Here is a 57,671-nt window from a genome sequence, read left to right as displayed (position 1 = left end):
AAGGCGCGGACGGGAGCGTCGATCATCATCATCACGCACGATCTCGGCGTCGTCGCCGAACTGGCCGACCGCGTCGCGATCATGTACGCTGGCGTCAAAGTGGAGGAGGGGACCACAGCGGAGATTTTTTCGCGGCCCGCACATCCCTACACCGTCGGATTATTAGGGGCCATCCCGAGCCTGGACCGCAACAGGAGTGAAGGGCCGCTCACCGAAATTCCGGGTCAGGTGCCTTCAGCCAGTCAAACCAGGATAGGGTGTGCTTTCGCCGCCAGGTGCAGTCTTTCGTCATCGCTCTGCTTCGAGAGCGAACCGGCGCTGGAAGATGTCTCTCCCGGCCATGCCGCGGCGTGCCATCATAGGATCGGGACGCCGCTCGCATGAGCAAGGCTGCGCTTCTCGAAGTCGTCTCGCTCAAGAAGCACTTTCCGCGACCACGTGTCGGGTTTGGGCCTCGCGAGGTTGTGAGGGCTGTTGACGACGTCTCGTTCACAGTCGCGCGGGGCGAAACGCTTTCGATCGTGGGTGAGAGCGGTTGCGGCAAGTCCACATTAGGCAGAACAGTCCTCGGCCTGATCCCACCAAGCTCGGGAGCCGTGTGGTTCGATGGCTGGCGCGTTGATGGTCTGGCGAAACCGCGACTGCGCAAGATCAGGCGCCACTTTCAGGTGATATTCCAGGATCCGATGGCGAGCCTTAGTCCGCGGATGCGTGTCCGCGACATTCTCGCCGAGCCGCTCGTCAATTTCGGTCTTGTCAGGGGCCGCAAGGCCGTCGACGAACGGGTTGGCGAACTCCTCGACATGGTGGGCCTCCCGCGCGATGCTGCGGTCCGCTTTGCTCATGAGTTCTCCGGCGGCCAGCGTCAGCGAATCTGTATCGCGCGGGCGCTGGCGCCGGAGCCAAGCCTGATTGTGTGCGACGAGGCCGTGTCGGCGCTCGACGTGTCGGTGAAGGCGCAGATCGTCAATCTGCTGGTGAGCCTCCAGGACAGGCTCGGCCTATCATTGCTCTTCATCAGTCATGACCTGGCCATCGTCGGCCACCTCACGCACCGCATTGCGGTGATGTATCTGGGGGTGGTGGTCGAGATTGGTGACCGGGACCACATCCTTGATCGTCCACTCCACCCTTACACACGGGCGCTCATCTCAGCGGTGCCAAAGGTAAAGGGAGAAACATCCCGGCGCATCGTCCTTGCGGGAGACGTTCCCAGCCCGGTCAATCCGCCGTCAGGCTGCCGCTTTCATACCAGATGCCCGAAGGCCTTCGAGCGCTGCAAGATGGAGGAACCTAAATTGCGCTCGGTCGGTAGCCAGCGCCGGATGGTGGCCTGTCATCTGGACATTGCGGAGCAGGGCATGTCCTAGGACACCTGTCGCGAGGCTGGCACGCATCTTGCTGGATTAGTCTCAAGTTCCGGTGAGAGCTCCTGTATGCCTGTTGCAGAACTTCGCGACCGCGCCTCCGGCATCAATTTAAGCCAGATCGAGACCTTCCTGGCCTTGGTGGAAGAGGGAAGCGTTGCGCCGGCGTTGAAGCGCCTCGGTTTAGGGCGCTCTTCGCTCAGTGCGCATGTGAAGTCGCTCAGCGATGAGCTTGCTCAGCGCCTGGTGACGCGCCTCCAGGGGGGCTTGGCCGTTACCCCGGCCGGACGTGAGGCCTACAGACTGCTCCGCCCGTTCATGGAACACGCGGCACATTGTCTCGCTTTTTTTCACAGCGGTCAGGAAACCGCTCCCGCGCGCATCGAGGTTGTTCTGCCGCAAGGCTATGCGGGAGCGATGTTTGATCAAGCGCTTGTTCAGGTCGCAAGATCGGCGATGACGCGCGTGAGTTCGCACTGGATATCGCCCGCATACGGTAGACCCGAGCCGGCCGAGAATGGCCTGGTTGTCAATTTTGGGGACAAGCGGGCCGGCTCGGGGGGAGGGGCTGACGTTCACGTGATCGCGGATCGGTGGGTACTTGTTCGCTCGGGGCCAAACAAGGGTTGGTTACCTGAAGACGTGCCGCTGTCCGAATTGGTAAACAACACTTTCGCGGTGCCTGAGCTACCCGAAAGCCAGCTCGCGCTGCTGCTTGCCGTAGCGGACAAGACCCAGGCACGCATCAACTGTCTTAGCCAGGATTCGCAGAAGATTCTGGCCGATGGCAGTACGAGTAGAAATTTTAACTTCCTAATTCCGGCTGCTCAACTGAATCCGAGCCTGGTAGCTGAGCATTTTGAATGCGCGCTGCTCGAAAAAAGCGACTTCGATCCGACGATCGCGATCTCCGGCAAACACAGCTCGACATTCGGCCGGGAGATATGCGAGCAATACAACCGGTCGCTCACTGCCGCGATCGCGTCCGAGCCGACGACCTCGTGCAGCGATACCGAGCCGGAGCGAATCTCCTTGAAGCTGTGCCGTTCGTTCCTGGCGCTGTACGAAGAACGCAATATGCGGCGCGCCTCGCAACGTCTGTGCATCGTGCAACCGGCACTCACGGTCCAGCTGCACGGCCTTGAGGAGCTGCTGGATGCGCAGCTCTTCGAGCGCTCCCATCGTGGTCTTGAACCAACTTCTCGCGCCGATTTTCTGTACGGCCTGCTTGCGCCGCTTATGGCAGAATTCGAGGAAGCAGTTCGGACGCTCCGTGCGGGTGCAATCGGTGGGAGCTTGCGGCGCCTCCGTCTCGGTCTCATTCCCGCTCTCGATGCCGAGAGCGAGACAGCGGAATACTTTGCGAACGCGCTCAATCGCTGGTCGGTGCGCTATCCGGAAACGATCGTCCAGGTCCTGGAGGCCTACTCAGCCAAGCTGCTCCAATGGCTTTCGTCCGGACGGATCGATTTCGCCCTGACCGATCGCGTGGTCGAAACCCCGGATATGTCATTCGATCTGATTGCAGAGGACGAAATGGCAGTGGTCGTCGAAAGGTCCACGCAACTCTTGCCACCGGGACCTGTCACGCTGGAGACCGCTTCCAAACTACCGCTGGTGCTTCCGTCCAGCCGACATGGTCTGCGTTCAATCATCGCACAGCCGCTACAAAAGGCAGGACTCAGCCTCAATCCAAGGATCGAGGTCGATTCCATGGCGGCGGCGATCAGTCTGGTGAAGATCGGACGATACGCGACGATCCTGCCGACCGGAGCGATCCACAAGAGCACCGATCGCCGACGTCTCTCGATTCATACGATCCGCGCGCCACGCATTCTGCGCAGCATTTGCCTGGTCAGGATGCGAAGCGAGATCCCGGATCCGGCTGCCCAGGAGTTCATTGAAGAGTTGCGGAGCGCGTTTTCCTCGGCGGGAGAGCGTATCTCCGCCGAAGATGAGGACGTGACTGCCGCGCCAAAACTCATTGCATGACGGTTGCCAAGGCTGCGCCTGAAACGCAACGTCGAGTGGATCGATTGTTCGGCGACGGCACATTTGCGTGTTCTCCCAAGCGACCGAAATCGCTACGGCAATTGTTATCGGCGGTTTCGGAAGATTGAATTATCGTCGCTTCGACGGTCGTGGTTCCTTGCTTCGGAGGAATTATTCCGCAGGAAACGGAACTCAGGAGTCGTCATGAGCATGTTTCATCTGGGCTGGTTTTTGGGCCCCGGTATCACGGTCCAGGGCTGGAATACGCCAAACTATGCTCCAAGCTACGAGTGGACGCAGCCGGACATCTACCAGGATGCGGCAAAAGCACTAGAGCGAGCCTGCTTCGATTTTTTGATCCTGGAAGACACGAGTGCGGTCCCTTATGCCTACAAGGGGTCAATGGATTTTTATCTGAAGAACGCAACGATGACGCCGAAGTTGGATCCGGCGGTCTTGACCCCCTACATCCTCGCCGCGACCAAGCGCCTCGGCGTGGCGTTGACCTTGACTACGACATTCTATCCGCCGTGGATCCTCGCGCGGCAGATGGCGACGCTCGATCACTACTCGAAAGGACGCATTGGCTGGAACATCGTGACGGCCACGAGCGATGCGGCTGCGCAGAACTTCGGCTACGACAAGCAGTTCGAACACGATCAGCGCTACGACATGGCCGACGAATATATCGACCTCGCCGCGCAGCTCTGGGAGGCCTGGGAACCCGATGCGGTGCGCATGGACCTGGAGAGTCAGACCTTCGTTGATCCTGCGAAGGTGAAGGCGATCAACTTCCAGGGGAAATACTACAAGTCGCGAGGGCCGTTGAACGTGCCGCGTTCTCCGCAGACGAAGCCTCTCTACGTCGCTCCTGGCGGCTCGCCGCGCGGACGGAAATTCAGCGGTCGCAATGCCGAGGTCGTGCTCGCCGGCGGCGATTCGATCGCTGAGATGAAAGAATATCGCGCGGATGTCCGCGAACACGCGAAGGCTTATGGTCGCGACCCCGACAAGATTAAGACGATGTTCATCGCCGGTGTCTTCGTCGCGCGCGACAAGAGGGGCGTCGAGGAGATCAAGGAGAACCTGCCCAAGATGAGGCAACGCCGGTTTGAAGCACATCTGGCCTCACTGTCCTTCCTGTCCGGCATCGATTTCTCAAAGTTCGAGCTCGATACCCCGCTTCCGGAGATCAAGACCAACGGCATGCAGACCATGCTGCGGATGTTCAAGGATGCCGGGCCCAAGGCGACGCTGCGTGATATCGGAATGCGTCCGCCGGGCTGGGAGCTGATCGGGACGCCGGACGAGATCGCCTCGATGATGAAGGAGGCGATGCAGGAAATCGGAGGAGATGGCTTCCTGGTCACCGGTCCGGTCACGCCGCGATACATCAATAGCGTGACCGACGAGCTCGTTCCAGTCCTGCAAAAGCGTGGCCTGACGCGGACGGAGTACAGCCACGAGCATTTGAGGGACAATGTGATGGCATTCTAGGCCCAGCCAATTCGGTCTGGAGGCATCCCGTGACAAAGCCACTTATCTTCCAGCGCAACGTACTCGCATTGACCAGTGCGCAAGCTTTCGGAGCCGCTGGGCTTCCCTGGGCGGCCTGGTCGGCCAGATGCTTGCACCATACAAGGTATTCACGACGCTCCCGGTCAGCCTCTACTCCGTTGGTCTCGCGCTCGCCACGATCCCGGCATCTCGCGGAATTGGGTTGTTCGGGCGCAGATCCGTCTATCTTGCGGCAGCGGTCCTGGCGATCTTCGACGCGATCGAGCGCCCGCGCGTTCAGGGACTCAATGACTTTCACGTCTTCGGCGCCACTGCGTCTGGATCGCTCTTGGCAGGTGGTCTCATGAGAACGGAATTGGGTTGGACGGCCGTTGCCTGGACTGCGGTCGTTCTCGCTTTGGCCATAGGCCCCCTTCTATCGCTTGCAATCTATCGCGGTAGCGCTGCCGCACCGGCAGCAGCATGACGTCGCTACGCTCGATGAGGAGTGACACGTGAACGGATACGAGAACCTTGCCCTCATGAATGGTGAATTCTTCAAGGCATTGATGCGCAACATTGCCTCGAGCGTGGCGGTTATTTCGACAAGCAACGAGGGGCGACTTCATGGGATGACTGCCACAGCAGTCTGCAGCGTCAGCGCAGACCCGGCGACGATCCTTATCGTCGTCAACCGATCGACCCGCAGCCACCCGATCATATCCTCGACCAAGCAGTTTACGGTCAACATCTTGGCTGAGGATCAGCACGAAATCAGCGGGCTTTTTGCCTCGAAACAGGACAACCCGTTCTCGGCCGTAGAATATCGGATAGGACTGAACGGAAATCCCATCATTGTGGGCGCTGCCGCGCATCTCGAATGTTCGACGTACTACGAACTCGATGTTGGGACGCATACGATCTTCGTCGGGCACGTCACGAGCGGGGACGTCTCGACGATCCCGCCGCTCGTTTATCACGAAGGACAATACAAGTCGCTCTCGCCTCGCAAGCCCGAGCGCGAAGTGGCGCCGATGTTCATCGATCGCTGGTCCCCCAGGGCGTTCTCGCCGAGCGAAATCGACGACGAAACGCTGTTGTCGCTGTTTGAGGCGGCGAGGTGGGCGCCATCGTCCATGAATGCACAGCCATGGCGCTTCGTCTATGTCCGGCGTGGGCAAGAAAAATGGCAGGCGTTCTTGGACACGCTTTCGAACACCAACCGGTCCTGGTCGGTTCATGCGGCTGCGCTCATCGCGTTCGTGTCGAAGAAGACCCTGCAATTCGACGGGAAGGAATTCCCGTCGCCCACACACAGCTTCGACACCGGCGCGGCCTGGATGAGCTTCGCGCTCCAGGCAAGTCTGTCGGACTGGTACACGCACGGAATGGCGGGGTTCAACGCCGAGAAGCTCGCTCACGAGTTGGAAGTACCCGAGGATTTCGCCATCAACGCGGTCGCGGCGATCGGACGGCTGGGCGATAGCTCGTCGTTGCCGGATCATCTCAGAGCGCGAGAGACGCCGAGCGAGCGAAAGGCCCTGTCGGAGCTTGTCTTCAACGGAACATTCGGTGCGGCATGAGCGGTGGGGTGGCGACCAGTCAGTTCGGCCGCAGCGACACGCTGCCGCCGGTCGGGCTCGGCACGAGACTGTTGCTCGGGGACAGATGTGCCGACGTCGTCATCAAAGCCATCGAGACGGGCTACCGTTATGTGGATACCTCGCCGAGCTACGGCAATGAGGACGCCGCCGGTCGGGGCATAAGGCTGTCCGGGATCGACCGTCGAGAGATGTTCGTTGCCACGAAGGTGGAGCGCGAAGATCTTCGTCCGGAGCGCTTGCTGAAATCGACGAAGCGAAGTCTTGATGTGCTTGGCATTGATTGGATCGATCTTCTGCTGATTCACTGGCCGAACGCCGACGTCCCGATTTCGGAAACATTCTCGGCGATGCGCGAACTTCAATCGTCGGGCGCGATTTCACGGCTAGGGGTCGCAAACTTTCCCGTTGCGATGCTCGATGAGGCCATCGCGGCCGCCGCGCGAGCCGGAACCAAGCTGTTTGCCAACCAGATCGAAGCTCATCCGTCGCTCCCGCAACGGCGGCTTGTCGCTGCCTGCGCCGCGCGCGACGTTCGTCCCATCGCTTATTCGCCCATGGGACGCGACGATCTCAACCATCCCTCGGTCGTGGGTATCGCCGGACGCATGGGACGGACGCCGGCTCAAATCGTGCTGCGCTGGCATATCCAGAGCGGCGTCTTTCCTGTGCCGATCCCAGACACGGGCGAGCCGGCGCAGATCGTCGCCCAATTCGAGCTTTTCGACTTCGAGCTTTCTCGAGACGATATGGCGGTGCTCGGCGGCGTCGGCCCGGAAAGGCGTTACTTCTCGCCTGCTTGGGCTCCAGTCTGGGATCCGCAGGATTAGACCAACCGATTGAAGGCGACTAGAGAGGGCGAAAAATGCGTAGACGAGAGTTCCTGAAGGGCGTGGCCGCAAGCGCTCTACCTTTGCCCGCCTTCGCGCAAGGCAAGACCACGACGTTGAAGATCATCAAGGGCCAAAATCTCGGTAGTGTCGATCCGATCTGGACGACCGCGGCCGCGACGCAGGACTTCGGCTTCATGGTGTTTGACACGATCGTCGGCGCGGATGCTGATTTTGTGCCGAAGCCGCAAATGGCCGAGGGATGGACGATCGAGGACAACGAGAAGACCTACACGTTCAAGCTTCGCGAAGGTCTCAAATTCCACGACGGCGAGCCGGTCAGATCCGTCGATTGTATCGCGTCGATGAAGCGCTGGTGGGCGCGCGACGTCGCCGGCCAGATGGTCGCAGGCGTGACGGATTCCGTCGATGTCATCGACGATCGCACTTTCAGAATGCGTCTGAAATCACCATTTCCGCTGCTGCTCGACGCCCTGGGCAAACTCAGTCCCGCAAGCTGCATCATCATGCCCGAGCGGATCGCCAAGACAGATCCGTTCAAGCAGATACCCGAGGCCATCGGCAGCGGTCCGTTCAGGTTCCTCACGAGCGAATGGGTACCCGGGCAAAAAGCGTCGTTCGCGAAGTTTGTCGATTACATTCCCCGATCCGAGCCCTTCAGCGGTCTCGCGGGAAATCACGCCGCCATGGTCGACCGGGCCGAATGGTCGTTCATCAGCGATGCGGCCACGGCGGCGGCAGCCATGCAAGCGGGGGAGCATGATTATTGGGACGGTCTACCAGTCGATCTCGTGCCGCTCCTGAAGGAGAACAAGAACCTTGTCGTGGGACCTAGGAGTCTGAGCGCCACGAACTACACGTTCGTCATGAATCATCTCCAACCGCCGTTCAACAATCCGGCGATCCGGCAGGCCGTTGCCATGGCGATCGATCAGAAAGACTATCTGCTGGCCGCGACCGCCGGTCTTCCCGAGAATGGCGGGGCTTGTCCGAGTTTCTATACGTGCAACTCGCCCTACGCCGGCGAAGCTGGCGCCGCTGTCTTGAAAGAAAAGAACATCGAGAAAGCGAAAGCGGCTTTGAAGGCAGCTGGCTATGCCGGCGAGAGGGTCGTGTTTATCGGCGCGAGCGAGCCACCTGCGCTGGCCGCGATTGCCCAAGTTTCGGACGATCTTCTCAGGCGCATCGGTTTCAATGTTGAGTTCGTGACGACCGACTTCGCTGGAATGATCCAGCGCCGCGTCAGCAAAGGACCGGTCGACAAGGGTGGATGGAGCGCTTTCAACAGTACCTATGGTGCAGTCGACCTTCGTAATCCGTCGGTCAACTCGCTGCTGCGCGGCGCAGGAGAGCAATCCTGGTTCGGCTGGCCGACCAATCCGCGGCTTGAAGAGCTTCGCAACCAATGGTTCCTCCTGACCAATGCAGACGAGAGGGTCAAGGTTGCTCACGAGATCCAGGTCGAGGCGTTCAAGACGCTTCCGTACATTCCGATCTGCTACTCGTACCCACCGATCGCCTACAGCAAGAAGCTGACCGGCGTCACTCGTCAGCCGATCAATTCGTTCTGGGGAATCGGCAAGCAGTCCTGAAGCGCGCGTCCATCGCGCGGCCAAACCGAAACAAGAAAAGGTGTGTTCATGAGCGATTTCGATCTCGTTCTTACCGGGCAGGTGGTGCGAACCGACCGGGTAATAGAAAATGGCTATGTGGCGATCCGGGGAGAGACCGTCGAATTGGTGGGAAGCGGCGAGCCTCCGGCCGCTCGCGAGCGGCAGGACTTCGGCGAGGCTTACGTGCTTCCGGGCGCGATCGACGCCCAGGTGCATTCGAAGTCACAGCTCGGCCAGGAGGATTTCATCTGGTCGACGCGCGCGGCGGCGGCAGGCGGCGTCACGACTGTCGTCGATATGCCTTACGACGCGGGTTTTCTGGTTTGTACGGGCGACCGGGTTCGTCAGAAGATCAAGGAAGCAGGCGAGCAGGCGCGCGTGGACTACGCGCTCTACGGTACGATCGATCCCGGTGACGGGCCGAAGCACATTGCGGGAATGGTCGAGGCCGGCGTTTCCGCTTTCAAATTCTCGACGTTCAACACCGATTCGAAGCGCTTTCCCCGTATACCGCCCCAGGATCTTTACGCCTGCTTCACCGAGATCGGTCGGTTCGGCCTGGCCGCCGGCGTACACAACGAGAATGATGAGATGGTGCGCGCCGCGATGGCAAGTGTCGAGGCCAGCGGCATTACCGATTATCGTGCCCACGCGCTGTCTCGACCGCCGGTCACGGAAACCCTCGCCATGGCCGAAGTCTATGAACTTGGTGCGCAGTCGGGGTGTTCGACGCATGTCGTCCATTGTTCGGTCGGGCGGGGATACGACCTGTGTGAGGCGTACCGTCGTCAGGGCTTCGATACGACCGTCGAAGCGTGCATCCATTACCTGACTCTGGACGAAGAGAATGACGTCGCACGCCTTGGCGGAAAGGCCAAGATTAACCCGCCCGTCAGGCCGCGCGCCGAGGTCGAGGCGCTGTGGCAGCACCTCGCGGCCGGTCATGTCACGGTCGTGTCTACCGATCACGTCAGTTGGTCGGAGAGCCGCAAAGCAGATCCGGTCATGCTGAAGAATTCCTCCGGCGTGCCTGGATTGGAGGTTCTCTATCCGCTGCTTGTTAAAGGGCTGATTGAGCGTCGTCTTGATATTACCCTTGCCGCAAGGCTCCTTGCTGCCAATCCTGCCCGCCTGTTCAGGTTCGGGCACCGAAAGGGAGCGTTGGAACGGGGCCGCGACGCCGACGTCGTGGTGATGGCCCATGCGCCCCATCGCTACAACCCGGAGGAATCGGGCCATAACTTCGTGACCTGGAGTCCGTATGCGGGGATTGAGTTGCCCTATCGTCCAGTGGCGACATATCTGCGCGGCAAACTGGTGTTCGATGGCAAGAACGTGTTGGCAGAACCCGGTACGGGTGGCTTCGTCCGGCCCGCGGCGCTGCGGCCTTCGTTCGCCAAAAATGAATCGGTGGCCGCCTGAGGCGGTCACCTGCGAGGCCTCGCCCCGTACGTCACATCGTACGGGGTTGGTCAGTAAAGCTCGAGTTCCGCGGCAATGCGGGCCATAACGTTCTTGGGCGCGCTGACGAATTCTGACCGACTCAGTGGCTCGCCGTCGCCCGGGCGTGTCGTGGCAATCATCGCGATCTTGGTTACGGTCAGATCCTCGTGGATGGGATCGCAGCGGTCGGCCTTGACGCCTTCGACAACCATCAGGTCCTCGTGGCCGCGAAAGCGGGCAGCCAGGGCCCACTCCACCTCGCGCGGATTTTCAATGTCGATATCGTCGTCGACGACGGAGATGAGCTTCAACAGGTTGACCTGCCCCATCGCGAGCATGGCTGCCCGTTTGCCTTCGCCCAGCCGCGGCTTGTGCATGGAAATGATCGCGTGCAGGCGACCCATGCCCCCCTCGGTGATGAGGACGCGCCGCACGGCCGGGATCATGCGCTGCAAGGCCTGGCGCAGCGTGGCACCGATCGCGATGCCACCGAGCAGGCAATGTTCGCTGGCATATCCAGGCAAGATCGCCTGATAGATGGCGTCCTTGCGCCGTGTCATGCACGTTATTCGGCCACCCATTCCGGCGCCGTAGCTGACGTAAAAACCGTGGAATTCGGATACGGGGCCTTCCTCGATCAGCTCCTCCGGGTGGAGTTCGCCCTCCAGAACGATTTCCGCCTCTGCCGGTACCTCCAGATCGACGGTCTTGCATTTCACCAGTTTGAGCGGCTGGCCAAGCATACCGCCGATGTTGTCGAATTCGTCATCGCCAAGACCAAGATAAAGCTGTGAACCCAGCAGTACGGCTGGATGATTTCCGATGGCGACGGCGATGGGGAGGCGCTGCCCGAGCGCCTTGGCCTTCTCCGCCAGCAGATTGAGATGATGGTTTTTCGCAATACCGGCCATGACTCTGCCGCCGCCCTCGAGCCGAAGCCGCGCAATGGATACGTTGCGGCGCCCGGTCTCGGGATCTTTTGCGATGATTACGCCGGCGGTGATGTAAGGGGCTGTCTCGCGTTCGAACCAGGTTGGAACGGGTAGTGCGGCCCCAAGATCAATGTCGCCGGATTGCACGACCTCTTGCACGGGCCCTGGCTCCACCATCACGGGCTTGATGGGATAGGAGAGGGCATGCATGCAGAGATCGTCGAGCTTCTCGGGTTCGACGTTCAGCCCAATTGCGAACCGCTCTCGCGAGACCAGAAGGTTTCCAACGACCGGCAAGGAACCGGTTTGCTCGAAGAGGATCGCGGGCCCCCGATCCCTCAGCGCGAGCACGGCACCGATTTCAAACTTCGGATCAATTTGCCGAGTCACGCGATGAAGCGCCCCAGACGAGTCGAGCTTCGACAGGAATCCACGTAGGCTTTGATCAGTCATAGGCTTACGCTCTCATCGTCGTTTAGTTGGCGCCGTCTGCATTATCCAGCGATCGCACGGCATCATAGAGCGTGGCGGTGCCCATCGCCAGGGCGTGCGGGTCGGACCATTCGTCGGGACTGTGGCTCTTGCCTTCCAGGCAGGGGATAAACAGCATGGCCGAACGACCAATCCGGGCAACGAAAGCAGCGTCGTGGCCGGCCCCTGACGCAAGTTCGGTCGTGCTGTAGCCGAACTTCGACGCGCTGTGAGCTAGGATTTCACGAAGGTAGGGATCGCACCTGGTCGGTTCGGTCTTCGAGATGATTGCGAAGCGCTCGCGCTCAACGCCGAACTCCTGGGCCGCCTCCAAACTCTGTCGATCGAGCAACCTGATGAATCCGTCGATCTCCTCGGCGTCCTCAGCACGTATGTCCAGAACCAACCGGGCCCGTCCCGGAATGACGTTTGCGGCATTCGGCGCGATTTCGATAATTCCCGTGGTCGCGACGAAGTGGCCGCGACTGCGCCCTGCCGTGAGCGCGCCTTGTTTGGCGGTCCATGAGACGACTTCCGCGGCTGCTACTCCTGCGTCACGTCGCAACCTCATCGGCGTGCCGCCGGCGTGGTCGGCAGATCCCAGAAAGATCAACTCGATTCGCGCAATTCCGACGATGCCGCTGACGATCCCGAGTTCGATGCGGCTGCTCTCGAGTACACGCCCCTGTTCGATATGGAGCTCGAGATAGGCTGTTATCGGCGGCGGCGTGGTCCACTCCAGAGCGGAGGGGCTACCGCCGACCCTGGCCAAAGCTTCCGACAAACGTTCGCCTGCGGCATTGGTCCGAGACAGCATATCGGGGCTTAGAGCACCAACCATCGCCCGACTACCAATGCAGGAGATGCCGTACTCACTCGGCTCCTCCGCCAGGAAATCTACGATCTCGAGCGGGTGATCAAGGCCGTGGCCGGATCTGACGACGGCTCGCGCAACCTCGACAGCCGCGAGGAGGCCGGCTGCCCCGTCAAATCTGCCTCCGGATGGAACCGTGTCCGAATGCGATCCGAGTACGATGGGAGGGAGCGGGCGACGCCCTTCCAGCCGGCCGATCAGGTTGCCGCCAGTATCCGTCCTGACGGCCAGGCCCGATTGAGTGAAGAGATTGCTGAGCCAGATCCGTCCCTCGGCAAAGCGAGATGTAAACGAACGTCGGGTCCAAGGGCGATCCGGCTCCGTAATCTCGGCGAGCGCCATGAGGTCGGCCCACAGGCGGTCGGCGTCGATGCTTGACGCGCTTGGTTCGAACGGCATTCCCTACGTGAATAGGTTGCCAAGGCATTGCGCCAATAATCGTTTCCGGAAACAGGTATCAGAAAGGTCGTCTCGGCTCATATTACCCGCCGAAGCCGTTGACAGGGTATCGCAGGCAGAGCATCTGCAGAAGTGAAGGAGTTTTCATGTCTGGCCAAGCGCGATTGATCGTTGGAATAACTGGGGCATCAGGCATTGCATACGGTGTTCGCCTCCTGAAGCTGCTGCGGCAGACCCCGGTTGAAACTCACCTCGTGGTGTCGCGCGCGGCAGAGATCGCCATGGCGCATGAGGGGCCCATCAAGGTCTCGGACGTACGAGGCTTGGCTGACCGCTGGTACAAGTTCGACGACGTGGCGGCGCCCATCTCGTCCGGATCGTTTCGGACGCAAGGCATGATCATTGCACCATGTTCGGTCAGAACAATGTCCGAAATTGCAACCGGGGTAACATCGTCGCTTCTTTCACGCGCGGCAGACGTCGTGCTCAAGGAGCGCCGTCGACTGACGTTGCTGGTTCGCGAAGCACCACTTCACACGGGGCATCTCAGGACCATGACGACGCTCTCTGAATTGGGCGCAATCATCTACCCGCCTGTACCTGCACTCTATGCGAAGCCGGCAGATATCGACGACATGATCGACCAGACGGTCGGGCGCGTACTTGATCTCTATGATATCGACCTTGGCCTGGTATCCCGATGGAAGGATTCGTAGCATCGACAGGAGGTGGCACGATTGCGGTTGTTCGTAACCAGGAGGGAGACTGATGCAGCGCTTCGATCTCGGCGCTTACACGCGACGGATTTCAACCATTTCGGCCGAAGCGCAGGGCTGGTTCAATGCAGGCTTCAATTGGTGTTACGCCTTCAACAAAGCCGAAGGGCTCAACTGCTTCAGGAAGGCGCTCGAGCACGATCCTGAATGCGTCATGGCCCATTGGGGCATGGCATACGGAAGTGGTCCCTTCTACAACCTGACATGGCGTGATCATGGCGAGCACGAGGCGAATGCTGCTACTGCCACGGCCTTCAAGCATATCGCGCTGGCCAAAGCTTTGGCGCACAAGGCAACCGACGTCGAGAACCGGTTGATTGACGCTCAGGCGTGTCGTGTCCAGAAACCGCATGCTGTCGCTCCCGAGGATTTCGATCGTTGGGACAACGACTACGCAGCTGAAATGCGCAGGGTTCATCGCGAATATCCTGACGACGCCGATGTGACGGCACTCTTCGTCGAAGCCCTTATAACCAGGACACCGCGGCGATTGTGGGATGTCAGGACAGGCCGCCCTGCGAGGGGCTCCGACGTGCTTGAGGCGCTTTCGGTTTGCGAGCGTGGCATCGACGTCGTGCGGTCGACCGGTGCCCAGCCGAATCCGGCGCTACTGCATCTGCATATCCATATCCTCGAGATGTCGAACGAACCCGAGAGAGCATTGGTATCAGCGGAAGCACTGGCGCCTCTATGCCCAGACGGCGGACATCTGAATCATATGCCGGCACATGTCCACATGCTCGTCGGGGACTATCAGAGCGCCAAGCAGGCCAGCGAATTGGCGATTGCAGCCAACGATAGATATCTTGCTTACGCGGGTACATTGTCGCCTTACACGACTGCATGTGCTCACGATCTCCTTTTGATGATGCATGCTTGCATGTTCATGGGAGCATACGGCGACGCGATTGCAGCGGCCGACAAGCTCAGCGGCATGGTGACCGAAGAGCTTCTTTCTGTCCGGGATCGCCCTAAATTCGTGACGAGCCTCGAGGGCTATAATTCCATGCGCATCCACGTGTTGGTGCGCTTCGGAAAGTGGAAGAAAATAATCGACGAGCCTATGCCTGCGGCGCCAGGGGCGTATCCAGTCACGACAGCGATGCTTCACTACGCCAAGGGCATAGCTCATGCCACTCTTCGAGACTTCACCGCGGCAGAGCGGGAGCGCGGTCTGTTTCTGGAGTGTGTGTCGCGCATTCCCGGAGATCGGAAGGTGTTCAACAACACCGCGAAGAGTATTCTTTCGGTCGCGGAGAGTATGTTGGAAGGAGAACTGGCCTATCATAAAGGACAGTATGATAGTGCATTCGCGCATTTACGGGAGGCAGTCTCGAGAGATGACGGCCTGGAGTATGTTGAACCATGGGCTTGGATGCATCCTCCCCGGCATGCGCTCGGAGCTTTGCTTGCCGAGCAAGGTCACTATTCCGAGGCGGAAAGCTGCTACCGTGAGGATCTCGGACTGAATCCCGGCATCCAGAGATGCGCGCAGCACCCCAACAATATTTGGGCACTTCAAGGGCTTGCAGAATGCCTGCGGGTTCGCGGTATCGTGCATGAATTGAAAGATGTCGAAATCAGATTGTCCGCGGCAAAGGCGTTGTCGGACACAGCCATCGACGCTGCTTGCATGTGTCGAACTGGTCGTGTCTCAAGGACAGGTCCAATGTGCTGCGATTGAGCCCCTGGACCCGCTGGCTGATCTGGACAAGAAGCGCGCGCGGAATGCGCGTTCCTTGATTGTTAGCAAGTCAGAATTGGGTGGCCGATGCTCCCGCCTGTTTGGCGGAAGCTTTTGGAAGCTGCAGCGAAGAGGCAGGTTTGAACTCTTAATCAGCGGGTCCCAGGTTCGAGCCCTGGTGCGCCCACCAAATCGGTGATTTGAGCGGAAAACGGTTTGAACATCTGATTTTTCAAACGGTCTCTTATTTGGTGCAGCAACGGCCAGCGCGTGGCGGCTGCCGTACGCCCGGCGCAACCCCGGTTCAATCGAACGCGGAAGTCACGCCGTCGATGAGATTGCACGCCAGCAAATGATCGCTTGTGGGCGTGGCGGTGCGCTGGATCTCGATCAAGGATGCGTCGATGCGCCTGATCTGTTCGCGCGCCTCTCGTGCGAGCTTCACAGCGACGTCGTCCTCGATCGCTTCAAAACGCACGCGTTCTCCGGGGCGGAGCTGAGCGAGCCGCGGCAGGTCCGCCGAGATCACGGTGGCGATCTTTGGATATCCGCCGGTGGTCTGGCGATCGGCGAGCAGGATGATTGGCTGGCCGTTGCCGGGGATCTGGATGCTGCCGAACACCGTGCCGTCGGAGACGATGCCCACCGCGCCCGCGTGCTGAACGCGCGGCCCTTCGAGCCGGCATCCCATGCGATCGGATAGCGGCGTGACGGCGTAGTCGGAGCCGAGGAAGGTTGCGATGCCCTCGGCGCTGAAGGCATCGTCCTGCGGGCCGAGGAGAACGCGAACGACTCCTTGCGCGCGGCGGCGATGCGCCGGGGATACCATCAGATGTGGCCGCGCCGGCAGTCCGGGAGCTGCCAGCGCCAATCGATCGCCCGCACGCAGCGGACCACCGTCGAGCCCGCCGAGCTGGCTGCGCGAATGCGTCGAGACGCTGCCGAGCATAGGCGTCACCTGAAAACCGCCGGAGACCGCGAGGACGGCGCGGGCGCCGTCCCGCGCCGTGCCGATCGCGAGGCGCTGGCCTGCCTTCAGATCGTGCGTTTCATGAGACGAAACCGGCCGTCCGTCGATGGTGATGGCGAAGTCCGCGCCCGCCAGCGCGAAGCGGATATCGGCACCGGCGCAACTGAGCGTCGGCCCAGCGAGGGTGATCTCGAGCGCAGCCGTTTCGGCCTTGTTGCCGACCAGCGCATTGGCGGTTGCGAGCGCAATCGGATCCATCGCGCCCGAGGCCGAGATGCCGTAGCGCTGAAAGCCGCGTCGGCCGAGATCCTGAAGGGTCGTGGCAAGACCAGGCTCGACGATTTCGAGATCAACAGACATTGCGCCACTCAGACCTTCAACTCTTCGCACTCGGCGATGATCGCGCCTGCGTCCGCCGCGCGCGCGAGCGCGGAAAATTCGGCGACACCGATGGGATGGAAGCGCAGGAGATCGCCGGCGCGGAACAGGAAAGGTTCGTGCGTGCGAGCCGGGTCGTAGGAGCGCACCGGCGTGCGCCCGAGCATGTGCCAGCCGCTCGGCGCGGCGAGCGGCGGCGCGACCGCAGCCTGCTGGCCTCCGACCGAGACGCTGCATGGCGGCGTGACGAGCCTCGGCTCCGGGCGCCGTTCGACATGAAGTGCGCGATCGAGCCCGCCGAGATAGGCAAATCCGGGCATGAAGCCGATCATGTAGACACGGTATTCGGCTGCGCTGTGCCGCGCCACGATCTCGTCCGTCGTGGTATCGAGCCGTTGCGCCAGCCAGTCGAGATCCATGCCATTGTCGCCGCCATAGGCGACCGGAACGGTCCAGCGGCGACGGACCTGTCCTTCCGGAGCCACCGGCGGCCACAGCGCCATGATCTCGGCTTCGACGTCGCGCCGTGACAGCATGGTCGGATCGAAACAGACCAGCAGCGTGCGGTAGGTCGGTACGATCTCCACGATGCCGGGCACCGCGCGCTCGGACAGTGCGCGGTCGAGATCGACGACGCGCGCATTGACATCGGCGTCGATGCCATCTCCGACCTCGACGGTCAGCGCCGCGTCGCCGGATCGGCGGAAGCGCGGCATCGCGTAGAGTGCATTATTGGCCCTGCTCATGGATGCCCTGGTGAAATCGTCGGACGTATGCATGCTCCTCGAAAAGCGACAACGCTCATGCAGGCAATGCGCCGAATTTTCCGTGACGCGCACCGCGTATCATGGATATATCGAACCTGCACGGCAAAAGAGGACGACGATGACTCTGATCGATATGAACTGCGACATGGGCGAAGGTTTTGGCGTCTATACGCTCGGCGACGACGCCGAGATGCTGCGCACCGTCACCTCGGCCAACATCGCCTGTGGCTTTCATGCCGGCGACCCGCTCGTGATGCATCGGACCTTGACCGAGGCGAAGGCCAATGGCGTGCAGGCCGGTGCACATCCAGGCTTCCTCGATCTCTGGGGTTTTGGCCGCAGGCCTATCCAGGGCGAGCGCCCCGCCGACATCGAGAAGATCGTGCTCTATCAGGTCGGCGCGCTGATGGCGCTGGCATCCGACGCCGGCCATATTGTCCGCCACGTCAAGACCCACGGCGCGCTCGGCAACATCGCCGCGGAGGATCGCGATCTCGCCGAAGCTGTGGCGCGCGCGATCCGCACCATCGATCGCAATCTGATCTTCGTGGTGATGCCCGGTCAGGAGACAGAGCGGGCCGGCGAGAAATTCGGTCTGCCTTTGGTGCGCGAGATCTACGCCGATCGCGCCTATGCCGACAACGGCAATCTGGTCTCGCGCCGCCTCGCCGGATCCGTCATTCATGATGCGGAGGTCGCGTCGGAGCGGGTCATTCGCATGATCGAGGACCGCGCGATCACCTGCCTGTCGGGAACGCGGCTGCCGACCCGAATCGACAGCGTTTGCGTCCACGGCGATACGCCGGGTGCGGTTGCGATGGCGCAGAGCCTGAGGACGCGGCTTATCGCGGCCGGCGTCACGCTGGCACCGATGGCTGAGGTCATCGGTGCCTGATCGCTGATCGGAGCGTTCAGAGACGTCGGGTGGTCGTGATTCCGGCGATAGGTCTAGACGTGGATCGCGTGGCCGAGTGCCTTGAATGCGGCTTCCTGGATGGCCTCGCCCAGCGTGGGATGCGCGTGGATCGTGCCGGCGATGTCCTGCAGGACCGCGCCCATCTCGATCGCGAGGCCGAACGCGGCGGACAGCTCAGAGACTCCCTGTCCAACCGCGTGGATGCCGATCACCTGCTGATTGTCGGCCCTGGCGACGATGCGCACAAAACCGGGCTCGCCATGGCGCGTCATTGCGCGGCCATTGGCTGCAAAGGGAAATTGTCCAACCTTGGTGTTGATGCCGGCCTGACGAGCCTCCTCCGGTGACAAGCCCACGGAGACGATCTCGGGATCGGTGAAGCAGATGGCCGGGATGCCGCGCTTGTCCCATGCACGCGGCATGCCGGCTGCGATCTCTGCCACCATCTCGCCCTGCGCCATGGCACGGTGGGCCAGCATCGGCTCGCCCGTGACGTCGCCGATCGCATAGATGCCGCGCATCGAGGTCTCGCAATGCTGGCCGATACGGATGAAGCGACCGTCCATGTCGAGGACGAGTTGCTCCAGTCCCAATGCGGCGGTGACCGGCGTGCGTCCGACTGTGACAAGAATCCTGTCCGCCGTCAGGCTGCGCTCCTGGCCATCGGCGGTCTCGACGCGCAATCCGTCTCCTTGTGCAGTCAGGCCGAGCGCCCGGGCGCCGGTCAGCACCTCGACGCCGAGTGTGCTCAAGCGTTTCGTGATCGGAGCCGTCAATTCGGCATCGTAGAGCGGCAGGATGTTGTCCTGGGCCTCGACCACGGACACCTTGCTGCCCAGCTTGGCGAAAGCTGTTCCAAGCTCGAGCCCGATATAGCCGCCGCCGACGACAACGAGGGATTTCGGCACCTCTGCCAGCGACAGCGCATCGGTCGAGGAGATGACCCTGCCGCCGAATGGCAGGGAGGGCAACTCGATGGGCGCCGAGCCGGTCGCGATCACGACGGTCTCGGCCTTGATCGTCTTCGGGCCCGTTTCGGTCTCGACAATGATCGTCTTGCCGTCGCGGAAGCGTCCATGGCCCTGAACGATCTTGACTTTCGCCTTGCGCAGCAGCGCGGCGACGCCGTTGTTCAGCCGATGGACGATCCCGTCCTTCCAGGCGATCGCCTGCTTGAAGTCCAGCGCGGGCGCTGCCGCCGTCAGGCCGAACGGCGTCTTGCCGTGTGCCGCCTCGGTCAGCTTCTCGAATTCCTCGGCGACATGAATCATCGCCTTCGAGGGAATGCAGCCGACGTTGAGGCAGCTTCCGCCCAGTCTACCGCGTTCGACCAGAACGGTATCGAGGCCGAGCTGGCCGGCGCGGATCGCGCACACATAGCCGCCGGGGCCGCCACCGATAACGACGAGCTGACAGGTGATTTCGGTCATTGTTTCTTCCGCCTCAGGGGTCGACGAAGATCGTCGCCGGGTTCTCCAGCAGCTCCTTGAGCCTCTGCACGAAGACGGCGGCGTCCCATCCGTCGATGACGCGGTGATCGAAGCTGGAGGAGAGATTCATCATCTTGCATGGTACGAACTGCGCGCCGTCCCAGAGCGGACGCACCGCGATCTTGTTGACGCCGACGATGGCGACCTCGGGATGGTTGATCACCGGGGTGGTCGCGAGGCCGCCGAGCGCACCGAGCGAGGTGACGGTGATCGTCGATCCGGTCAATTCCTCGCGTGTCGCGGTGCCCTCGCGGGCGCGCTGGGCGAGACGGTTCAGCTCCATGCTGCAATCCCGCAGGTCACGCGCCTCCGCATGCTTCACCACGGGCACGACGAGGCCCGACGGGGTCTGCGTCGCAATGCCGATATGGATGCCGGCATGTTGATGGACGATGCCGGCCTCGTCGTCATAGAGCGCGTTGAGCGCAGGCTGCTCGGCAAGCGCCTTGACCATGGCGCGCATCAGGAAAGGCAGCAGCGTCAGCTTGGGATGTTCCGGTGCCGGCTTCTTGTTGAGTGTCGCGCGCAGATCCTCCAGCGGAGAGACGTTGACTTCCTCGATGATGGTGATGTGCGGAATGCGGGACTTCGACAGCGCCATCTTCTCGGCAATGCGGCGACGCAAGCCAACGACCTTCACGTCGGTCACGGCGGTCTTCGGGTTCATGCCGGGGCCATGGACCGCTGCCGGCCCGCGCGACAGGAAGGCGTCGATGTCCTCGTGGGTGATGCGTCCGGCGGGACCGGTGCCGTGGACCTGGCGCAGGTCGATGCCGGCTTCTTGCGCCTTGAGGCGTATCGCGGGCGAGGCCGTCGGCTTCTCGCCGGGTGCGCGCCGGGCCGCAGACGTCGTCGCCGGCTTGGTTTCGATGGCCGCGGGGCGGACGCGGGCAGGAGGCGTTGGCGCAACGCCCGCAGTTTCGGCTTTCGTCACAGCCGATGGCGCGGCGACGTTGTCCGTCGGCGCCTTGTCTTCGGTCTCCGCGTCGTCGCCGCCGTCGACCTTGAGCTTCACGAGTGTCGAGCCGATCGCGACCGCTTCGCCAATCTGGGCACCGATCCAGCTGACCTCGCCCGCGAGCGGCGAGGGAATCTCGACCGAGGCCTTGTCGGTCATCACGGTGGCAAGCAGATCGTCCTCGCGAACGAGATCGCCTTCCTTGACGTGCCATTCGACCAGCTCGGCTTCGGCAATGCCTTCCCCGATGTCCGGAAGCTTGACGCTGCGCTCGCCCATCAGCGTGTCTCCACGATGTCGCGCAGCGCTTGCCCGAGTCTCGCGGGGCCGGGGAAATAGTCCCATTCCTGCGCGTGCGGGTAGGGCGTGTCCCAGCCGGTGACGCGCATCACCGGCGCTTCGAGATGATAGAAGCAGTGCTCCTGCACCAGCGCGGTGAGCTCCGCGCCGAAGCCGGAGGTCAGCGTTGCCTCATGCACCACGATGCAGCGGCCGGTCTTCGCGACGGAAGCGGCGATCGTCTCGAGATCGAGCGGAAGCAGGGTGCGCAGGTCGATCACCTCGGCGTCGATACCGGTCTCCTCGACGGCGGCGAGGGCAACGTGAACCATGGTGCCGTACGTGAGGACAGTGACGGCTTCGCCGGCGCGCCGCGTCACCGCCTTGCCGAGCGGTGTGGTGTAGTGTCCCTCCGGCACTTCGGAGAGCTCATGTCGGGCCCAGGGGGTGACCGGGCGATCGTGGTGACCGTCGAAAGGGCCATTGTAGAGCCGCTTCGGCTCCAGAAAGATGACGGGGTCCGGATCCTCGATGGCCGCGATCAGGAGGCCCTTCGCATCATGGGGATTGGATGGCACCACGGTCTTCAATCCCGCGACATGCGTGAACAGTGCCTCGGGGCTCTGGCTGTGCGTCTGCCCGCCGAAGATGCCCCCGCCCGTCGGCATGCGGATGACCAGGGGGCAGGTGAAGTCGCCGGCCGAGCGATAACGCAGCCGAGCTGCCTCCGAGACGATCTGGTCGTAAGCCGGATACATGTAATCGGCGAATTGCAGCTCGACGCAGGGGCGCAGGCCATAAGCGGCCATGCCGACCGCGGTGCCGACGATGCCGCACTCGCTGATCGGCGCATCGAAACAGCGCGAGACGCCATATTTCTGCTGCAGGCCCTGCGTGCAGCGGAACACACCGCCGAAGAAGCCGACATCCTCGCCATAGACCACGACGTCGTCGTTGCGTTGCATCGAAACGTCGAGCGCCGAGCGGATCGCCTCGATCATCGTCATGCGCGGCACGGCTCAAACTCCGATCTGCTGGCGCTGGCGCCGCAGATGCGGCGGCAGCTCGGCATAGACGTCCTCGAAGATGTCGCGGGCCGACGGCTTGCTGCCGGAGTGCAGCGTGCCAAAACTCTCGGCCTCCTTCTGCGCCGCGATGACGTCGGCGAGAATCTCGGCCTCGGCCTGCTTGTGGCGTTCTTCCGACCAGGCTCCGGCTGCGATAAGATGCTGCTTGAGCCGGATCACGGGATCGCCCAGCGGCCACTCCTCGGATTCGTGCTTCGGCCGGTAGGCGGACGGATCATCCGAGGTCGAATGCGCGCCGGCGCGGTAGGTGACATATTCGATCAGCGTCGGCCCGAGGTTGAGCCGGGCCCGCTCGATGGCCCATTTCGCGACCGCATAGGTCGCAAGATAGTCGTTGCCGTCGACCCTCAGCGCAGGAATTCCGAAGCCGAGGCCGCGCGCCGCGAAGGTGCCGGAGCCGCCGCGCGCGATGCCCTGGAAGGTCGAGATCGCCCATTGATTGTTGACGACATTGAGGACGACGGGCGCCTTGTAGGTCGAGGCGAACACGAGCGCGGCATGGAAATCGGACTCCGCCGTCGAGCCGTCCCCGATCCAGGCCGCCGCGATGCGGCTGTCGCCCTTGATGGCCGAGGCCATCGCCCAGCCGACGGCCTGAACGAACTGTGTGGCAAGATTGCCTGAGATCGAGAAGAAGCCGTGCTTCCTCGACGAGTAGAACACCGGAAGCTGGCGTCCCTTCATCGGATCGTTCGCATTGGAATAGATCTGGCACATCATGTCGACGAGCGGATAGTCATGCGCGATCAGCAGGCCGGCCTGGCGGTAGGTCGGGAAGTTCATGTCGTCGGGGCCGAGCGCGATGCGGAACGCGCAGCTCACGGCTTCTTCGCCGGTGTGCTGCATGTAGAAGGACGTCTTGCCCTGGCGTTGCGCCATCTGCATGCGTGCGTCGAAAATGCGCAGGGTCATCATGTGGCGCAGGCCGGCGACCAGCTCGTCCAGGGAAAGGTCCGGCGCCCATGGCCCGATTGCCTGCCCCTCGTGGTCGAGCACGCGGATGATCGAATAGGCGAGATCGCGAATCTCCTCGGGCGCCACATCGACCGGCGGGCGCCGGACCGAGCCTGCCTTTGGAATCGAGACGCCGGAGAAATCCGGCTTGCCCCCCGGCCGGCTCGCAGGCTCCGGAACGTGGAAGTGAAGGGGCGTGGGGCTGGTCATGGAAGCATCCGCTCGTTTGCAGGTCCTGGAGAGACAATGCCTGGCCGATCGGCGTCCTCGCAGGCGAGCTCCGCGACGGAAAGGTCCGTGATCGCCGGATGGCGTGACAACCGTTCCGTGAGGTCTGCGCAATCAGCCGACGGCGTCACTTCAAGAACCATCCGTATCGTTCGGTTCCCATCGGAGTGCGTTGTCATCGCGACCTGGTCGAGGCCGAAGCCGAAGCGCGCCGCGTCGAGGACGAGGCGGACGATCCCGTCAAAGGGGTCGGGCGTGGTGGCCATCACGCTGACGCGCCGGGGCTGTCGAGGTTGCATGTCAGTTTCTCTCGCGGTACATGATAATCTTCTGTTTCGAGAAAATTTCCCAAAATTCCGACAGGTTTGGCAAAATCGCGGAAGGTTTTCCCGCAAAACTGCAAAATGACAGAAAGATCGACTGATGCCCTCCAAGCGAAGCCCCGTCGAGGAACTCGATCAACTGGATCGCCGGATTCTCTCGGCGCTCAGCGAGGACGGCCGGTTGACGACGAGCGCGCTGGCGGAGCAGGTCGGGCTGTCGAGCTCGCCGTGCTGGACCAGGGTGAAGCGCCTGGAGGAAAATGGCGCGATCGAGAAATATGTCGCGGTGCTCAATCACGCCCATCTCGGCTACAACAACATCGCCTTCGTCGAGATCACGCTGGACAAGCATGACGACAAGGTGCTCGAGCGCTTCGGCGCCGCCCTGTCGCGAATTCCGGAGGTGACGGAAGCCTATCTGGTGACCGGCGATTACGACTATCTCATCAAGGTCGTCGTGCGCGACACCGATCACTACGAGCGCTTCCTGCGGCAGGCGTTGTACAGGATCCCGGGCATCCGGCAGTCGCGAACGACATTCGGCCTGCGCACGCTGAAGCGCCAGATCTCGATCGATCCCTCCAAGGCCGGTCCGCCCTGATATTCGGTTTGACGCCTGCTCGCGGCTGCCTGCAAGACCTGCCCGAGGCGAGGAATCACCGCTATGAAAGCGCGAAATCAAACAACGGCGGGGCATCCGGTCATGGCCTCCGTCGAGACAGGAGTACTCCGATGACGAATGCCGAGATCCGATTTCCGGTCGACGGCCGAACCCGAAAGATGTTTGTCGATGGCGCGTGGGTGGAAGCCCGCTCGGGGAAAGTCTTCGAGACGCGCAACCCCGCGACCGGCGAAGTGATCGCGCGCGTCCCGCGCGGCGAGACCGCCGACATCAACGTTGCGGTCGCTGCGGCCCGTCGCGCCTTTGTGGGGCCGTGGAGCCGTTTCAAGCCGTTCGAGCGGCAGGCGCTGCTCCTGCGTATCGCCGACCTGTTCGAGAAGCACTGGGAGGAGATCAGCCAATCCGATACGGCGGATATGGGAATGCCGATCGCCCGGACACGGGCGAACAAGCTTCGCGTGATCGGCATGTTGCGATACTACGCCGGCATGGCGACCTCGCTCCACGGGCAGACGGTCGATAATTCGCTTCCGGGGGACATCGTCTCGTTCACGCGGAAGGAGCCCGTCGGCGTGGTTGGCGCCATCATCCCGTGGAACGCGCCGACGGCTGCATCGGTTTGGAAGATCGGGCCCGCGCTCGCGACTGGTTGCACGATCGTGCTCAAGCCGTCGGAAGAGGCGCCGCTGACGCCGCTGCTGATCGCGGATCTCATGAACGAGGCCGGTGTGCCTCCCGGCGTCGTGAACGTGGTGACCGGAACCGGGGCGGAGGCCGGCGCGCCTCTGGCCGAACATCCCGATGTCGACAAGATCGTCTTCACCGGGTCCACCACGACTGGCCAGGCGATCCTTCGCGCTTCAGCCGGCAATCTCAAGCGGGTCTCTCTCGAGCTCGGCGGCAAGTCGCCAGTCATCGTCTGCGCCGATGCCGACCTCGACAAGGCTGTGCCGATCGCCGCGATGGCCGCATTCGCCAATTCGGGCCAGATTTGTATCGCCGGCTCGCGCCTGTTCGTGGAGCGGACAATCCATGATGAATTGGTCGAGCGGCTTGGCAAGTTCGCCTCCGCGCTGAAGATCGGTGATGGCGCCGATCCGTCGACCGAGATCGGGCCTCTCGTGTCCCAGCGGCAGCTCGACAAGGTCGAGGGCTTTCTGCAAAGCGGGCGCGACGAGGGCGCAACCGTGGTGGCCGGCGGCCGGCGCGCGAAGGAGGGCAGTCTCGCGAAGGGCAATTTCGTCGAGCCGACCGTGTTCGCCGGCGTCTCCGACGACATGCAGATCGCCCGTGACGAAATCTTCGGCCCGGTGATTTCGGCACTGCCGTTCGACACCCTCGACGAGGCCGTGGAGAGAGCCAACGCAACGCCGTACGGGCTCGCGGCAGGTGTCTTCACGCGCGACGTGAGCAAGGCCCACGTCATCTCGCGCAGCCTCCGCGCAGGATCGGTGTGGGTGAACACCTATCACGCGCTGGATCCCGCAATGCCGTTCGGCGGCTACAAGATGAGCGGATATGGCCGCGAGGGCGGCACCGAGCATCTCGACGAATATCTGCACACGAAGGGTGTCTGGATCAAGCTGGATTGACCTTGGCAACCAGCTTTGGGCCCGCCGCTATTGCCGGGCAGCGATGGCAGTCATCTCGAGTTTGACGCCCGGACCGAGATCGGCCACGCCGATTGCAGCGCGTGCCGGCAGGTGAGCTTCTGCAAAGTGCGCCTTCCAGGCCGCATTGAACTCCGCCTTCTCCTTCAGGTTGGTCATGTAGATGGTCACCTGAAGAACTTTGGCCAAGTCGGATCCGAGGGTCTTCAGCAGGCGCGCCAGTTGGCCGAGGACGTCGTTTGCCTGGCCCGACATGTCGAGGCTCGTATCCTCGGGGACGATCCCGCCGATGTAGAGCACACCATCGTGCTCAACCACTTCGTGGAGGAGTCCTTCGTAGGGCAAGACGCGCTGGATCATGACGTGACCGATGTTGCTGTGGAGATGGGACGCATATCGCACATTTTAGCCACCAGGGCGAGGTCCTGCAGGTCGCTTCTTCACCGCTCGACTCCTTCTCCGCGACACCTCGACAATCGTCGCGCGTCCCGGGCCGGCATCGCGGTCAAGACGAGGAGCGGGGGACACAGCAGCGTTCGTTCTCGCCTCGAGTCCGGCGCTGCCGTGCGGGGCTGTCGCCGCCGATCGCGAAGCTCGCCAGTGCCAGAAGCCAGACGGAAATCCCGCCATAGAGCATCACCAGCTTGAAACCATGGATCAATGCATCGTGCAGGGCGGTGTCCGCCGCCGGCAGCAGGCTCAACTCGGGACTATCGGTCACGCGGGCGGCGCCGCCAGCGATGCGCTCCGCGAGATCTTGCAGGCGGCCGGCATCGAGCGCGCCGGGAAGCGCGCTGTGCAGCCAGGCTGAAATGCCGGCGATCAGGATAAAACCCATCAGGGCAATGTTGATTGCGAGCGAAATCATGCGGGCGCTCATGTCGATTCCCGAGGCCATACCGGCGCGCGTGCTCGACACCGATGCGGTGGTGACGTTGGTCACCGGCGTGTTGGTAAGGCCGAGACCGATGCCTGCGAGCAGGCATCCCGGCGCCAGCGTCAGCCAGGTGACGTGCTCCGCGCCGCTGCCGGCCCACATCAGCATGAAGCCAAGGCCGATCACGAACAGGCCGACCGGGATGGCGATGCCACCGCCGAATCTCAGCAGCAGCCGTTCGCCGAACGGCGGTACGACGAGCGTCGGAAGCGTGTAGGCGAGCAGCGCCAGGCCCGCGGCGACATTGTCGTAGCCAAGCGCGCTGCGGAAGAGGATCGGCAGGTAGATCATGAAGGGCCAGAAGCTGAAATTCATGCCGGCAGATCCCAGCAGCGCGCCTGAAAAGGCGCGGATCCGAAGGACGGAGAAGTCGAACATCGGACGGGCGCTGCGCATTTCCGCGACCACGAAGGCGACGAAGCTCAAAACGGCCGTCGCGACGATCGCAAGGCCGGTCAGGCTGGCGAAGCCGAAATCGGAGCCCTGCGTGATATAGAAGGCGACGCAAAACACCGACGTCGAGAGCGTGGCGATGCCAGCGACGTCGAGATGGCTGGCCTCGGGATCGCGAGATTCCCGCACGCCGGTCACCGCGAGCGCGATCGTGACGATCGCGATCAATGCGTGGATCAGGAATACCCATTGCCAGCCGGAAACCGCGACGATCGCAGCGCCGACGATCGGACCGAAGCCAAGACCAATTCCGGAGATGATCCCCCAGGCGGCGAAGGCGCGCGCACGCTCCGGGCCAGCCTGGAATTGATGGGAGAGAACCGCGACCTGACAGATCAGCATTGCGCCGCCGCTCATGCCCTGAAGGAAACGGCTCACGATCAGGACGAGGGCGTCCTGCGCGAGGCCGCAGACCAGGGAGGCAAGACCGAACACGGCAATGCTGGCGACGAATACACGCTTTCTGCCGTAGCGATCCGCCAGCGTCGCCGTCGCCATCAGCACCGTCGTGACCGCAATGGTGTAGGCGTTCATGATCCATTGGAGCTGCTGGAAGTTTGCGTGCAGCACCGTCTCCAGTGTCGGCAGGATCGTCGGCACGCTGGAGATCTCGAGGCCGAACATGAGAGATGCGAGGCACGCAGCAGCCAGGGCGATCGTATTTCGTCGTGATGTTGAGACCGTCACAGCTGTGACCTCCAGGTTCGGTGCCGATTGCCGACACGCAAGGCAGGACGTCGTTCGATGGAGAAACGTCGGTTTCCGGTATGCTTGCGTCGCGCCGCGCGAACATAGGGAGCCCTTGACCACAACAAAATCGGATCAATATAGATTTCAGAGACAACAAAGGCGGATGATGGAATGATCTCGCTCGATGTCGATGCCGTCAGGGCGTTTGTGATGGTGGCGGATCTCCACAGCTTCACGCGCGCCGCCGAGGCCCTGGGGACCACGCAAGGTGCGATCAGCGTCAAGCTGAAGCGGCTCGAGGATCGGGTCGGTCATCGGTTGCTCGAACGCACGCCGCGATCGGTGCGGCTGTCGGCGCAGGGGACGGCCTTCCTGCAAGGCGCGCGGGACTTCATTGCGGCTCACGAACGCGCGATCGCCGGACTCAATGCGCCTCCGCGTCACTTCAGCCTGGGCATCGCCGCGCATGTCGCGGGCCCAGAGGTCCCGGCCTTGCTGTCACGGCTTCATGCGCACGATCCGAACTTGACCATCGAGGTCCGGCTCGACAGCTCGCGCAACCTCCTCGATCTGTTCGAGCAAGGGCGGCTGGACGCGGCCATCGTCCAGCGCGAGGACGATCGTCGCGATGGTGAGACGCTGGCGCATGAACGCTTCGGCTGGTTCGCGGCGCAGGGGTTCGAGCACAGGACCGGAGAGCCCTTGCGCCTTGCCGCGCTGACGCCGACCTGTGGAGTCCGCAACATCGCCACGCAGGCGCTGGATGCGGCCGGCCTGAAATGGACCGAGGTGTTTTTGGGAGGTGGCTCCTCGGCGGTCCATGCCGCGGTCGTGGCGGGGCTCGCCATCGCGCCGTTGTCGTATCGCATAGCGCCGGCCGGCACCATCGACATCGGCGAGAAGCTCGGACTTCCCAAGCTGCCGTCGTCCGAGGTCGTGCTTCATTCGTCCTTGACGGACCAGCGCTCGCGCGCGGCCCTGGCTGCATTGGCGGCGGCGTTCCGCGAGCATCGTACGCAGGCGTGACGCCGCGCGATTGCAGCTCCGGCACCGCGAGATCGACGAGGACGTTCAGCGATTCCGGGCGCGGCTCAATCTGGCGAGGTCGCCGACATGGACCGGGCCGTTCGCTTCGCGGACTCGGGGACCGTCAGTCCAACGAAACGTTCACCAGACCGCACAGTGCACGGGAGCCCAGCGTCTGCGTCAGCCCTGATCTCGATGACATCGGGACGTGGATCGGTATACTGCCACCACGTACCGGAACAAGGATCAGACGATGGACGATACGATTGGTTTCCCCGACCCCGGCCTCGACCTGTCGGACGGCTTCAAGCCGCACACCTCGCATTGGGGCGTGTTCTCGGCGCGCCAGGGCGCGGCCGGGCTGGAGGTCAGGGCCTATGCGGGCGATCCCGATCCGAACGGCATCATCGACAATTTCCCCGGTGCGCTCCGCCACCAGGCGCGCATCGCGCAGCCGGCGATCCGCCGCGGCTGGCTCGAACGCGGACCCGGCCCGGACGATCGCCGTGGCCGCGACGAATTCGTCTCCGTCAGCTGGGAGAAGGCGCTCGATCTGCTCGGCGACGAGCTCGGCCGCATCCGCGACACGCGCGGCCCCGGCGCGGTGTTCGGCGGCTCCTATGGCTGGTCGAGCGCGGGCCGCTTCCATCACGCGCAGAGCCAGGTGCATCGCTTCCTCAACATCGCGATGGGCGGCTATGTCCGTTCTGTGAACTCTTACTCCTCGGGCGCGTCCTCGGTGCTGCTGCCGCAGATCCTGGCGGGCTACGAGGACATCACCAAGCGCAACGTCACCTGGGAGCAGATTGCTGCCGACACGGAGATCGTGCTGGCGTTCGGCGGCATGGCGCTGAAGAACTCGATGGTGGCCGGCGGCTCGATCAGCAAGCATGTCGAACGCGATGCCATGGCAGCGGCGCGCCGGCGCGGCTGCGAGTTCATTCTCGTCAGCCCGCTCCGCGAAGACCTGCCTGTCGAGGCCGGTGCGGAGTGGATGATGTGCGTGCCGAGCACCGACACCGCGCTGATGCTCGGCATCGTCCACACGCTGGTCGCGGAAAACCTGCACGATCAGGCCTTCCTCGATCGCTACACCGAGGGCTGGCCGGTCTTCCTGCGCTATCTCACCGGCGAGAGTGATGGACAGCCCAAGCATGCCGAATGGGCCGCCGCGATCTCCGGCGTCGACGCGGACACGATCCGCACGCTCGCGCGCCGCCTTGCCGGAAAGCGCGCGCTGATCACTGTCTCGCATTCACTGCAGCGCGCCGAGCATGGCGAGCAGCCGGTGTGGATGGGCATGGTGCTGGCGGCAGCGCTCGGCCAGATCGGGCTTCCCGGCGGCGGCTACGGCTATTCGCTCGGTGCGATTGGCTATTACGGCCGCCGCGTCAACGACGTGCCCGGGCCGACGCTGGGGCAGGGCCGCAACGGCGTCCGTGATTTCATTCCGGTCGCGCGCATCGCCGATATGCTGCTCAATCCCGGCTCCACCTATCGCTATAATGGCGAGACGCGCACCTATCCGGACATCCGCCTCGTCTACTGGGCCGGCGGCAATCCGTTCCATCACCACCAGGACATCAACCGCCTGCGCAAGGCTGTTGCGCAGCTCGATACGTTCGTCGTGCACGAGCTCGCCTGGACCGCGACGGCGCGCCACGCCGACATCGTGCTGCCCTCGACGATGACGCTCGAGCGTGAGGACATCGGCTACTCCAGCAACGATCCGCTGATGGTCGCGATGCACCAGATCGCCGAGCCGTTTGGCCTCGCGCGCGACGACTACGATATTTTTGCCGATCTCGCCGAGCGTCTCGGCGCGCGCGAGCCCTTCACCGAGGGGCGCACGTCGCGGGAGTGGCTGGAGTATCTCTATAAACCGACCCGCGCCTCGCTCGAAGCGCGCGGCCTCGAGGCCCCGAGCTTTGATGAATTCTGGCAACGCGGCAGCCTGGTCGTGCCGCAACAGCCCGATGACGGCGGCCGGCTGCGCAGCTTTCGCGAGGATCCGGTCAATCATCCGCTGCCGACGCCGAGCGGCCGCATCGAGATCTTTTCGCAGAAGATCGCCGGCCATGGCGATGCGGATTGCCCCGGCCATCCGGTCTGGCTTGAGAAGACCGACATGCCGAAGCCGGGTGCGCCGTGCTTCCTCGTCGCCAACCAGCCGGTGACACGCCTGCACAGCCAGCTCGATTTCGGCGGACATTCGCTGGGCGCAAAGCATCGCGGCCGCGAGGTCGCGCGCATGAACCCGGTTGATGCCGACGCGCGCGGTATCAAGGACGGCGACATCATCCGCCTCTTCAACGAGCGCGGCGCGTGCCTTGCCGCCGTCCACGTCACCGACGGCATCGCGGCCGGCGTCGTGCAGCTTCCGACCGGAGCCTGGTACGATCCGATGGACCCCGAGGACGAAGCCCCGCTCTGCGTTCACGGCAATCCCAACGTGCTCACCCGGGATATCGGCACTTCGTCCTTCGCGCAGGGCTGCACGGGGCAGCTGACGACGGTGGAAGTGGAGAAGTTCACCGGCAATCTGCCGCCGATCCGGGCGTTCGATCCGGTGTAGGGGGACAGCAACGGCGTAGCCCGGATTGCGCGAGGCGTAATCCGGGGCCGGTGTCGGCGATGCGGGAGGGGTGTACCCCACCCGTGCGAATTCGAAATCGCCCCGTGCATGACGAAAGAACCACCCGCGTGGCGCTGCTAAGGGTTCGTCTCCTCACCGAAGGATCAACGAACATGACCAAGGCAGATCTCCAAAGCCCGACCGATCTCGGCGCCAATGCGAACCGGGACATTCCCGCCGCACTGCGCGCTCTGCTCGCCGACGTCTTCGCGCTTTATCTGAAGACCAAGAATTTCCACTGGCACATGTCGGGCAGCCATTTTCGCGATTATCACCTGCTGCTGGACGAGCAGGCCGACCAGATATTCGCCATGACCGACGACATTGCCGAACGCGCGCGCAAGATCGGCGGCACGGCGCTGCGCTCGATCGGCCAAATCGCACGCGAGCAGCGCATCCTCGACAACGACGCCGATTATGTCGATCCCCTCGACATGCTGGCGGAATTGCGCAGCGACAACCAGCAGCTGACGCGGGAGATGCGGCGCGTGCACGAGCTTTGCGACGAATATCGCGATGTCGCGACCGCCAGCTTGATCGAGAACTGGATCGACGAGGCCGAGCGCCGGATCTGGTTCCTCTACGAATCCGGCCGCACCGGCCCACAAGCGTAACGTCTCGAACCATCGCGACGACAGACAAGAAAAAGGAGCCGCCCTGTATGGGAGCAGGGCGGCCCCAAGAGGCTCGTAGACCCGGGAGGAGGAGGGCTCGAGCCGGCGCAAGCGAGGGGACTTGCGCCTAAAGAATCGCCATACAAACTACGCGGCAGCGCTGGTGATCCAGTCCCTGTCCGGAACCGGCCGACGCCGCGGCAGTGCTTCGAGCTCATGGCGCTCGCCCTTGCTGGCGAGGCGCCAGCGCGCAGGCGACTGGCCGCTGATGCGCTTGAAGACGGTCGAGAAATGCGCCTGCGTGCTGAAGCCGACGGCCAAGGCGATCTCGGCCAGCGGCCGCCCGGTCGTTGCGAGCAGTGTCTTCGCATGCTCGATCCGGTGATTGAGCAGGTATTCGCGCGGCCGGTAGCCGGTCGCGGTGCGGAACTGTGCCGCAAAGTGCATCCTTGACAGGCCGGCGACATTGGCGAGCTCGGACAGGCTGATGCAACGCTCGAAATGATCGGCGATGTATTGCTCGACACGCCGCAACCGCCATTTCGGCAACGCATTGACCCGCGCGCGCGGTGGCTCCAGCCGCGCAAGGTGCATCGCAAGGGTCTGGCCGATGCAGCGCGCGAATTGATGGTCGGCGGCATCGCCGCGCTCCGTCAGCGCTCTGGCGAGCTCGGCGGCGAGCGGGTCGCGCAGCAGGACGAGGTCGTCGAGTCCGTCGCCCGCAGGTGATTGCGCCGGGAAATGGTCAACGGAGATGTGGAAGTGCAGGAACGCGCAAGGCGTCTGGAATTGTGCGCCGAGGGGCTTCGACGGCGCGCTGACATAGAGTGTCCCTGCGGGCATGGCGCCGTCGAAAATGATCTGGCGATCACGGGTCAGTCGCGCGCGCGTGGTCTTCAAGGCGATGCCGACGAAATAGCGATCCTCCGGCGTCGTCGCGTCGTGCGATGAGGTCTCTCTGAAATCCTCCCATCGCGAAATCGTGATGTCCCCGATCCCAGCCTCCGCGCCGTGGTCGATGCGACGCCATTCGCGTTCTTTGGGGATCGCCTGTACTGCCTGGATCTGATGATCCCGTGGGCCGGCCTGAAGATCGATCCAGGCGTGCGCCGCCTGCAAGTCAGTAAACATCGCTCGTCCTCTCTTGGCATCGCGGCCGCTGGCGGCGACCGGCAAACTCTCAAGCCCAAAGCGTCCAACAAGGCTTTGAAGGATGCTTGTCATGTTCAGAGGATAGGCGTGAGCCGGACAAGAAGCCCGTTAGTGGTGATTAGGATGTGTTAGATTTTGTGCGCGCTCACAGGGTGTGGCAGCCCGTCGCAGTGCGTTTGATTTTGTCCAGTTTTTCAATGATTTGCGCAGGCCGGTGTGATGTGAGAACACTGCTGGATATCACGTGGCGATCGATGTGCCGTTGTGAGGCCGGAGCATGCCCTCGCTGGACCGCGCATTGATGGCGGGTATAGTCGCCGCGCATTTGAATGAAGTGGTCGTCAAGATGAGTCAGAAGTGACCGAGCTTCCGGCAGGACACAGGTCCCATGGCAATGGCGCCGGAGCGAGCCTCGATCTCGAGGCCGTGTCGTTCGGCCCCTTTTCGCTGAGATCGCGGCTGCTCGAGAAGGATGGAGCTCCGGTCAAGCTCGGCAGCCGTGCGATGGATATTTTGCGCCTGCTCGTCAGCCGTGCCGGCGAAGTGGTGCCGAAGAACGAGATCCTCAGCTATGCATGGTCCGGTCTCGCGGTCGAGGAGATCAGCCTGCGCGTCCATGTCGCCGAGCTGCGCAAGGTGCTCGGTGACGGCAGGGAAGGCGCTCGCTACATCACCAACGTTCCCAGCCGCGGCTATTGTTTCGTCGCGCCCGTGCAACGTGGCGAGCACAACGCTGCTCCGGCACCCGCGCCGCGTGCCCCCGAAACAACGACACCGCCTGCAGCTTTGCCGCACCGGCTGGACCGGATGATCGGCCGGGACGATGTTCTGGCGGAACTGTCGGCCCGTCTGCTCAGCGACCGCTTCGTCACGTTGCGCGGGCCGGGTGGCATCGGCAAGACCACCGTTGCGACCGCGCTTGCGCACGAGATGTGGCAGACCTTCGAGGGAAACATCCATTTCCTCGAATTCGGTCCGCTGAAGGATGCCGCGCTGGTCGCGAGCACCGTTGCTGCTGCCCTCGGCCTGGTGGTGCATCACGACGACCCCTCGGGCAGCATCGTCAATTTCCTCCGCGGGCGGCGGCTGCTTCTCATCCTCGACAGCTGCGAGCACGTCATCGACGAGGTCGCGCGCCTCGCCGAGAACATCTACCGCGAGGCGCCCGGGATCGCGATCCTCGCCACCAGCCGCGAGTCGCTGCTGGTCGAAGGCGAGCAGATATTCGAGCTCGTCCCGCTGCCGGGCCCGCCGCAAGGCGCCCGCCTCAGCGCCGGCGAAGTGCTGGATTATCCCGCCGCGCAGCTGTTCGTGGATCGCGCCGCCGCCGCGGGTCATCGCGGCGATATCACGGACGATGATGCCGAGGTTCTCGCCGAGATCTGCGGCAAGCTCGACGGCATTGCACTGGCGATCGAGCTCGCCGCCGTGCGCGTCGGCGTCTACGGCTTGCGGGAGATGGCCGCGCTGCTCGACTCCAGGCTCAAGCTCGAATGGCGCGGGCGACGGACGGCGCCGCCGCGGCAGCAGACGTTGGGGGCTACGCTCGACTGGAGCTTTGGCCTGATCGGCGAAAGCGAACGGATGGTGTTTCAGCGGCTCGCCATTTTCGCAGGTCCCTTCACGCTCAAGGGCGCGATCGCGGTCGCGGCCGACGATGGTGCACCGGCCGATCGTGTCGTAGATGCGCTGGAGCAGCTGGTCGCAAAATCGCTGGTGTCGGCGCAGCCGGACGGCGCCTCGCGGCGTTATCGCCTGCTGGATGCCACGCGCGCCTATGCCATGCAGAAGCTCGCCGACGGCGGCGAGGCGGCCGCGATCGCGCGCCGTCATGTCTCTTATGTTCAGCGCACGCTCGAATCCGGCATGGCGGAGCAGGGCGGCGATCAGGCCGCCCGCCTGCAGGAGCGTGCAAGCCTGCTCGCCGATGCCCGCGCCGCGCTGGAATGGAGCTACGCCAGCGACGATGGCTTGGCCTTGTGCGTGCCGCTCGCCGGCAGCACCGCAAGGCTGTTCGTCGAGCTCAACCTGCTGAACGAGGCGCGGATCTGGTCCGGCCGCGCGCTCGCGACGCTCGATGACGTCAACCGGGGCGGCCGATGGGAGCTCGAACTTCGGTCGACGCTCGGTCACGCCTTCATGTTTACCGAGCGCAACAGCGAGCAGGCTGAGACGGCACTGCGGCGCGGGCTGGAAATCGCGGAAGCGCTTTCCGATCACGCCAATGCGTTCAGATTGCTGTCGCGGCTGAACATGTTTTATCGTCGCACCGGAGATTACCGGCATCTGGTGCCGACCGCGCGCCAGGCCGAGCGCATTGCGCGGCAGATCGGCGATACCGCGGGGATCGCGGGCAGCAAGGCGCTCCTTGGCGTGTCGTATCATCTCGTCGGCGACCAGGCCGAGGCGCAGGCCCATCTCGACGAGGGCGTGCGTGACGACGCTGCGCTGCGCGGAACGCAGCCGGGTCATTTCGCCTATTCGCGTACGCCGCAGATTCCGCTCGCGCGGGTGTTGTGGCTGCGCGGCTTTCCCGATCGTGCGCTCGACTGCGTCCGCCCGCTGGTCGGTGCCGCGGCGCCGCGCGACGTGGTGATGCATTGCATCGCGCTGTGCTGGTCATCGTCGGTATTCGGCTGGGTCGGCGACTGGGCAGCCGTCGAGACGATGACGGACCGCCTCGCGACGCATGCGAACGTGCATGGGCTCGCTCCTTACGAAGCCGTCGCCACCGGCTTTCGCGCGCAGACCATGATCGCCCGCGGCGAGGTGGCCGGCGGCATCGACCGGCTGCGGACTGCGCTTCCCCGCCTGCATGCGGACCGCTACGAGCTCTACGCCTCGGCGTTCGCAGCCGACCTGTCGCGCGGACTTGCGGCGTTGGGACGATTGACGGAAGGATTGCAGGTCCTGCAAGAGACCATCGCCCGCGTCGAGCAGGGCGGCGGCGGCTTTGACATGCCGGAGCTGCTCCGCCGCCGTGGCGACCTCGAAGCGCGCAGCGGCGATCTCGATGCCGCCGAAGCGAGCCTTGCCGCGTCTCTCGCGCTGGCCGAGCAGCAGGGAGCCTTGTCCTGGCAGCTGCGGACCGAGATGTCGCTTGCAGCGCTGCGGCGTCAGCAGGGCGCGAAAAATCGGCTCGACGATCTCGCCGTGACCTATGCGCGCTTCACAGAAGGATTCGAGACGGTCGATCTGAAAGCGGCGCGGCTGATGCTGGAAGCGCCATTTGCCTGAGAAGGGTCAGTCAAACCGAAAATCGGCGAGATCGATCGACACCATCAGCTCGTCGCGCAGCGGCATCAGATCGTCGCCGCGCAGATAGATGCGCCGGCGCGTCGGGAGCTTGAAGCCGTCAACACTGACGGGATCCGACACATAGTGAGCCGCCGGAAAATTGCCGGCGATCTCGATCCGATAGTCATGGCGGCGGATGAGCATATCAGGGCCGAAATAGAAATCCTGCTCGGCGCTGTGGCTCGCGATCATGGCCGGGAATGTCGCCCGTAATCCGGGCCATGTCTCGGTGCCCTCGTGCCACGGCTCGATCTCCCGGATATCGAATCCCTCCATGGCAAGCAGGAAGGGCGTGGTCATGTACGTCCACAGCGCATAGCCGTTGAAATAGGCGCGATGCAGCGGGTCCCAATGCGTCCGCATGTCGTGTCGCGCGAATGAGGCGCGTGGATCGTTGCGCATCGCGACGATGCGTCCGTCGGCGGCGACGATCGCGATCCGCTCGGGACTGAACGCGGTGCGCTGGCCGGGCTTGCCGAACGGCTCGACCGAGCCCCGCTCACGATGCAGCTCGATCCGCATCGTGCGCGGCGCCTGATCCTGGTCGACGCCCTTCAACGTCCAGAGATCGCCTCCCGTCACGATCGTCGCGGTGAGAAGTCTGTGGGCCTTCCATCGATCGAGCCCGCCATGGGCCTCGATCGCATTCGCCAGCAGCGGAATCATCCGGCGGTTCCTTCTCGCATCGGAGGTGTCTCCCCAATGGAGATACCCCCGGGCGCAGACGATCGCCCGTTAAGTGTTGTTAAAGGCCGTTGGCAGGCCCCCAGCGCCTAGGCTTCTGCCATGACGTCCAACACCGCGTCCGCAAAAGCCTTTGGCGCCTCCTGCGGCAGATTGTGGCCGATGCCGCCCTTGATGGTTCGATGCGAATAGCGCCCGGAGAATTTCTTGGCATAGGCGGACGGTTCCGGATGCGGCGCTCCGTTGGCGTCGCCCTCCATCGTGATGGTGGGTACGGTGATGACGGGTGCCTGCGCCAGCCGCGCCTCGTCGTCGGCATATTTCGCTTCGCCATCGGCGAGGCCGAGCCGCCAGCGATAATTGTGGATCACGATCGCGACATGGTCCGGATTGTCGAACGCCTTGGCGCTGCGGTCGAAAGTGGCGTCGTCGAAGTGCCATTGCGGGGAGGCCAGCTGCCAGATCAGCCTGGAGAAGTCGTGGCGGTACTTGTCGTAGCCTTCACGGCCGCGCTCGGTCGCGAAGTAGAACTGGTACCACCATTGCAGCTCGGCCTTGGGCGGCAGCGGCATCTTGCCGGCCTGCTGGCTGCCGATCAGATAGCCGCTCACCGACACCATCGCCTTGACCCGCTCCGGCCACAGCGCGGCGACGATGTTGGCGGTCCGTGCGCCCCAGTCGAATCCGGCGATCGTGGCCTTGTCGATCTTGAGTGCGTCCATCAGCGCGATGATGTCGGCCGCGATCGCGGCCGGCTGTCCGTTCCGCATCGTCGCATCCGACAGGAAGCGCGTGCTGCCGTAGCCGCGCAGATAGGGCACGATCACGCGGCGACCGGCCGCGGCGAGTTGCGGCGCGACATCGACGAAAGCGTAGATGTCGTAGGGCCAGCCGTGCAGCAGGATCACGGGCGGACCGTCGGCGGGCCCGGCTTCGGCATAGCCGACATTGAGGAGGCCGGCGTTGACCTGCTTCAGCGATGCGAACGCGGTGTTGGCGCCCGGCCTGCTGACTGCGGCGAATTTGGCCGGCTTCGCCTCGGCCGTCATGCCCAGCGAAAGCTGCGCCGCTGCAAGCGTCATGGCGGCGCTCCCGAAGAAGCGGCGACGTTCATGGTTGATGCTGTCGGACATGCGTGTCTCCTGTGGTCGTTGCTTGGTCCGCAGCGTGGCGAGACGCCACGCCGTCGTTGTTCAATCCTTGTGTCCATCCAGCCGTGCAAGGAAGTCGCGGACGAGCGAAGCGATCTCGTCAGTGGCTTCATCCAGCGCGAAGTGGCCGGCGTCCAGGATGTGGACTTCAGCCTCAGGCACATCGTCGCGATAGGCCGCAGCGCCGGCGACCGCGAAGGACGGATCGTACTTGCCCCAGACCACCAGCGTCGGCGGCCGCGTCTTGCGCAACCAATCCTGCCACTTTGGATAGGAGGCAACGTTGGTCCTGTAATCCAGGAACAGCGTGGTCTGGATCTCGGCCTGCCCAGGACGCGTCAGGAAGGCGTATTCATCGGTCCAGGTGTCGGGGTCGTAGCGCTCGGGATGCGGGCTGGAGCCGAGATGCCGCTGACGCGTCGCCTCCAAGGAGGTGAAGTTGGTCTTCAGCGCCTCGATCTCGTGTACCGGGTCGGCCCAGTATTTGCGACGCGCGTCCCAGAGCGGACTTAGCCCCTGCTCGTGCGACACGGCGTTCTGGATCATGATGGCGCGGACGCGTTCCGGCTGCGCCAGCGCCATGCGGAAGCCGACCGGGCCGCCATAGTCCTGCATGAACAGGACGTAGTTGGTGAGGCCGAGCTTGTTGGTCAGCTCACTCATCACGCCGGCGATGTTGTCGAAGGTGTAGGTGAAATCGGACGGCGGCGGCGCGCTGCTATTGCCGAAGCCGGGATAATCAGGCGCGATCAGGTGATATTTGTCTGCGAGCAGCGGTAGCAGGGGCTCCCACATCCGCGACGAGGAGGGAAAGCCGTGCAGCAGCAGCACGGTCGGGGCGTCGGCCGGCCCGGCCTCGCGGTAGAAGATCTTGAGGCCCCGGACATCGACGGAATGATAGCTGATCGAGCGCCGGCTCGATCGCAGATACTGCGCCGAAGCCTGCACGGATTCGCACGCAAGCGCGGCCGAGAGGGCGAGGGTGGCTGGAATGTTCATGTCGTCGCTCCGATGTCAGGCCGCTGCGCGGTCGTCCGATCCGGCACCAGCGCGGGCCGCAGCTTCAGCGCGCCGGACGACGTCCGTGAGCTCGGGCGTAAAGCTTTCGTCGCCGTCCTCGATGTGCCCGGTCAGCCGCGCGGTGACTTCCTGGAACACCCAGCCATTGCCGTCGGGGTCGTTGAACGAGGCGTAGGAAGCGTAGCTTTTGCGCTGCGGATTCGGACCCGCGGCAAGATCGCTCGCGCTGGCGTGATGGAATATGCCGCCGGGATCGTGGAACGGCTCGCTGACAGTGATGCCGCGCCGGCGAAGATCATCACACGCGGCCTGGATGTCGGATACGATGAAATGAAGGCCCTTCACGGAGCCGGGAGCAGCCGTGGTGAGGTTGCTGCCGAAAATGACGGAGCAGCCCGAGCCGGGAGGCGTGAACTGGATCACGCGATAGCTGTCCTTGCCCTGATAGTCGATGTCGAGCCGCCAGCCGAGGTCGGCATAGAAGCGCTTGGCGCGCGCGACGTCCGAGACCGGCAGGACGACGACCTCGATCTTCATGTCGACCCTATCGGTGGTTGCGGGTTCGCGAAGCCCGGCCTCGAGGATGTCGACGTCCTGCTCGACGGTACCGCCACTGATGCCGACGCCGGCGACGAGCTGTCCGCCGATGGTCAGCGGCGCGCCGCCGCCCATCGAGCAGAAGCGTCCGCCCGCGACGCCCATCAGCGGAAAGAGAGCCTGTCCAGGCTGCACCATCGGAGACAGGTCGGAGGTTCGAAGCCCGACCAGGGCGGACGTGTACGCCTTCCGCTCCGACAGTTCGAGCGAAAATGTCGGCGCGCCACTCATACGGTGCTTGAGGATGACATTGCCGTGGATGTCGATGACGCAAACGGCGACGGGAACCCTGGCGCGTGCAGCCTCTGCTTCAATGCGCTCTGCGATTGTCTTCGTGTAGGCAAGCAAGTCCATGATCGTGTCCTCTCCGAGGAATATCGCGGCGGAGTCGAGAGGCGCCGTCGCAGGCGCCTCCCGAGATGCGACCGCATCCGGAATCTACGACGCCTTCGCCATCGGCTTGCGCTTGAGGGCGGCGAGCAGCGTCTGCGCCGCCGGGCCCGACGAATGCGGGTTCTGCCCCGTGATCAGCTGGCCGGCGCTGACGACGTGCACGCCCCAGTTTGCCGTCTTCGAGAACACCGCGCCGAGCTTCAGCATCTCGTCCTCGACAAGGAAGGGCACGACCTTGGTCAGGCCCACGTCCTCTTCCTCGCCGTTGGTGAAGCCGGTGACTTCCTTGCCTTGCACGAGCGGCTTGCCGTCGGGTGTCTTGACGTGGCGCAGCGCGCCGGTCGAGTGACACACCACCGCGATGGTCTTGCCGGCGGCGAGGAAGGATTCGATCAGCTTGACCGAGTCCTTGTCTTCGGCGAGGTCCCACATCGGGCCGTGACCGCCGGGGTAGAAGACGGTGTCGAAATCTTCCTGCCTGACGCTGTCGAGGCGCACGGTCTTGTCGAGCTGGGCTTCAGCGGCCGCATCTTCCTCGAAGCGCAGCGTGAGGTCGGTGCGGAACTCGGGCTCGTTGCTCTTGGGATCGAGCGGCGGGCGGCCGCCCTTGGGCGAGGCGAGGGTGATTTCGGCGCCGGAATCCTTGAACACGAAATAGGGCGCCGCGAGCTCTTCGAGCCAGAAGCCGGTCTTGCGTCCGGTGTTGCCGAGCTGGTCGTGCGAGGTGATGACCATCAATACTTTCATGACACTGTTCCCGTGATTGCGTTTGCTGGATGACGCGCCCTCTCGTGGCGAAAGTGCGTCGGTGCAAGTCTTCGGCGAGCTCACGCGTTCGTTCGTCGCTCGCAGACGCAATCTGCACCCAAGTCGGGTTGTTGGCTCGTTATGTCGTGTTAGACGTTGCGAGTGCTCTTGCGCGTGTCGCCACTACTCGAAGACGGCGTCAAAAATCTCGACGTCCATCAGCACGGGCTTGGCGATCACGGTTCCATCAGCCTGCAGTGTCTGCACACGCCGAAGCGTCGGCACCACGATGCCGCCGAAACTGTCATGGGCCCAGGAGTGATGTGTGACCTTCATCCCGAAGAGATCGTGATCCATCCGCCGTTGCAGCGCGTTCTCGTCGAAATGAAAGATCTGCTCGGGCGCGAGCGTGATCAGCTGCGCGGGGAACTGCGCCTTAAGCCGGCGCCAGGTCTCGGTGCCTTCGCGCCAGGGCGACAGCTCCTCCACCACGACGTCGGGGTGCGCGAGCAGGAACGGGATCGTCAGATAATTCCAGATCGCGACGCCGCAGAAGAAGACGAGATGCAGTTCGTTAGCAAGCGCGGGGGAACTCGCTTCCGGAAACGCCAGGCTCGGATTGCGCCAGGTCCGCAGCACCTCGCCATCCAGGCTTTCGATCGTGATCGCATCCGGTTGAAAGGAGCCTGAGTGCTCTCCCCCGGTGATGCCGGTGAAGCGGACGGATTGCGTCCGGGTCGAGCCCTCCGCGGTGACATCCTTGAATTCGCTGGCGTGCCCGGCGCTGGAAAACAGCGTTCCGGCAACGGAGAGGTGGAGCGTGAACCGGCTCAAGCTATTCCAGCGGGCCATCCCGCCGCTGGCATCGATCACATCGTCAAGAAGCGCCATGTCCCGCCATATCCACCATGAAGTGTGACCACCATGGCGGGGCGCATGCGGCTTGGCGTGTTAGAAGTTGTTAGGAGTTGCGAGCGGGCACTTAGGCGGTATCTCTTTGAAGATACTCTCAATTCAGCGCGCCCAGGAGCTCCCTTGCAGCTAGCAGATCGCGGGTCTGGAGGCCTTCCTGGTACCGCGCCACGAGCGGGGCGAGCAGGTCGCGTGCCTCGCCGGCCTTTCCGGCCTGACGCCAGACACGGCCGAGGCTGATCGCCCCCCGCAGCTCCCAGCCGAGCGCGCACTGCCGGCGTGACAGATCGAGCGATTTCCGCAAGCAATTCTCGGCCTCCGCGGCATGGCCAGAACGAGCCAGGATGTCGCCTTTGACCCTGAGCATCTCCGGCATGTCGAAGGATTCGCCGTGATCCGGAATCTGGGCGATGGCCTCATTGATCGTCTGCAAGGCCTCGTCGGGCTGGTTCTGGGAGGCAAGGCCTTCCGCCAGCGCCGTCGCAAACACCGTCGTCATGATCCGGTGCCGCGTGGCGTACAGCGTGGCCTGGCTGCGGCGAAGATGCTCGATCCCGCCGGCGACGTCGCCGCGGCGCAGCAGCAGCTCGCCCTTCTGGCCGATGCCGACCGCATGATAGGGGCCGAGGAAGTGCCGCTCGGCATGGTTGATCAGCCGCTCTATCAGGATTTCGGCACTGGCCCAGTCGCCGACCCAGAGGAACACGTAGATGGTCCAGATCAGGGAGATGCCGAGCGTGAGCGGCTGTTCGAGCTGCTCGGCCGCGCGCACCGTGTATCTGGCGGCCTCGATCGCCCGATCGGGCCGGCCGGTGAGCCAGAGCCCGCGCGCCAGCGCCACCAGCGCGACGATGCGGTCGTCATAGCCGAGATGGCCGATGTTCAGCCGCTGCGAGCCGGGATTGTGCACCATCGCGCTCTCGCAGAACTGCACGGCCTTGTCCTGATTGCCGATCAAATGATGCGCGACGCCCAGCATCCACTCCACGTTCAGCGCGGCGGCTGGATCGTTCAATTTCCGCGCGACGGCTTCGCCCTGGACGCCGGTTCCGAGCGCGCCGTGAAAATCCCCGACCCTGGTCAGGTAGATGTGCAAGCCGCGCAGCAGCCAGAGCTGCCAGTGCAGGTCCTCGAGCTCCTGCGCAAGCTGGAGACTGCGCGTGAACGCGGACCGGACTGCTTCGGTATTTCCTTGCGTGAACATCACGGAGACGCCGAGCGCGGCTTGCAATGTCATCTCCTGGCGGCTGTCCATCGGACCCGCAGCGAGAGACGTCAGCGCCTGCTGGGCCCAGCGGTAGCACTCCGTCAGCAACGTCAGCTCAAGGAAGAACTGGGCCGCCGAGGCCGCCAGATCCGCGCCGATCGTCCGGTCGCCGCGCTCCGAAAAGCTCCAGGTCAGGGCGGCCCTGACATTGGGCAGATGGTCGGCATAGGGAAGGAAGCCACCCGCGCTCTGCATGCCCGTAGACTTAAGCGCAATGTCGCGCAAAAAATCGCGGAAATATTCGGCATGCGCGCGTGCGACGCGATCAGCTTCTTCGTTCTCGACCAGCTTATTCCCGGCGAAAGCGCGTGTCGTGTCGAGCAGGCGATAGCGCAGTCGCCGCTCCGCAGGCGAGGTCGCGATCAGGGATTTGGAGAGCAGGTTCGAGATCGCCTCGACCGCTTCGGGCTCGCCGATGCCCTGGCTGGATGCGACCGCAAGCGCGGCTTCCAGCGTAAACGGCCCGACGAACACCGACAATCCGCGCAGCGTCGCGCTTTCGGCCGGCGGCAGCAAATCGTAGCTCCAGGCGAGCGCGGCGCTTAAGGTCTGGTGCCGCGGGATCGCGGTGCGCCGTCCTCGCCACAGCAGCGAGAAGCGGCTGTCGAGCAGCGAGGCGGTCCCGGCAATGCCATAGGCATTCACGCGACCGGCGGCGAGCTCGATCGCGAGCGCGATGCCGTCCAGCCGCCGGCAGATCTCGGCGACCAGCGGCGCATCCTCTTCATTGAGTTCGAATTCGCCCAGGCTCTCGGCAATGCGTTCCACGAAGAGCTGGCTTGCGGGATAGGCAAGGATGTCGGCGATGCCGAGCCCGTCTCGCTCTGGCGGGCAATCCAGTGGAAACAGCCGGTGGACGCGCTCGCCCTCGGTGCGAAAGGATTCGCGGCTGGTGGCGAGAATATGCAGCTCTGGCGCCTCCTGGACGATGCGCTCGGCGACGGGGGCGAGCTCGTCGAGGATGTGCTCGCAACTGTCGAAGACCAGCAGTGTCCGCCGGCTGCGCAGGAACGTCAGCAGGCCCGGCATCGGGTCGTCGGAATTGACAGTCAGGCCCAGCGCTGCCGCAATCGTTCCGGGAACGAGCCTGGCATCCGTCAGCGCACCGAAATCGACGAAGCACACCTGGCCGTCGAAGGCCTCCAGCTCGCGGTGGGCGACGGTGAGCGCGACCGAGGTCTTGCCGATCCCGCCGGGGCCGACGATGGTGACGAACCGGTGCAGGGCAAGTTCGGCGGAAATCTTCTCGACCGCCTCGTCCCGCCCGATCATCCTTGCAAGCGCCGAGGGCAGCGAATGGGGCGAAGCGACAGGCTGGCTGGCCCGGTTCTCCGATGGAGCGGCTTGAAGCAGCGGGGCGGTGAAGCAATAGCCGCGTCCGGGGACGTTGACGACGTAGCGCGCGCCTTCGCCGGCATCGCCCAAGGCCTTGCGCAGCGTCGTGATGTGGAAGCGCAGGCTGCCTTCGTCGACGGTCACGTCGGACCAGACCCGCTTGATCAATTCCCGCTTGTCCACGACCTCACCGGCGCGTTCGGCGAGAAAGATCAGAATGTCGAGCGCGCGGCCGCCGAGGTGAAGCGGGGCGCCGTCCTTCTCCAGCAGCCGCGACTTTGCGAATAGCCGGAATGGTCCGAAGGCGATCGCCGAATCCTGGTCGTTGGTGTCCGGCACGGGGCAATGCTTCCAGAAAGTGCTAACGTCTGTACTTTGGTCTACCAGAGCTCGTCAGTAAACTGACCGAAAGTGGCGAAATCGCGTGGCCATCGCCGCGCACACGAGGAACAGCATCGCGAATTTTGCTTAAACGCGAGCAGTTTATGACGCGACCGCGACAATCTGTCAGTGGGCTTGACCGTCGCAGCGAAAGTGCCAGCTGCGAAAATGTGAGGCCGCCGATCATAACAGAATCTTGCAACGTCTAACGAGCAAAACGCGGCCGATGCATCCAGTATGGCCTTCGAGTTAGGTCCTATTCCAACGGGGAGGCTATCATGTCCGCCATCAGCTCCATGCAGGACGGCAGCGCGGTTCGATCTCAATTCGTCGCCAGTCTTGACGATCAGTCGCGTGATTGGGAACTCGTGCTGCGGGAGTCCCACCACCGCATGAAGAACACGCTGACGCTGCTGGGTGCGTCAGTCCGTCGCGATTTTACGCGGGCAGGTCCGAAGGATGTCTCGGTTGCGGTGGACCGGTTCGAGCGGCGCATCGTTGCCTTCGGCAGGCTCTATCAGCTCCTGTCGGACAATGACGACCAATCGTTGATCTCCGTCGAAGCGTTCTTCGAAAATCTCTGCGGAGCGATCTCCGAAGCAGTGCTGGAGCCCGCGGGCGTCCGCTGCGAGGCTGCGATCGAGAGCGGCATCCTGCCGGCATCGCAATGCCATCGGCTCGCGCTGATGCTGACGGAGCTGGTCACGAACGCGGCAAAGCACGCCTTTCCGAACAAGAATGATGCGCTGATCCGCATTGACGTGGCCAATCGCGACGGCGCATGGTTTTGCACGGTCGCCGACAACGGCATCGGCGCAACCGGTCCGCTCCAGGGCACCGGCAGCCGCATTCTGGAAGGGCTCGCACGCAGCATCCACGCGCGGTTGCATGGCGAGGCGGGACAGGGCGGCACGCGGGTGACCATCGTGATGCCGGCCGCTGCATGAAATCGCCTCGGCTTCCAACCGATAACGAGCCTTAACATCCCATAACGAGAAAAAGTGCCCGGTCTGCGCGAAGGTGATGGTGCAAACAGCGGGTTCGACTTCGAACCTGCGCTAGACATCAGGGAGTTCGACATGGCCACACTCGAAATCGACCGCGACGCCGCGACCAGGTCCCCGGCATCACGGCGTGTTGATCTGAAGCTCGAAGTCGTCGTGATCCCCGTGTCCGACGTTGACCGCGCCAAGGCGTTCTACGCGCGTCTCGGCTGGCGACTGGATGCCGATTTCGCCTCCGGCGACGACTGGCGCGTGATCCAGTTCACGCCGCCGGGCTCGGCCTGCTCGGTGATCTTCGGCAGGAACGTCACGGCCGCCGCGCCCGGTTCGGCACGCGGCTTGTATCTGATCGTCTCCGATCTCGAAGCCGCACGACAAGAGCTGCGCGATCGCGGCATCGACGTCAGCGAGCCGTTCCACGGCGCCGGCGATGTGCACGTCGGCCCGCACGAGCCGTATCTGTTCGGCAGCATTCGCGTCAGCGGTGCTGACCCCAAGCGCGGGAGCTACAGCTCGTTCGCTTCGTTCAGCGATCCCGACGGCAATGGCTGGTTGTTCCAGGAGGTCACCGCGCGATTGCCCGGCCGCATCGAGGCGAGCGGTACGAATTTCGCCTCGCAGACCGATCTGGCCGCGGCACTGCGCCGCGCGGCGGCCGCGCATGGCGAGCACGAGAAGCGGACCGGCGGACATGACGAGAATTGGGCCGATTGGTACGCCGACTACATCGTGCGCGAGCAGGCCGGCCAGCCGCTGCCATCCTGAAATTGTTGCAGTCCCCGATCACGGCGCGCGATGACCTGGTCGTCGCGCGCCGTTTGCGTTGTATCGCGCGCGTCGCAGCAGCATCGGTCGCTCGCCTTGATCATGCAGACTCGCAAGGGCTAACGCACTCTAACAACCCATAACGAGCAAATCGAAAGCGCCTGCGCCAATCTCCTTGCACGACGAACCGATGTCTCGATTTCGAACTCGGTCAACATACCGACCAAAGCAAGAGAGATCAAAAATGACCACGCAAGCACGCACCGACATCCTCAACCCCGACCGCCGCCAGTTGCTCGGCCAGGCCGCGATGACCGCGGTTGCCGCCAGCGTCGCGAGCCTGCTGCCGCTACGTCCGGCAAAGGCGGCGGCAAGCGGCGCGATCCGCCCGTTCCACGTCAACGTGCCCGAGGAGGATCTGCTCGACCTGCGTCGTCGCCTCGCCGCAACGCGCTGGCCCGATCGCGAGATCGTCGCCGACCAATCGCAGGGCGTGCAGCTGACGACGGTGCAGCAGCTCGTGCGCTACTGGCAGAACGACTACGACTGGCGCAGGATGGAAGCGCGGCTGAACGCCTTGCCGCAATTCGTCACCGAGATCGACGGCGTCGACATCCACTTCATTCACGTGCGCTCGCGCCACGACAATGCGCTGCCGATGATCGTCACGCATGGCTGGCCCGGTTCGGTCATCGAGCAGATGAAGATCGTTGGTCCGCTCACCGATCCGACCGCGCACGGCGCCACGGCGGCCGACGCGTTCGACCTGGTGATTCCCTCGCTCCCCGGCCACGGCTTCTCCGGCAAGCCGACCGCGCTCGGCTGGGACCCGCAGCGCGTCGCGCGGGCCTGGATCGTGCTGATGAAGCGGCTCGGCTACAATCGCTACGTCGCGCAAGGCGGTGATTGGGGCAATGCCGTCACCGAGCAGATGGCGGTGATCGCGCCGCCGGAATTGCTCGGCATCCATACCAATATGCCGGCCACCGTTCCCGACGACATCGCCAAGGCACTTCAGCCCGGCGGGACACGGCCGTCGAACCTCTCGGCCGACGAGCGCATGGCTTACGACCAGCTCGACGATTTCTACAGGCACGGTCTCGGCTATGCGATCGAGATGTCGAACCGGCCGCAGACGCTCTATGGCCTCGTGGACTCGCCGGCCGGCCTTGCGTCCTGGATGCTGGATCATGACGCGCGCAGTACTGCGATGATCGCGCGGGTATTCGACGGCAAGACGGAAGGCCTGTCGCGCGACGATGTGATCGACAACATCACGCTTTACTGGCTCACCAACACCGCGGTCTCGTCGGCGCGGCTGTACTGGGAGAACAAGCTGGTGTTCTTCGAGCCCAAGCACATCAGGATACCGGTCGCCGTCAGCGTCTTCCCCGACGAGATCTACGCCGCGCCGCGCAGCTGGGCGGAGAAGGCCTATCCGAAGCTGATGCACTACAACCGTCTCGACAAGGGCGGCCATTTCGCGGCCTGGGAGCAGCCCGCGCTGTTCACCGCGGAAATGCGTACCGCGTTCCGCCCGCTGCGCCAGTCGATCTGAAACCGGAAGGGATGCGCGGTGCCGCGCGTCCCTTCATTTCCCCGCACATCAGGAGCCAATCATGAATCGCCCCGAACGCACCTTCACGACCGACGACATTCGCCTGGAGCGCCGCCTGCCGACCTACTGGCGCGTCACCTTCGATATGCCACCGGTGAACATCTTCGGCCCGAAGCATCTTCCGCTGCTGGGCGACATCATCACCGCGATCGAGACTGATCCTGAGGTGAAGGTCGTCGTCTTCGACAGCGCCGTCGAAGGCTTCTTCATCACGCATTACGATTTCCTCGCGCCGCTCGAGGACTCTCTGAGCATCCCGCCCGGGCCGACCGGCCTCCAGGCGCTACCCGACATGCTGGTGCGCCTCAGCCGCGCGCCCGTTGTGTCCATCGCCTCGATACGGGGCCGTGCGACGGGTGTCGGGAGCGAGCTCGCGCTCGCAAGCGACATGCGCTTTGCCAGCCGCGAGAAGGCGATCCTGTCGCAATGGGAGGTCGGTGCGGGCCTGGTGCCCGGCGGCGGGCCGATGGCGCGATTGCCGCGCCTGATGGGCCGCGGCCGCGCGCTCGAAGTTCTGCTCGGTGCCGACGACATTCATGGCGATCTCGCCGAGCGCTACGGCTATGTGAACCGGTCGCTGCCGGATGCCGAGCTCGACGGCTTCGTCGAGGCGCTGGCGATGCGCATCGCGTCCTTCGACAAGGACGCGATCGCCGAGACCAAACGCCTCGTTGACGTCGCGAGCCTGCCGCCTGACGTCGAGATCAAGCCGGAGTGGGACGCATTCCTGGCTTCGCTCGGCCGCCCCGCAAGCCAGAGCCGCATCAAGGCGCTGATGGCGCGCGGCTTCCACCGCGCCGGCGATGTCGAGAACCGGCTAGGCTTCCATGTCGGACAGGTTGGTGCCTAAAGGAACCGCTGCGGCGCTTGGCCGGTTGGAATGCGACAGGCGGTCGTGCCAATGTCGCTTTTCTTCGATACCGAGCGTCGGTGCTGAAATCAAACAAGGAGAACCACGATGATCCGCAAGGCAACAGCAGTCTGGAAAGGCACCGGTCGCGACGGCACCGGCCATATATCGAGTGAATCCGGTGTGCTCGCCGAGACGCCCTATTCGTTCAAGACCCGCTTCGAGAACGAGAAGGGCACCAATCCCGAGGAATTGATCGCAGCCGCCCATGCCGGCTGTTTTACGATGGCGCTGGCTTTCGGTCTTCAGATGGCAGGGTTCACACCGGACGAACTTTCGACGGAAGCCGCCGTTACGCTCGAGCCGGAAGGCAAGGGTTTCAAGATCAGCAAGTCGGCGCTCACTCTGCGCGCCAAGGTGCCGAACCTGGATGAAGCAGGCTTTGCGAAGATCGCCGGCGAGGCCGAGAAGAATTGCCCGGTGTCGAAGGTGCTCAACGCCGCAATCACGCTCGACGCCAAGCTGGGCTAGAGATGAATTGTCAATGTCCATCCGGTTCTGAGGAACCGGGTGGACATAAACGAGGTGTCCGCCTTTCGGACGGGCCGCCGAATGCCTATCATAAGGCGGATAGAGAGCGATCAAGCGGGAGCGGACAGATGACGACAGAGCGCGCAGTTTTGGCCGGAGGCTGTTTCTGGGGCATGCAGGATCTGATCCGCAGGCAGCCTGGCGTGATCTCGACCCGCGTCGGTTACACCGGCGGGCACGTCAAGAACGCCACTTACCGCAATCACGAAGGCCACGCCGAAGCGATCGAGATCATCTTCAACCCGGCGAAAACGAGTTTCCGGACCATGCTGGAATTCTTCTTCCAGATTCACGATCCGACCACGCTCAATCGCCAGGGCAATGACCTCGGTACCAGCTATCGCTCGGCGATCTTCACGACCAGCGACGAGCAGAAGCGGGTCGCCGAAGACACCATCGCCGATGTCGGGGCATCGGGCCTGTGGCCCGGCAAGGTGGTGACCGAGGTCGCACCCGCGGGCGAGTTCTGGGAAGCCGAGCCGGAGCATCAGGACTATCTTGAGCGCTATCCCGACGGCTACACCTGCCACTTCATCCGGCCCGACTGGAAGCTGCCGCGCCGCGCGGCCGCCGTGGGCGGTTAGGGCGTAGTTTTCTGAACCTCCTTTAGAAACGCAGAGCGGAAGTCGCCAACCTCGAACACGGTTGGTGGCTTATGGCCTTCTAACTGAAGTGCGAGAGGTCGCCTCAGGCCCGACTCCTTCACTGGCCCGCTTAAGGAGCCTGTCGATCAGCGCGTTTGCCGCGGGACCAGACGACGCGGGGTTCTGTCCAGTGATGAGCTGACCATCGACCACGACATGAACGCCCCAGTTCCTCACCTTGGAGAATACCGCGCCAAGCTCGAGAAACTTGTCCTCAATGCGAAACGGAATGGCGTCGATCAGCCCGGCGCTCCGCGCTTCGCCGTTCGTGAAGCCCGTCACCCGCCGCCCCGCCACAAACAGGGCCCCGCTGGGATTTCGCACATACCTCAAGGCTGCCAACGCTTGGCAGACGAAGGCGATGGTCTTGCCATCTGCGATAAATCCCTCGATCAGGTCGATCGAATTCTGGTCCTCGGCAAGGTCCCACATTGGGCCGTAGCCGCCGGAATAGAAGACGGTATCGAACTCGTCCAGCAACACGCTGTCCAGTCGAACCGTGTTGGCGAGCCGCGCTTTGGCGCATTCATCGGCATCGAAGCGTCGTTTTAGGTCGGTCTGGAAGTTCAAGCCATGGCTATTCAGATCAATGGGCGGCTCGCCGCCTTTCGGCGAGGCGAGCGTTATTTCCGCGCCGGCTTCCTGGAACGCATAAAATGGTGGCGCAAACCCTTCAAGCAAAAAGCCTGTTTTTTGGCCAGTGTTGCCTTGGCCATGCGAGGTCATGACCATCAGAACTCTCAAGGCGCCTCTCCTTCGCAATAGTGCGGTATCGAAATACGATGGTGGCTATGGTGTGTTGAAGTGACAGGTCTGGGCCTTGCGTTGGCTGAAAGATGTGGTTCGGGAGCGCCTCAGACAACGCGAAAGATTGAGATTGGGTATTGCCAAAAACCGGCAGAGTGACGAAAGGCTTGAAGTGATGGAGTGGGGCGATATTCGCGTCTTCCTCGGGGTTGCGCGTGCTGGTCAGATGGCAGGCGCCACACGTTCGCTCTCTCTCGACCATTCGACGATCAGCAGGCGAATCGCGCGGCTCGAGGAGAAGATGGGTGTCACCTTGTTCGATCGGGCTGGGCGGCGCCTGAGTCTTACGAAGGAGGGCGCAAGGCTGCTTGAGGCGGCCGAGAAAGTGGAATCGATTATCATCAGCGAGGTTCAGAGCCTGGGCGAAAGCCGCAAGCAAATCGCCGGACGCGTCCGGATCGGAACCTCGGTCGGCTTCGGAGCGCATTATCTCGCGGGCAGACTTCCGCGCCTGACCGCCGCCTTTCCGGGCCTTGAAATCGAGCTGATGGAAGTGCCCCGAACCTACTCGCTCGGCATGCGCGAAGTCGATATCGCAATTGTCATGGATCGCCCTGAAGCAGGCGACATCCGCTTCAAAAAGCTGACAGCCTATTCGCTCGCGGTCTACGCATCGACCAAATATTTCGAAGCGCGCAATCGGCCGCTTGATCTCGAAGCGTTCCGCGACCATCGATGGTGCGGCTTCATCAGCGAGCTGCTATACACTTCCGAACTCGATATGCTGACGTTCAACGAGATTTCGATCACGCCGGAGTTCCGGACGATGGGCGTAACGGCGCATCTGGAAGCGGTTCGGTCCGGCGCGGTTCTGTCTATACTCCCCTGCTATATCGGTGACTTGGAATCGAGCTTTGAGCGCGTACTGCCCGAACACGCTTGGCTTGAACGCACGTACTGGGTCGCCGTGCACCGCGATCAAGCCGAGTCGCCACGCGTGCGAGCCGTCATTGACGAGATCGAGCGATGGGTTCGCGAGGATCGGACAACGATCTATCCAATGAAACCAGGCGGTAGCGACACGGATTGATCGCGGCGGCGATACGGCCTAATTTGCGCTGACGAGTTGCGCGCGCCGCACGACGTCGGTGAGCTCGGGTGTGAAGCTCGTGTCCTCGACATCGAGGTGGCCGGTCAGCCGCGCGCTGACTTCCTGAAGCACCCAGCCATTGCCGTCCGGATCGCTGAACGAAGCGTACGATGCATAGCTCTTGCGATCGGGATTCGGGCCACCGAGCACAGTCTTGCCGCTTACGTGATGAAAGATCCCCCCAGCGTCGTGAAAGAGCTCGCTGACGGCAACGCCGCGACGGAGCAATTCATCTCTGACAACCACGATGTCTGAGACGACAAGGTGTAGATTGCCTATTGAGCCCGGCTTGTCAGCCGTCACGCCCTTGCCGAAGATGATTGAGCATCCCGACCCAGGCGGGGTGAACTGGATAAGCCTGTAATCGGCTTCATCCGCATAGTCGATGTCGAGCCTCCAGCCGAGATCGCTATAAAATTGCTTGGCACGGTCCACATCCGATACGGGGATGACGACGACCTCAAGCGCCATATTCATGGCGTGCCGGATTGGTGTTTTGCTCTGCATGTTTGACTCCTTATGATTGACAACGCCGAAGTGTTTTTCTGTGATTTTGCAGTGGTTATTCTGTTCATGAGCGCAGACTCGTCGGACAGATGAGGCGCACGGAGGCGCCCCCCCAAGCTTCGTCATTTGCCCCGCTTGCGAAGGGTGTTGATTAACACGCGTGCGGCGGGGCCAGAGGATGCCGGGTTCTGGCCGGTAACCAGCTGGCCGTCCACTACGGTGTGAACGCCCCAGTCCTTGACCTTGGAGAAGATCGCTCCAAGGCTAAGCAGTTCGTCCTCGACGAGGAACGGGACAACTTTAGTCAGGCCAACGCCTTCCTCTTCACCGTTCGTGAAGCCAGTGACCTCGCGTCCTGCCACGAAGGGAGTGCCGTCCGGGTTCTTCACGCGATGAAGGGCGCCCGGCGCGTGGCAGACAAGACCGAAGGTCTTGCCGGACGCGATGAAGCTCTCGATCAGCTTGATGGAATCGGGATCCTCGGCCAGATCCCACATCGGGCCGTGACCGCCCGGATAGAAGACAGTGTCGAAGTCTTCTTGGCGGACGCTGTCGAGGCGGACCGTATTGGCGAGCTGCGCTTTGGCGGGCTCGTCGGCATGGAAGCGGCGCGTCAGGTCGGTCTGGAAGCTTGGCTCATCGCTCTTCGGATCGAGCGGCGGCTGCCCGCCCTTGGGCGAAGCGAGCGTCATTTGGGCACCGACCTCCTGGAACGCGTAATAGGGGGCAGCGAGCTCTTCGAGCCAAAAGCCGGTTTTCTTGCCCGTATTCCCGAGTTGGTCATGCGAGGTCAGAACGATCAGAACTTTCATGGTACTTCTCCTTGGTTGGTTTGATGGAAGGGTTGCCAGGGTCAAAACTGCACCGTCGTTCGCCGCAGGACCGGCGACGATTTCGTGATCTGACAATCAGGTAGACTGTTGAAGGTGTGTCGCCCTACGGCGGACTTTGAAACAATGGCAGGAAATCCATTGTGAGTTGCTCCTTTAGGCGCAGCAACTCTCGTTCGCGCTCAAACTCTTTGCGCGGCAGTTGCTGACTTTAGTTCGCCATTTCTCTTGAGCCGCGGCGATGCCCGCTACGGCCCGTGGTGTAATTTCAAGATGCCGCCCAAGAGCATTTGGGACAACGCGAAAGAATGGGATTGCTTGTTGCAAATTGCCAAAATCGGCAATGGCATCCGTTTCGCTTTGAAAGCGATGGGGAACCTGAATCAGGCGGAGGTTGGCGCGAACGCTTGAACTTCGCAGATATTGGGCCGCTCGATCTCCTGGAGCCGACCTCAGAGCTGCTCGCTTGAAATGATCGGCTCACTTTGAAGCTGTGTTGGTTGGTGTCCAGCCGTCGATGGTCGAGGGCAACCCGGAGAGGGGCCGCGAGTCCGGAATTGGCCTTTTGCCAACCAGCCGGCGGCGAGCTGGCCATATCTGGCCTTGAACACTGACCGGACAGGGCTCAGCCTCGGAGCGGGCTGACCGGGTCTATGATCACGCGCGCAATTGGGCGATCAGCTCTCGCACGTTGCGCATGTCCGCGATGTCGCTGCCTTCGGTGAACGATGCGCGTGCCCGATCGAGAATGACCAGCGCCTCCGCATTCTGGCCAGCCCCGATCATGATCCGCGCAAGGCTGGTCGCGCATCGCAGCTCCCAGAACCGCGCGCCCTGTCGGATCGCAATGTCCATGGCCTCGCGAAAGCGCGCTTCGGCGTCCCCTGCGTGCCGCGCGCTCCTGAGCATCAATTCTCCCTTGATGCGGATCAGCTCCGGCAGATACCAGAGCTCCTGCCGGTCGTTGCAGCGGGTCAGGACGTCCTCGATCACGTCGAGGCCGCGATCGACCTGGTCGGCTTCGCCGGAACACGCGGCGAGCTCGCCGAGCAAAGGAAGGAAGCGCGGCAGGAAGCGGGCATCGCCGGCGCGGTTGAGTTCTTCGCGCAGCAGCGGCAGGCCGATCGCGACGTCGCCGCGCTTCGCCATGACCGCCGCATTGAAGGCACGGGCCCACAGGCCCCACAGCCGGATGGCGTGCCGCTCGGTGTGTTCGAGCAGCTCGGTGCCGTGGCGCTTGGCGGCGTCGAAATCGCCGGACCAGAACGCGATCGGGCATGCGGCCTGTCCGAGCACGCTGCAGAAGGTCAGGGCGTGGCCGTTGGCGCGGCCTTCCTCGATGTTTCTGGCCGCGAGCGCCTGGGCCTGGTCCGCGAGGCCTTGCAGCCACAGGATGCGGGCCCGGAAATATTGCGTGGATATTCTCAAGTCGAGCGGAAAGATCTTCGGCTTCTCCGCCAGCACATGCAGCGATGCGTTCACCCGGTCGATGCGCAGCCGCGCATCATTCTGGTCGCCGAGATAGTGCAGCGCCACGGCCGTCAGCCGGTCGCCCAGCATGACATCGGTCCTGTCGGGCGAGTTTGCCGCGGCATTTGCAAAACGATCCGCCAGCGCGCGCGCCTTGCCGAACTGCCCGTTGTTGAACTGGTCGATGCACAGGCCCCAGAGCGCGCGCAGCCGGAAGTCCTTGTCGTCGAGCCTGTCGGCGAGCTCAAGAGTGGTCTCGAGGATCGGGCGCGCCTCGCGCGCACGCCCCTCGCCATACATCAGCGACCAGCCGAGTGCTGACAGCAATTGCATGCGGATGCGGTCGTCGCCGCCGGTGTCGCCGAGCGCCGCGAGCGCCGTTCTCGATCGCTCCCGGCATTCGGCGAACAGCGAGAGACGCACCCACAGCGTGACCGCAGCCGCGGTCAGCGCGATTCCCAGCGCAGCGTCACCGTCGGGTGCGAAGGCCCAGTCCAGCGCCGCGCGCACATTGTCCAGCTCCGCGCCATAGACGCTCAGCCATTCCGGCAGCGGCGTCGACGTGTCGGCCTCGGCACGTTCGAAGAAGTCGCGGAAATGCTCGGCGTGGCGCCGCGCCACCTGCCTGGTTTCACCGAGCTCGTTGAGCTTGCCATGGGCATAGGTGCGCGTGGTGTCGAGCAGCCGGTAGCGCAGCGTCCGCGCGCCGGACGGTGCGATCAGGGATTTGGTGACCAGGCTGTCGATCGCCTCCAGCGTTTCCGATGCGCTGAGGCCGTCGCCGGCCGCGACCGTGGCAGCGGCCTCCGGCGCGAAGGGGCCGGCGAAGACCGACAATCGCCGCAAGGTGGCGCTCTCGGCCGCGGGCAGCAGGTCGTAGCTCCAGTCGAGGGCGGCGGCGAGCGTCTGGTGTCGCGGCACGGCGGTGCGCCGTCCGCGCCATTGCAGCGAGAAGCGGCTGTCGAGCAGGGAGGCCGTGCCGGCGATGCCGTAGGCATTGACGCGGCCCGCCGCGAGCTCGATGGCCAGCGCGATGCCGTCGAGCCGCCGGCAGATGCTTGCGACGAGCGGGGCCTCTTCCGCACTGAGCTGGAACGGACCCGAGCTCTGCGCGATGCGCTCGACGAAGAGTTGGGCCGCAGGGTAGGTGAGGACCTCGGCGACACCGAGGCCTTCCCGCTCCGGCGGACAATCGAGCGGGAAGAGCCGGAAGATGCGTTCGCCTTCGCTCCGGAACGACTCGCGGCTGGTTGCGAGAACGCGGAGCTGCGGCGCTTCGCGAACGAAGCGCTCGACCAGCGGGGCCAACGCATCCAGCACATGCTCGCAACTGTCGAAGATCAGCAGGGTAGGGCCGGTCTTGAGAAATGTCAGCAGAGCGGGCGTCGGATCCTCGGCGCTGATGGTCAGCCCGAGCGCGGAGGCGATGGTGGTCGCAATGTGGCTGGCATCGCGCAGCGGGCCGAAGTCGACGAAGAAGACGCGTCCGCCGAAATCCTGGGAGCGGCGATGCCCGACGGTGATGGCGACGGCCGTCTTGCCGATGCCGCCCGGGCCGACCACGGTCATGAAGCGATGGAGCGAAAGTCCGTTCGCTATCTTTTCGACGATCTCTTCCCGCCCGACCATCTTCGAAAGCGGCGCGGGCAGGGAGCGGGGAGGCAGGATGTCAACGGTGGGCTGAACGACCGGCGCCGCCATTTGGGCAAGCGACGCGACGAAGCAATAACCGCGGCCGGGCACGTTGACGACATAACGGGCCGACTTGCCGGTATCGCCGAGCGCCTTGCGCAGCGCTGCGACGTGGAAGCGCAAACTGCCCTCGTCAACATTGACGTCGGCCCAGATGCGCTTGACCAGCTCTCTCTTGTCGACGACCTCGCCGGGGCGCTCGGCCAGGAAGATGAGAATATCGAGCGCGCGGCCGCCGACGTGGAGCGGCGCGCCCTCTTTTTCCAAAAGCCGGGACTTCGGAAACAGTCGAAATGGCCCAAAGGAAATGGCCGAGTCTTCGCTACGATCTGGCACGCGCCATTGCCCCCGCAACGGGAGTCAAAAGGTATTACTTTCTGCTCTATCAGAACGAGGCGTACAGTAAACTGGTCGAAAGCAGTGGGCATG

General features: G+C 63.4%; 48 protein-coding genes (1 of these 48 only partly in view). 25 read left to right on the top strand and 23 right to left on the bottom strand.

The genetic code is table 11. The features are described 5' to 3' along the window. The 8 genes from AC1RR3_RS07800 to ertD all read left to right on the top strand — a co-directional run. On the top strand, nucleotides 1–384 hold the end of the coding sequence (locus AC1RR3_RS07800; protein WP_492821035.1) for an ABC transporter ATP-binding protein. Its footprint begins 600 nt before the window's first position; 384 of the gene's 984 nt are visible here — the last part of the coding sequence; its start codon lies beyond the left edge, outside the window; its stop codon occupies nucleotides 382–384. Further along, nucleotides 381–1,370 carry an ABC transporter ATP-binding protein gene (locus AC1RR3_RS07795; protein ID WP_492821033.1) on the top strand — a complete coding sequence of 330 codons (990 nt, stop codon included), beginning with the start codon at nucleotides 381–383 and terminating at the stop codon, nucleotides 1,368–1,370. Before AC1RR3_RS07800 ends, AC1RR3_RS07795 begins: the two co-directional genes overlap by 4 nt. Nucleotides 1,371–1,436: 66 nt before the next feature. Next, a complete protein-coding gene (locus AC1RR3_RS07790) occupies nucleotides 1,437–3,359 on the top strand; it encodes a LysR substrate-binding domain-containing protein (RefSeq protein ID WP_492821031.1) in 1,923 nt (640 codons plus the stop codon). A gap of 210 nt (nucleotides 3,360–3,569) precedes the next feature. Further along, complete coding sequence (locus AC1RR3_RS07785) at nucleotides 3,570–4,856, top strand: NtaA/DmoA family FMN-dependent monooxygenase (RefSeq protein WP_492821029.1); 1,287 nt, start codon at nucleotides 3,570–3,572, stop codon at nucleotides 4,854–4,856. Nucleotides 4,857–5,371: 515 nt separating this feature from the next. Further along, complete coding sequence (locus tag AC1RR3_RS07780) at nucleotides 5,372–6,439, top strand: flavin reductase (RefSeq protein ID WP_492821027.1); 1,068 nt, start codon at nucleotides 5,372–5,374, stop codon at nucleotides 6,437–6,439. Between the two features lie 8 nt (nucleotides 6,440–6,447). After that, the gene (locus AC1RR3_RS07775) at nucleotides 6,448–7,287 is read left to right on the top strand and encodes an aldo/keto reductase (protein ID WP_492821025.1); all 840 of its coding nucleotides are present in this window, start codon (nucleotides 6,448–6,450) and stop codon (nucleotides 7,285–7,287) included. 35 nt (nucleotides 7,288–7,322) lie between these two features. After that, complete coding sequence (locus AC1RR3_RS07770; protein WP_492821023.1) at nucleotides 7,323–8,900, top strand: ABC transporter substrate-binding protein; 1,578 nt, start codon at nucleotides 7,323–7,325, stop codon at nucleotides 8,898–8,900. A gap of 48 nt (nucleotides 8,901–8,948) precedes the next feature. Then, on the top strand, nucleotides 8,949–10,343 hold the full coding sequence (gene ertD / locus AC1RR3_RS07765) for a hydantoin-5-propionate amidohydrolase (RefSeq protein WP_492821021.1): 1,395 nt from the start codon (nucleotides 8,949–8,951) through the stop codon (nucleotides 10,341–10,343). A gap of 50 nt (nucleotides 10,344–10,393) precedes the next feature. Here the strand turns inward: ertD and AC1RR3_RS07760 are convergent, their stop codons facing one another. Both AC1RR3_RS07760 and ertE read right to left on the bottom strand, forming a co-directional pair. Beyond that, nucleotides 10,394–11,749: a UbiD family decarboxylase gene (locus AC1RR3_RS07760; protein ID WP_492821019.1), complete on the bottom strand. Its 1,356-nt coding sequence runs from the start codon at nucleotides 11,747–11,749 to the stop codon at nucleotides 10,394–10,396. A 22-nt stretch (nucleotides 11,750–11,771) separates the two neighbouring features. Continuing rightward, entirely contained in the window at nucleotides 11,772–13,040 is a 1,269-nt protein-coding gene (gene ertE, locus AC1RR3_RS07755; RefSeq protein ID WP_492821017.1) for an N-carbamyl-l-glutamate amidohydrolase ErtE, read from the bottom strand. 146 nt (nucleotides 13,041–13,186) lie between these two features. Here ertE and AC1RR3_RS07750 point away from each other — a divergent pair, with 146 nt between their 5' ends. Further along, on the top strand, nucleotides 13,187–13,756 hold the full coding sequence (locus tag AC1RR3_RS07750) for a UbiX family flavin prenyltransferase (RefSeq protein ID WP_492821015.1): 570 nt from the start codon (nucleotides 13,187–13,189) through the stop codon (nucleotides 13,754–13,756). 52 nt (nucleotides 13,757–13,808) lie between these two features. After that, complete coding sequence (locus tag AC1RR3_RS07745; RefSeq protein ID WP_492821013.1) at nucleotides 13,809–15,500, top strand: tetratricopeptide repeat protein; 1,692 nt, start codon at nucleotides 13,809–13,811, stop codon at nucleotides 15,498–15,500. A 304-nt stretch (nucleotides 15,501–15,804) separates the two neighbouring features. On the opposite strand, the gene AC1RR3_RS07740 is transcribed toward AC1RR3_RS07745, so the two are convergent. Both AC1RR3_RS07740 and pxpB read right to left on the bottom strand, forming a co-directional pair. Then, nucleotides 15,805–16,830 (bottom strand): 5-oxoprolinase subunit C family protein, encoded by a 1,026-nt coding sequence (locus AC1RR3_RS07740; RefSeq protein ID WP_492821011.1) that lies wholly within the window; start codon nucleotides 16,828–16,830, stop codon nucleotides 15,805–15,807. Nucleotides 16,831–16,838: 8 nt separating this feature from the next. Beyond that, on the bottom strand, nucleotides 16,839–17,594 hold the full coding sequence (gene pxpB, locus AC1RR3_RS07735) for a 5-oxoprolinase subunit PxpB (protein ID WP_492821009.1): 756 nt from the start codon (nucleotides 17,592–17,594) through the stop codon (nucleotides 16,839–16,841). Between the two features lie 139 nt (nucleotides 17,595–17,733). Between pxpB and AC1RR3_RS07730 the strand changes: the two genes are divergently transcribed. Next, nucleotides 17,734–18,510 carry a LamB/YcsF family protein gene (locus AC1RR3_RS07730; RefSeq protein WP_492821007.1) on the top strand — a complete coding sequence of 259 codons (777 nt, stop codon included), beginning with the start codon at nucleotides 17,734–17,736 and terminating at the stop codon, nucleotides 18,508–18,510. A 53-nt stretch (nucleotides 18,511–18,563) separates the two neighbouring features. Here AC1RR3_RS07730 and lpdA read toward each other — a convergent pair whose 3' ends face one another. Genes lpdA through AC1RR3_RS07705 form a run of 5 tightly spaced genes read right to left on the bottom strand, consistent with a single transcriptional unit; the run spans nucleotide 18,564 to nucleotide 23,794 of the window. Then, nucleotides 18,564–19,961: a dihydrolipoyl dehydrogenase gene (lpdA, locus tag AC1RR3_RS07725; protein ID WP_492821005.1), complete on the bottom strand. Its 1,398-nt coding sequence runs from the start codon at nucleotides 19,959–19,961 to the stop codon at nucleotides 18,564–18,566. 13 nt (nucleotides 19,962–19,974) lie between these two features. Then, nucleotides 19,975–21,258, bottom strand: coding sequence for a dihydrolipoamide acetyltransferase family protein (locus AC1RR3_RS07720; protein ID WP_492821003.1), 1,284 nt, complete (start codon nucleotides 21,256–21,258; stop codon nucleotides 19,975–19,977). Further along, on the bottom strand, nucleotides 21,258–22,274 hold the full coding sequence (locus AC1RR3_RS07715) for an alpha-ketoacid dehydrogenase subunit beta (RefSeq protein WP_492821001.1): 1,017 nt from the start codon (nucleotides 22,272–22,274) through the stop codon (nucleotides 21,258–21,260). The genes AC1RR3_RS07720 and AC1RR3_RS07715 overlap by 1 nt, the downstream gene beginning before the upstream one ends. Nucleotides 22,275–22,277: 3 nt before the next feature. Further along, a complete protein-coding gene (locus tag AC1RR3_RS07710; protein ID WP_492820999.1) occupies nucleotides 22,278–23,510 on the bottom strand; it encodes a 3-methyl-2-oxobutanoate dehydrogenase (2-methylpropanoyl-transferring) subunit alpha in 1,233 nt (410 codons plus the stop codon). Further along, nucleotides 23,507–23,794: a hypothetical protein gene (locus AC1RR3_RS07705; protein ID WP_492820997.1), complete on the bottom strand. Its 288-nt coding sequence runs from the start codon at nucleotides 23,792–23,794 to the stop codon at nucleotides 23,507–23,509. Before AC1RR3_RS07705 ends, AC1RR3_RS07710 begins: the two co-directional genes overlap by 4 nt. A gap of 157 nt (nucleotides 23,795–23,951) precedes the next feature. On the opposite strand from AC1RR3_RS07705, the gene AC1RR3_RS07700 reads away from it, so the two are divergent. Then, nucleotides 23,952–24,452, top strand: a complete 501-nt coding sequence (locus AC1RR3_RS07700) for an Lrp/AsnC family transcriptional regulator (protein WP_008134518.1) — start codon at nucleotides 23,952–23,954, stop codon at nucleotides 24,450–24,452. 131 nt (nucleotides 24,453–24,583) lie between these two features. Further along, nucleotides 24,584–26,065, top strand: a complete 1,482-nt coding sequence (locus AC1RR3_RS07695) for an aldehyde dehydrogenase family protein (protein WP_492820994.1) — start codon at nucleotides 24,584–24,586, stop codon at nucleotides 26,063–26,065. A gap of 27 nt (nucleotides 26,066–26,092) precedes the next feature. Here AC1RR3_RS07695 and AC1RR3_RS07690 read toward each other — a convergent pair whose 3' ends face one another. Further along, entirely contained in the window at nucleotides 26,093–26,443 is a 351-nt protein-coding gene (locus AC1RR3_RS07690) for a RidA family protein (RefSeq protein ID WP_492820992.1), read from the bottom strand. 145 nt (nucleotides 26,444–26,588) lie between these two features. After that, nucleotides 26,589–28,160: an MFS transporter gene (locus AC1RR3_RS07685; RefSeq protein ID WP_492821431.1), complete on the bottom strand. Its 1,572-nt coding sequence runs from the start codon at nucleotides 28,158–28,160 to the stop codon at nucleotides 26,589–26,591. A gap of 174 nt (nucleotides 28,161–28,334) precedes the next feature. On the opposite strand from AC1RR3_RS07685, the gene AC1RR3_RS07680 reads away from it, so the two are divergent. The 3 genes from AC1RR3_RS07680 (at nucleotide 28,335) to AC1RR3_RS07670 (ending at nucleotide 32,438) form a co-directional block, all read left to right on the top strand. Further along, the gene (locus AC1RR3_RS07680; RefSeq protein ID WP_492820990.1) at nucleotides 28,335–29,189 is read left to right on the top strand and encodes a LysR family transcriptional regulator; all 855 of its coding nucleotides are present in this window, start codon (nucleotides 28,335–28,337) and stop codon (nucleotides 29,187–29,189) included. Between the two features lie 253 nt (nucleotides 29,190–29,442). Next, nucleotides 29,443–31,764 carry a molybdopterin guanine dinucleotide-containing S/N-oxide reductase gene (locus AC1RR3_RS07675; protein WP_492820988.1) on the top strand — a complete coding sequence of 774 codons (2,322 nt, stop codon included), beginning with the start codon at nucleotides 29,443–29,445 and terminating at the stop codon, nucleotides 31,762–31,764. Nucleotides 31,765–31,937: 173 nt separating this feature from the next. Beyond that, entirely contained in the window at nucleotides 31,938–32,438 is a 501-nt protein-coding gene (locus AC1RR3_RS07670; protein ID WP_492820986.1) for a Dps family protein, read from the top strand. Between the two features lie 147 nt (nucleotides 32,439–32,585). Here AC1RR3_RS07670 and AC1RR3_RS07665 read toward each other — a convergent pair whose 3' ends face one another. Next, a complete protein-coding gene (locus tag AC1RR3_RS07665; protein WP_492820984.1) occupies nucleotides 32,586–33,569 on the bottom strand; it encodes a helix-turn-helix domain-containing protein in 984 nt (327 codons plus the stop codon). A gap of 378 nt (nucleotides 33,570–33,947) precedes the next feature. On the opposite strand from AC1RR3_RS07665, the gene AC1RR3_RS07660 reads away from it, so the two are divergent. After that, a complete protein-coding gene (locus tag AC1RR3_RS07660; RefSeq protein WP_492820982.1) occupies nucleotides 33,948–36,827 on the top strand; it encodes an ATP-binding protein in 2,880 nt (959 codons plus the stop codon). A gap of 6 nt (nucleotides 36,828–36,833) precedes the next feature. Here AC1RR3_RS07660 and AC1RR3_RS07655 read toward each other — a convergent pair whose 3' ends face one another. From AC1RR3_RS07655 to AC1RR3_RS07625, 7 genes are all read right to left on the bottom strand, one after another. Beyond that, nucleotides 36,834–37,553 carry a hypothetical protein gene (locus AC1RR3_RS07655; protein ID WP_492820980.1) on the bottom strand — a complete coding sequence of 240 codons (720 nt, stop codon included), beginning with the start codon at nucleotides 37,551–37,553 and terminating at the stop codon, nucleotides 36,834–36,836. A gap of 107 nt (nucleotides 37,554–37,660) precedes the next feature. Continuing rightward, nucleotides 37,661–38,704 carry an alpha/beta fold hydrolase gene (locus tag AC1RR3_RS07650; RefSeq protein ID WP_492820978.1) on the bottom strand — a complete coding sequence of 348 codons (1,044 nt, stop codon included), beginning with the start codon at nucleotides 38,702–38,704 and terminating at the stop codon, nucleotides 37,661–37,663. 60 nt (nucleotides 38,705–38,764) lie between these two features. Continuing rightward, a complete protein-coding gene (locus tag AC1RR3_RS07645) occupies nucleotides 38,765–39,721 on the bottom strand; it encodes an alpha/beta fold hydrolase (RefSeq protein ID WP_492820976.1) in 957 nt (318 codons plus the stop codon). A 15-nt stretch (nucleotides 39,722–39,736) separates the two neighbouring features. After that, nucleotides 39,737–40,693: a heme-binding protein gene (locus AC1RR3_RS07640; RefSeq protein WP_492820974.1), complete on the bottom strand. Its 957-nt coding sequence runs from the start codon at nucleotides 40,691–40,693 to the stop codon at nucleotides 39,737–39,739. 84 nt (nucleotides 40,694–40,777) lie between these two features. Beyond that, nucleotides 40,778–41,479 carry a type 1 glutamine amidotransferase domain-containing protein gene (locus AC1RR3_RS07635; protein ID WP_492820972.1) on the bottom strand — a complete coding sequence of 234 codons (702 nt, stop codon included), beginning with the start codon at nucleotides 41,477–41,479 and terminating at the stop codon, nucleotides 40,778–40,780. Nucleotides 41,480–41,662: 183 nt separating this feature from the next. Then, the gene (locus AC1RR3_RS07630) at nucleotides 41,663–42,370 is read right to left on the bottom strand and encodes a hypothetical protein (RefSeq protein ID WP_492820970.1); all 708 of its coding nucleotides are present in this window, start codon (nucleotides 42,368–42,370) and stop codon (nucleotides 41,663–41,665) included. Nucleotides 42,371–42,488: 118 nt separating this feature from the next. After that, nucleotides 42,489–45,332 (bottom strand): ATP-binding protein, encoded by a 2,844-nt coding sequence (locus tag AC1RR3_RS07625; RefSeq protein WP_492820968.1) that lies wholly within the window; start codon nucleotides 45,330–45,332, stop codon nucleotides 42,489–42,491. Between the two features lie 320 nt (nucleotides 45,333–45,652). Here AC1RR3_RS07625 and AC1RR3_RS07620 point away from each other — a divergent pair, with 320 nt between their 5' ends. The 6 genes from AC1RR3_RS07620 to msrA all read left to right on the top strand — a co-directional run bounded on the left by AC1RR3_RS07620 (nucleotide 45,653) and on the right by msrA (nucleotide 50,786). Beyond that, complete coding sequence (locus AC1RR3_RS07620) at nucleotides 45,653–46,321, top strand: sensor histidine kinase (protein WP_492820966.1); 669 nt, start codon at nucleotides 45,653–45,655, stop codon at nucleotides 46,319–46,321. Nucleotides 46,322–46,453: 132 nt separating this feature from the next. After that, entirely contained in the window at nucleotides 46,454–47,143 is a 690-nt protein-coding gene (locus tag AC1RR3_RS07615) for a VOC family protein (RefSeq protein WP_492820964.1), read from the top strand. A 244-nt stretch (nucleotides 47,144–47,387) separates the two neighbouring features. Continuing rightward, nucleotides 47,388–48,701 (top strand): epoxide hydrolase family protein, encoded by a 1,314-nt coding sequence (locus AC1RR3_RS07610; protein ID WP_492820962.1) that lies wholly within the window; start codon nucleotides 47,388–47,390, stop codon nucleotides 48,699–48,701. Between the two features lie 61 nt (nucleotides 48,702–48,762). Next, nucleotides 48,763–49,611 (top strand): enoyl-CoA hydratase/isomerase family protein, encoded by an 849-nt coding sequence (locus tag AC1RR3_RS07605; protein WP_492820960.1) that lies wholly within the window; start codon nucleotides 48,763–48,765, stop codon nucleotides 49,609–49,611. 108 nt (nucleotides 49,612–49,719) lie between these two features. Next, nucleotides 49,720–50,142, top strand: coding sequence for an OsmC family protein (locus AC1RR3_RS07600; protein WP_492820958.1), 423 nt, complete (start codon nucleotides 49,720–49,722; stop codon nucleotides 50,140–50,142). A gap of 128 nt (nucleotides 50,143–50,270) precedes the next feature. Continuing rightward, nucleotides 50,271–50,786 (top strand): peptide-methionine (S)-S-oxide reductase MsrA, encoded by a 516-nt coding sequence (gene msrA, locus AC1RR3_RS07595; protein ID WP_492820956.1) that lies wholly within the window; start codon nucleotides 50,271–50,273, stop codon nucleotides 50,784–50,786. A gap of 69 nt (nucleotides 50,787–50,855) precedes the next feature. On the opposite strand, the gene AC1RR3_RS07590 is transcribed toward msrA, so the two are convergent. After that, entirely contained in the window at nucleotides 50,856–51,590 is a 735-nt protein-coding gene (locus AC1RR3_RS07590; protein WP_492820954.1) for a type 1 glutamine amidotransferase domain-containing protein, read from the bottom strand. Nucleotides 51,591–51,723: 133 nt separating this feature from the next. Here AC1RR3_RS07590 and AC1RR3_RS07585 point away from each other — a divergent pair, with 133 nt between their 5' ends. Beyond that, nucleotides 51,724–52,683 (top strand): LysR family transcriptional regulator, encoded by a 960-nt coding sequence (locus AC1RR3_RS07585; RefSeq protein WP_492820952.1) that lies wholly within the window; start codon nucleotides 51,724–51,726, stop codon nucleotides 52,681–52,683. Nucleotides 52,684–52,701: 18 nt separating this feature from the next. Here AC1RR3_RS07585 and AC1RR3_RS07580 read toward each other — a convergent pair whose 3' ends face one another. Further along, nucleotides 52,702–53,250, bottom strand: a complete 549-nt coding sequence (locus AC1RR3_RS07580) for a VOC family protein (RefSeq protein WP_492820950.1) — start codon at nucleotides 53,248–53,250, stop codon at nucleotides 52,702–52,704. A gap of 122 nt (nucleotides 53,251–53,372) precedes the next feature. Next, the gene (locus AC1RR3_RS07575) at nucleotides 53,373–54,062 is read right to left on the bottom strand and encodes a type 1 glutamine amidotransferase domain-containing protein (RefSeq protein WP_492820948.1); all 690 of its coding nucleotides are present in this window, start codon (nucleotides 54,060–54,062) and stop codon (nucleotides 53,373–53,375) included. 246 nt (nucleotides 54,063–54,308) lie between these two features. Between AC1RR3_RS07575 and AC1RR3_RS07570 the strand changes: the two genes are divergently transcribed. Further along, nucleotides 54,309–54,491 (top strand): hypothetical protein, encoded by a 183-nt coding sequence (locus AC1RR3_RS07570; RefSeq protein ID WP_492820946.1) that lies wholly within the window; start codon nucleotides 54,309–54,311, stop codon nucleotides 54,489–54,491. A 246-nt stretch (nucleotides 54,492–54,737) separates the two neighbouring features. Here the strand turns inward: AC1RR3_RS07570 and AC1RR3_RS07565 are convergent, their stop codons facing one another. After that, nucleotides 54,738–57,578, bottom strand: coding sequence for an ATP-binding protein (locus tag AC1RR3_RS07565; RefSeq protein ID WP_492820944.1), 2,841 nt, complete (start codon nucleotides 57,576–57,578; stop codon nucleotides 54,738–54,740). Nucleotides 57,579–57,671: the final 93 nt, after the last annotated feature.

Source organism: Bradyrhizobium sp. GW821-FHT13H05, assembly GCF_058804065.1.
The sequence above is the reverse complement of the archived record's forward strand: the minus strand, read 5'-3'. Positions and strand labels throughout refer to the sequence as shown.

What these genes read in the sequence shown, in the direction of transcription:
- AC1RR3_RS07695 (WP_492820994.1), top strand. Translation starts at nt 24,584, where the DNA reads ATGACGAATGCCGAGATCCGATTTCCGGTCGACGGCCGAACCCGAAAG.
- ertE (WP_492821017.1), bottom strand. Translation starts at nt 13,040, where the DNA reads ATGCCGTTCGAACCAAGCGCGTCAAGCATCGACGCCGACCGCCTGTGG.
- AC1RR3_RS07575 (WP_492820948.1), bottom strand. Translation starts at nt 54,062, where the DNA reads ATGAAAGTTCTGATCGTTCTGACCTCGCATGACCAACTCGGGAATACG.
- lpdA (WP_492821005.1), bottom strand. Translation starts at nt 19,961, where the DNA reads ATGACCGAAATCACCTGTCAGCTCGTCGTTATCGGTGGCGGCCCCGGC.
- AC1RR3_RS07720 (WP_492821003.1), bottom strand. Translation starts at nt 21,258, where the DNA reads ATGGGCGAGCGCAGCGTCAAGCTTCCGGACATCGGGGAAGGCATTGCC.
- msrA (WP_492820956.1), top strand. Translation starts at nt 50,271, where the DNA reads ATGACGACAGAGCGCGCAGTTTTGGCCGGAGGCTGTTTCTGGGGCATG.
- AC1RR3_RS07630 (WP_492820970.1), bottom strand. Translation starts at nt 42,370, where the DNA reads ATGGCGCTTCTTGACGATGTGATCGATGCCAGCGGCGGGATGGCCCGC.
- AC1RR3_RS07640 (WP_492820974.1), bottom strand. Translation starts at nt 40,693, where the DNA reads ATGGACTTGCTTGCCTACACGAAGACAATCGCAGAGCGCATTGAAGCA.
- pxpB (WP_492821009.1), bottom strand. Translation starts at nt 17,594, where the DNA reads ATGAGCAGGGCCAATAATGCACTCTACGCGATGCCGCGCTTCCGCCGA.
- AC1RR3_RS07740 (WP_492821011.1), bottom strand. Translation starts at nt 16,830, where the DNA reads ATGTCTGTTGATCTCGAAATCGTCGAGCCTGGTCTTGCCACGACCCTT.
- AC1RR3_RS07605 (WP_492820960.1), top strand. Translation starts at nt 48,763, where the DNA reads ATGAATCGCCCCGAACGCACCTTCACGACCGACGACATTCGCCTGGAG.
- AC1RR3_RS07600 (WP_492820958.1), top strand. Translation starts at nt 49,720, where the DNA reads ATGATCCGCAAGGCAACAGCAGTCTGGAAAGGCACCGGTCGCGACGGC.
- AC1RR3_RS07610 (WP_492820962.1), top strand. Translation starts at nt 47,388, where the DNA reads ATGACCACGCAAGCACGCACCGACATCCTCAACCCCGACCGCCGCCAG.
- AC1RR3_RS07750 (WP_492821015.1), top strand. Translation starts at nt 13,187, where the DNA reads ATGTCTGGCCAAGCGCGATTGATCGTTGGAATAACTGGGGCATCAGGC.
- AC1RR3_RS07785 (WP_492821029.1), top strand. Translation starts at nt 3,570, where the DNA reads ATGTTTCATCTGGGCTGGTTTTTGGGCCCCGGTATCACGGTCCAGGGC.
- AC1RR3_RS07615 (WP_492820964.1), top strand. Translation starts at nt 46,454, where the DNA reads ATGGCCACACTCGAAATCGACCGCGACGCCGCGACCAGGTCCCCGGCA.
- AC1RR3_RS07665 (WP_492820984.1), bottom strand. Translation starts at nt 33,569, where the DNA reads ATGTTTACTGACTTGCAGGCGGCGCACGCCTGGATCGATCTTCAGGCC.
- AC1RR3_RS07650 (WP_492820978.1), bottom strand. Translation starts at nt 38,704, where the DNA reads ATGTCCGACAGCATCAACCATGAACGTCGCCGCTTCTTCGGGAGCGCC.
- AC1RR3_RS07745 (WP_492821013.1), top strand. Translation starts at nt 13,809, where the DNA reads ATGCAGCGCTTCGATCTCGGCGCTTACACGCGACGGATTTCAACCATT.
- AC1RR3_RS07700 (WP_008134518.1), top strand. Translation starts at nt 23,952, where the DNA reads ATGCCCTCCAAGCGAAGCCCCGTCGAGGAACTCGATCAACTGGATCGC.
- AC1RR3_RS07690 (WP_492820992.1), bottom strand. Translation starts at nt 26,443, where the DNA reads ATGATCCAGCGCGTCTTGCCCTACGAAGGACTCCTCCACGAAGTGGTT.
- ertD (WP_492821021.1), top strand. Translation starts at nt 8,949, where the DNA reads ATGAGCGATTTCGATCTCGTTCTTACCGGGCAGGTGGTGCGAACCGAC.
- AC1RR3_RS07680 (WP_492820990.1), top strand. Translation starts at nt 28,335, where the DNA reads ATGATCTCGCTCGATGTCGATGCCGTCAGGGCGTTTGTGATGGTGGCG.
- AC1RR3_RS07670 (WP_492820986.1), top strand. Translation starts at nt 31,938, where the DNA reads ATGACCAAGGCAGATCTCCAAAGCCCGACCGATCTCGGCGCCAATGCG.
- AC1RR3_RS07730 (WP_492821007.1), top strand. Translation starts at nt 17,734, where the DNA reads ATGACTCTGATCGATATGAACTGCGACATGGGCGAAGGTTTTGGCGTC.
- AC1RR3_RS07645 (WP_492820976.1), bottom strand. Translation starts at nt 39,721, where the DNA reads ATGAACATTCCAGCCACCCTCGCCCTCTCGGCCGCGCTTGCGTGCGAA.
- AC1RR3_RS07770 (WP_492821023.1), top strand. Translation starts at nt 7,323, where the DNA reads ATGCGTAGACGAGAGTTCCTGAAGGGCGTGGCCGCAAGCGCTCTACCT.
- AC1RR3_RS07655 (WP_492820980.1), bottom strand. Translation starts at nt 37,553, where the DNA reads ATGATTCCGCTGCTGGCGAATGCGATCGAGGCCCATGGCGGGCTCGAT.
- AC1RR3_RS07705 (WP_492820997.1), bottom strand. Translation starts at nt 23,794, where the DNA reads ATGGCCACCACGCCCGACCCCTTTGACGGGATCGTCCGCCTCGTCCTC.
- AC1RR3_RS07795 (WP_492821033.1), top strand. Translation starts at nt 381, where the DNA reads ATGAGCAAGGCTGCGCTTCTCGAAGTCGTCTCGCTCAAGAAGCACTTT.
- AC1RR3_RS07760 (WP_492821019.1), bottom strand. Translation starts at nt 11,749, where the DNA reads ATGACTGATCAAAGCCTACGTGGATTCCTGTCGAAGCTCGACTCGTCT.
- AC1RR3_RS07620 (WP_492820966.1), top strand. Translation starts at nt 45,653, where the DNA reads ATGTCCGCCATCAGCTCCATGCAGGACGGCAGCGCGGTTCGATCTCAA.
- AC1RR3_RS07580 (WP_492820950.1), bottom strand. Translation starts at nt 53,250, where the DNA reads ATGCAGAGCAAAACACCAATCCGGCACGCCATGAATATGGCGCTTGAG.
- AC1RR3_RS07635 (WP_492820972.1), bottom strand. Translation starts at nt 41,479, where the DNA reads ATGAAAGTATTGATGGTCATCACCTCGCACGACCAGCTCGGCAACACC.
- AC1RR3_RS07675 (WP_492820988.1), top strand. Translation starts at nt 29,443, where the DNA reads ATGGACGATACGATTGGTTTCCCCGACCCCGGCCTCGACCTGTCGGAC.
- AC1RR3_RS07710 (WP_492820999.1), bottom strand. Translation starts at nt 23,510, where the DNA reads ATGACCAGCCCCACGCCCCTTCACTTCCACGTTCCGGAGCCTGCGAGC.
- AC1RR3_RS07790 (WP_492821031.1), top strand. Translation starts at nt 1,437, where the DNA reads ATGCCTGTTGCAGAACTTCGCGACCGCGCCTCCGGCATCAATTTAAGC.